Genomic DNA, 57,533 nt, shown 5'->3' on the forward strand with positions numbered 1-57,533 from the left:
GTCCTGCAAGTAAGGATTGCGCTGCACCACCCAGATGTCGCCCAGCACCTCGTAGAGCATGCGCGCCGAGCGGCCCGTGCGCCGCTCCTTGCGCAACTGGTCGAGCAAGCCCCAGGCTTGCGCGCCCAGCAGCCGGATCACGATCTCGCGGTCGGAAAACGAGGTGTAGTTGTAAGGGATTTCACGCAAGCGCACGGCCTCATCGGCCTGCGCCTGCAACTGCGTCAGCGCAATCGGAACGTTCATGGAGGATAGACCTGGAACGGACGCCAAGCGCCCATGAGCTTCGGGGCGCAAATTCTATGCGAGGGGGTTTGCCGGCGCCGGCGGGGGGCGAGCGGCCGTAGGGGTTGCGGGGTTGTCGTTGTCGTTGAAGCCGCGTGCCTTGTCCAGATTGGCCGGGCGGTTTCAAATTCGAAGTGCAACACCGCTGGTTGTGAACCAGTGAATGGTAGCCGCTTCGGCCGCTCCAGCCGAGCTTGCCCTCAGGCTCATTCTTCCTTGGAATCACGAGGTGGGCTTCGGGCTCATGCCTCGTTGGATAAGACTATCGCTTGACGGACAAGGCTGGAAGGGATAAGTTATCACCAAGTATCACCAAGCTACAGGAAAACAGCGATGGCAACTTCGCTCAAGATCGACGATGCGCTGAAAAGCCGCGTCCAAAATCTCGCCAGTCAGCGCCGCCGCTCACCGCACTGGATCATGCTCGAAGCCATCCAGCAATACGTCGAGCGGGAGGAAGCTCGCGAGAACTTCAAGCAGGAAGCCTTGGCGTCCTGGGCTGCCTACAAGGAAACCGGCCGCCACCTGACCGGCCAGGAAGTTCGCGCCTGGTTGAACACCTGGGGCACCAATGACGAAACGGCGGTGACTGGGTGCCACAAGTAATCGTCACCGAAGGCGCGGCTGACGGTTTGGAACGATGTCGGCGGTTCTTGGCCGTCAAGGCACCGGAAGCCGCCAGGCGGGCCGGCCAGGCCATCGAGCGGCAATTCCTGCTGCTGGAGACAGCCCCCGACATTGGCCGGCCTTTCCCCGAAATACCGGAACTGCGCGAGTTGGTGATTGCCTTCGGGGACTCCGGCTATGTGGCTCTGTACCGCCACGAACCGGCCGACGATGCGGTGTATGTTCTGGCCTTCCGGCACCAGAAAGAGGCAGGCTCCTGATAGAGATGCCTCGATTTTTTGAGGGCTGGAGACGCTGACATCTGTGATCCTGAGGCCGCCCTGAAGTGATGTGTCGGCCTTCGCGCGTCGCAGGCGGCGAGCCTGCGACTTCCCATCACGCCCGAATGGGCGATTTGTGAAGGCCGAGCCCTACCGTATCAACGCGGCAAGTCGCTCGACCCCATCAGGTAGGCATCGATGGCGCGTGCGGCCTGACGGCCTTCACGAATCGCCCACACCACCAAACTCTGCCCCCGCCGCATGTCGCCCGCGGCGAACACCTTGGGGACGTTGGTCGCATAGCCGCCTTGCTCGTCGGTCGTGGCCTTGGCGTTGCCGCGGGCGTCTTTTTCGATGCCGAAGGCGTCTAGCACCGCAGACACGGGGCCCAGAAAGCCCATGGCGAGCAGCACGAGGTCTGCGGGATAGACCTTTTCGCTGCCGGGCACTTCGACCATCTTGCCGTCTTTCCACTCGACATGCACGGTCTTGACGCCCGTCACTTTGCCTTTTTCACCGAGGAATTCCTTGGTGGCGATGGCGAATTCGCGCGTACAGCCTTCTTCGTGGCTGGAGCTGGTGCGCAGCTTGATCGGCCAATAGGGCCAGACCAGGGGTTTGTTTTCTTGCTCGGGCGGCATGGGCAGGAGTTCGAACTGCGTCACGCTGGCTGCGCCGTGGCGGTTGCTCGTGCCCACGCAGTCGCTGCCGGTGTCGCCGCCGCCGATCACGATCACGTGCTTGCCGTCGGCGCGGATCTGGTGTTTGAGCTTGTCGCCCGCGTTGACTTTGTTTTGCTGCGGCAAAAACTCCATCGCGAAGTGAATGCCGTCGAGCTCGCGCCCCGGCACGGGCAGGTCGCGCGACTGCTCGGCACCGCCGGCAAGCAAGATGGCGTCGAAGTCTTGGCGCAGCTGCTCGGGTGTCACCGTTTCTTTGGCGCAATTGAGGATTTTGGCGCCCTTGCCCAGCCCGTCCTTGGGCGCACCCACGAACACGCCCGTGCGCACTTGTACGCCCTCGGCCTGCATCTGCTGCACACGGCGGTCGATGTGCGATTTTTCGAGCTTGAAGTCGGGGATGCCGTAGCGCAGCAGGCCACCGACGCGGTCGTTCTTTTCGAACAGGGTGACATCGTGACCGGCGCGCGCGAGCTGCTGCGCGGCGGCCAGACCCGAGGGGCCGGAGCCGACCACGGCGACTTTTTTCCCGGTCTTGCGCGCGGGCGGCTGCGGCTGCACCCAGCCCTCGGCCCAAGCGCGGTCGATGATGGCGTGCTCTATGCTCTTGATGCCCACGGGGTCGTCGTTGATGTTGAGCACGCACGCGGCTTCGCAGGGCGCAGGGCAGATACGGCCAGTGAATTCAGGGAAGTTGTTGGTGCTGTGCAGCACCTCGATCGCACGCTGCCACTGGCCGCGATAGACCAGGTCGTTGAAATCGGGGATCAGATTGTTGACCGGGCAGCCGTTGTTGCAAAACGGCGTGCCGCAGTCCATGCAGCGCGCGCCTTGCACCTTGGCCTCTTCTTCATTGAGGCCAATGACGAATTCGCGGTAATTCTTCAAGCGTTCGGCAACGGGGCGATAGCCTTCTTCGAGCCGCTCATATTCCATGAAGCCAGTGATTTTTCCCATGGTGGTGTCCTTGTGCAGAGGGTGAGGTGCGAACCGACCCCGACGCGGGGCCGGTTGCGATCACTTGGCGCTCACCGCTTCCTTTTTAATAGCTGCTTGCGCTTGCTTGGCGGTCTCTTCGAACGCTTTTCGCTCATAAATTTCGGCCAGCGCACGGCGATATTCGGTCGGGAAGACCTTGACGAACTTGCTGCGCGCAGCGGCCCAATGGTCGAGCAGTTCGCGTGCGCGCTTGCTGCCGGTCCAGCGGTTGTGCTCTTCGAGCAGCTTTTTGAGCTGTGCCTCGTCGGTCTGGCCGCGATGCCAGATCGCGCGCGGCATGGTCGCGAGCTGTTCCTCGCTGGGCAGCACGCGCTCGAGCGTGACCATGGACAGGTTGCAGCGGCTCGCGAACTGGCCATCTTCGTCATAGACGTAGGCCACGCCACCGCTCATGCCGGCCGCGAAGTTGCGCCCCGTCTTGCCGAGCACCACGACGGTGCCTCCGGTCATGTATTCGCAGCCATGGTCGCCCGTGCCCTCGACCACGGCGGTGGCACCCGACAGGCGCACGGCAAAGCGCTCGCCCGCGACACCGCTGAAGAAAGCCTCGCCACTCGTGGCGCCGTAGAGCACGGTGTTGCCGACGATGATGTTGCGCGTGGCCTCGCCGCGGAAGTCCAGGCTCGGGCGCACGACCACGCGCCCACCCGAGAGGCCCTTGCCGGTGTAGTCGTTGGCGTCGCCGATCAGGTATAGCGTGATGCCGTTCGTAAGGAAGGCGCCGAAGGACTGGCCACCCGTGCCCTCGAGCTGGATGCGGATGGTGTCGTCGGGCAGGCCCTCGGGGTGCACGCGCGTGACGGCGCCCGAGAGCATGGCGCCCACGCTGCGGTTGACGTTGCGCACGGCTTCGATGAACTGCACGCGCTCGCCCTTTTCGATGGCTGGGCGGCTGCGCTCTATGAGGCGGCGGTCTAGCGTGTGCTCGATGTTGTGGTCTTGCGCCTCGCAATGGCGGCGCAGCACGGCCGCATCCACGGGCGGCTGCGCGAACAGGCGGCTGAAGTCCAGGCCACGCGCTTTCCAGTGCGCGATGCCGTGGCGCATGTCGAGCAGGTCGGTACGGCCGATGAGCTCGTCGAAGGTGCGAATGCCCAGCTGCGCCATGATCTGGCGCGCTTCTTCGGCAACGAAGAAGAAGTAGTTGACCACGTGCTCGGGTTTGCCGGAGAACTTTTTGCGCAGCACCGGGTCCTGCGTGGCCACACCCACGGGGCAGGTGTTGAGGTGGCATTTGCGCATCATGATGCAGCCCTCGACGACCAGCGGCGCGGTGGCAAAACCGAACTCGTCGGCGCCGAGCAGCGCGCCTATGACAACGTCACGCCCGGTTTTGATCTGCCCATCGACTTGCACGCGGATGCGCCCGCGCAAGCGGTTGAGCACCAGCGTCTGCTGCGTCTCGGCCAGGCCGATTTCCCACGGGCTGCCCGCATGCTTGATCGAGGACCAGGGCGAGGCGCCCGTGCCACCGTCGTGCCCGGCGATGACCACGTGGTCGGCCTTGCACTTGGCCACGCCTGCGGCGATCGTGCCCACGCCGGTCTCGCTGACCAGCTTGACGCTGATGCTCGCGTGCGGGGCGACGTTTTTGAGGTCGTGGATGAGCTGCGCCAAATCCTCGATCGAATAGATGTCGTGGTGCGGCGGCGGCGAGATCAGGCCCACGCCGGGCACGCTGTGGCGCAGCTTGCCGATGTAGTCGCTCACCTTGCTGCCGGGCAACTGACCGCCCTCGCCGGGCTTGGCGCCCTGCGCCATCTTGATCTGGATCTGGTCGGCGCTCGTGAGGTATTCCACGGTGACGCCGAAGCGCCCCGAAGCCACCTGCTTGATGCGGCTGCGCAGGCTGTCGCCGTCTTGCAGCGGAATATCGACTTCGACGTTCTCGGCGCCGAGAATGCCCTTGACCGTATCGCCCTTCTTGATCGGGATGCCTTTGAGCTCGTTGCGGTAGCGCGCCGGGTCTTCGCCACCCTCGCCGGTGTTGCTCTTGCCGCCGATACGGTTCATGGCGATGGCCAGCGTGACATGCGCCTCGGTGCTGATCGAGCCCAGCGACATCGCGCCGGTGGCAAAGCGCTTGACGATTTCGCTTGCGGGTTCGACCTCGTCGATGGGGATCGCCTTGGACGGGTCGAGCTTGAACTCGAACAAGCCGCGCAGCGTCATGTGGCGGCGGCTCTGGTCGTTGACGAGCTGCGCGTATTCCTTGTAGGTGTTGAAGTTGTTCGCGCGCGTGCTGTGCTGCAGCTTGGCGATGGTGTCGGGCGTCCACATGTGCGCTTCCCCATGCGCACGCCAGGCGTATTCGCCGCCGACGTCGAGCATGTCCACCACCGCGGGAGTGTTGGAAAAGGCGGCCTTGTGCAGGCGGATGGCCTCCTCGGCAATCTCGAACACGCCTATGCCTTCGACGCGGCTCGCCGTCCCCGTGAAGTATTTGTCTATGGTTTCGGAGTTGATGCCGATGGCCTCGAAGAGCTGCGCGCCGCAATAGCTCATGTAGGTGGAGACGCCCATCTTGGACATGATCTTGGACAAGCCCTTGCCCACGGCCTTGATGTAGTTGGCGATGGCCTTTTCGGCCGAGAGCTCGCCCGGCAGCTCCTTGTGCATCTCGGCCAGGGTTTCGAGCGCGAGGTAGGGGTGCACGGCCTCGGCGCCGTAGCCGCCGAGCACGGCAAAGTGATGCACTTCGCGCGCCGAGCCGGTTTCGACCACCAGGCCCGCCGAGGTGCGCAAGCCCTCACGCACCAGGTGCTGATGGATCGCAGAGAGCGCGAGCAAGGCCGGAATGGCGACCTGCGTCGGGCCCATGGCACGGTCGCTGATGATGAGGATGTTGGCGCCGCCCTTGATCGCATCGACGGCCTGCGCGCACAGCGAGGCGAGCTTGGCTTCGACGCCCTCGCGCCCCCAATCGAGCGGGTAGGTGATGTCTATGACCTGGCTCTTGAACTTGCCCTGCGTGTGCTTTTCGATGTCGCGCAGCTTGGCCATGCCGGCGAAGTCGAGCACGGGCTGGCTGACCTCGAGGCGCATGGGCGGGTTGACCTGGTTGATGTCGAGCAGGTTGGGCTTGGGGCCGATGAAGCTCACGAGCGACATCACGATGGCCTCGCGGATCGGGTCGATCGGCGGATTCGTCACCTGCGCGAACAACTGCTTGAAATAGTTGTAGAGCGGCTTGTTCTTGTCGGAGAGCACGGGCAGCGGGCTGTCGTTGCCCATCGAGCCAATGCCCTCTTCGCCGTTTTGCGCCATGGGCGCGAGCAGGAACTTGAGGTCTTCCTGCGTGTAACCAAAAGCCTGCTGGCGGTCGAGCAGCGCAACCTTGGAGGCCGGCGGCGCCGCAGACACGCTACCGCCCACGCTGTCGAGCTTGATGCGCAGGTTTTCGATCCACTGCTTGTAAGGCTTGGTGTTGACGATGTTGGCCTTGAGCTCCTCGTCGTCGATCATGCGGCCCTGTTCGAGGTCGATCATGAACATCTTGCCGGGCTGCAAGCGCCACTTGCGCACGATTTTGTTCTCAGGCACGGGCAACACGCCCGACTCCGATGCCATGATGACCAGGTCGTCCTCGGTGATGCAGTAGCGCGAGGGGCGCAGACCGTTGCGGTCCAGCGTGGCGCCGATCTGGCGGCCGTCGGTGAACACGATGGAAGCCGGGCCGTCCCAGGGCTCGAGCATCGCGGCGTGGTATTCGTAAAAGGCGCGCCGGCGCTCGTCCATGGTGGTGTGCTGCTCCCAGGGCTCGGGGATCATCATCATCACGGCCTGGCTGATCGGGTAGCCGGCCATGGTCAGCAACTCGAGGCAGTTGTCGAAGGTGGCGGTGTCGGATTGGCCGGCAAAGCTGATCGGGTAGAGCTTTTTGAGGTCGGGGCCGAGCACGGGCGAAGCCATCACGCCTTCACGCGCCTTCATCCAGTTGTAGTTGCCCTTGACGGTGTTGATTTCGCCGTTGTGCGCCACATAGCGGTACGGGTGCGCGAGCGGCCACTCGGGGAAGGTGTTGGTGGAAAAGCGCTGGTGCACCAGGCCCAGCGCCGAGACGCAGCGCTCGTCCTGCAAGTCGAGGTAATAGGTGCCCACCTGGTCGGCCAGCAGCAGGCCCTTGTAGATCACGGTGCGGCTGCTCATGCTGGGCACGTAATACTCTTTGCTGTGCTTGAGGCCCAGCGCCTGGATGGCCGCGCTCGCGGTCTTACGGATCACGTAGAGCTTGCGCTCGAGCGCATCCTGCACGATCACGTCGCTGCCGCGGCCGATGAACACCTGGCGCAGCACCGGCTCTTTGGCGCGCACCGTGGGCGACATGGGCATGTCGTGGTTCACCGGCACGTCGCGCCAACCCAGCAACACCTGGCCTTCGGCCTTGATGGCGCGCTCCATTTCCTGCTCGCACGCGAGACGCGAGGCATGCTCCTTGGGCAGGAAAACCATGCCCACGCCGTATTCGCCTGCGGGCGGCAGGTTCACACCCTGTTTGGCCATCTCCTCACGGTACAGCGCGTCGGGGAGCTGGATCAGGATACCCGCACCGTCGCCCATGAGCTTGTCCGCGCCCACGGCGCCGCGGTGGTCGAGGTTTTCCAGAATCTTGAGCGCCTGCGTCACGAGCCCATGGCTCTTTTCGCCCTTGATATGCGCCACGAAGCCGACGCCGCAGGCATCGTGCTCGTGCACGGATGAATACAAACCCTGTTGTTGCAAAAGCTGGGCCTCGGCAGCCGAAGTCATGGCGCACTCCTCAAATTTCTAGCAAGGGCCGCAAGATTAGTGCATTGCAGCATTCGCGGCAACAAAAATAATTGGGGTCAGATTCCAATTAATTGGCGAATTTTTTGTCCTCCATTTATTTGGGGACACATCAAAAGCATAGCTACTTACGCTTCCTGGAAGCCCTGTTTCAGCCGTTTTCATGCAAACCCGTCGGAACCCGCACCGGGCGCCCGGCCTTGGAACGAGCGACGCGCCGCGGCGATTTTTTTTGCACCTCGGCCAAAAAATCGCCCTCCCCCAGCGCCCAGCCGCGCAGCGTGGCATCCGTGAGCGCGCTTTGCTGCGCCGCACTGATGCCGGCCTGCACCAATTCGGCATACGCTGCCTCGCGCGCAAACGGCGTGTTGCCAAGCTCCCAATAAAGGGCATGCGGCGTCAGCAGCCTGTCCTGGCGCAAACCCACGTAGTGCGCGTAGCTGGACCAGGGCCAATCGCCAGCTTGCGCCACCATGCCCGCGCGCACCGGGTTCAGGTCTATGTACGCCATGCAGGCAAGCAAATAGCGTTCCGACTCGATCAGGGTGGAACGGTAACGGCCCTCCCACAGCGTGCCCGTGCGGCCATGGCGCCGGTTGAAGTAGCGCACGTAACTGCGGCCCAGGGCTTGCATCATCAACGGCAGCGCCTGCTCGGTCGTGGGCGTAGCCAGCAGATGGAAATGGTTGTCCATGAGCACGTAGGCATGGAGCTCGACACCGAATTTCTGCGCGTACTCGAAAAGCAAGCCGAGCATGCACTCAAAGTCGCTGCGATCGACAAAAATGCGCTGGCGGTTGTTGCCGCGCTGGATCACGTGGTGCGGGTAACCGGGCAAGGTGAGACGGGGAAGACGGGCCATGGGATGTCCGAAAATTGGAATCTGACCCCAATTAAATCAGAACTTCGGAGTCCGCCCGAAAATTGGAATCTGACCCCAATTATTTTGGAACCTGATTACAATGCGCCTCCCTGTCCTCCGAGGAGAAATGCCCATGAAATCCCGTGCCGCCGTGGCCTTTGAAGCGGGCAAGCCGCTGCAAATCGTAGAGATCGACGTCGCCCCGCCCCGCAAGGGCGAGGTGCTGATCAAAATCACCCATACCGGCGTGTGCCACACCGACGCCTTCACGCTCTCGGGCGATGATCCTGAAGGCGTGTTTCCTGCCGTGCTGGGTCACGAGGGTGCGGGCATCGTGGTCGAGGTGGGTGAAGGCGTGACCAGCGTCAAGCCGGGCGATCACGTGATTCCGCTCTACACCGCCGAATGCGGCGAGTGCCTGTTTTGCAAGAGCGGCAAGACCAATCTGTGCGTGGCCGTGCGCGCCACGCAGGGCAAGGGCCTGATGCCCGACGGCACGACGCGCTTTTCCTACAACGGTGCGCCCATCTACCACTACATGGGCTGCTCCACGTTCAGCGAATACACCGTGGTGGCCGAGGTGTCGCTCGCCAAAATCAACCCGCAGGCCAACCCCGAGCAGGTGTGCCTGCTGGGCTGCGGCGTGACCACGGGCCTGGGCGCCGTGAAGAACACGGCCAAGGTGCAGCCCGGCGACAGCGTGGCCGTGTTCGGCCTGGGCGGCATAGGCCTCGCGGTGATCCACGGAGCGCAGCTCGCCGGCGCCGGGCGCATCATCGCAGTGGACACCAACCCGGCCAAGTTCGATTTGGCGCGCACCTTTGGCGCGACCGATTTCGTCAACCCCAAGGATCACGACAAGCCCATCCAGCAGGTCATCATCGAGATGACGGGCTGGGGCGTGGATCACAGCTTCGAGTGCATAGGCAACGTGCAGGTGATGCGCGCGGCGCTCGAATGTGCGCACCGCGGCTGGGGCCAGAGCGTGATCATCGGCGTGGCCGGTGCGGGGCAGGAAATCAGCACCCGCCCGTTCCAGCTCGTGACCGGCCGCAAGTGGATGGGCTCGGCCTTTGGCGGCGTCAAGGGCCGCTCCGAGCTGCCCGGCATGGTCGAGGATGCGATGGCCGGCAAGATCCGCCTCGCCCCTTTCGTCACCCACACCATGCCACTGACCGAGATCAACCGCGCGTTCGATCTCATGCACGAGGGCAAGTCGATCCGCAGCGTGGTGTTTTATGACTAGGAGCCTGTCGGACTTTGGAATCGTCGGCTGCGAATGCGCCGCAGCGGCCCATTTTTTACCGTCTTCTTGCCCCATAGCACCACTATGGGGCGGCGAATCCGGCAAAAACTGGCCTCGCTGGGGCCCTTTCTCGCTTTCGACGCCCAAAGTCCGACAGGCTCCTAGATTTCTCGCAAATTCATGCGCGCCTCGAGCGCTTCGGCGTTTTCTTTGCGTTCGCTGTAGCGATCGACGAGGTAGGGCGCTATGCCGCGTGTGAGCAAGGTGAACTTCATCAGCTCCTCCATCACGTCCACCACGCGGTCGTAGTAGGGCGAGGGCTTCATGCGGTCGTCGTCGCCGAACTCCTGGTAAGCCTTGGCCACGGAAGACTGGTTGGGGATGGTGAGCATGCGCATCCAGCGCCCGAGCACGCGCAGCTGGTTCACGGCGTTGAACGATTGCGAGCCACCGCACACCTGCATCACGGCCAGCGTTTTTCCCTGCGTGGGCCGCACTGCGCCTTCGGCGAGTGGAATCCAGTCGATCTGCGCCTTCATGATGCCGGTCATGGCGCCGTGGCGCTCGGGCGAGCACCAGACCATGCCTTCGGCCCATTGCACCAGGCTGCGCAGCTCGGCCACCTTGGGGTGGCTGGGCGGCGCGTCGTCGGGCAGCGGCAAGCCGCTCGGGTGGAAGATGCGCACCTCGCCGCCCAGGGCCGTGAGCAGCCGCCCCGCCTCCTGCACCAGCAGCCGGCTGAAGGAGCGCGGCCGCACGGAGCCGTAGAGCAGCAAAAAGCGCGGCGCATGCCCGGGCAGCGCCACGGGCTGCAGGCGCGCCAGGTCGGGGCGCTGGAACAGGTCGGCGCGCAGGCTGGGCAGCTCGCCCAGGCCCATCACCGGGTCATTCATCGGGTCATTCATCGATCTATTCGTCAACATCGAGTCGGTCATTGCAAGGCTCCATTGGTTCATCCCGCATGCGGCGCGCTGGCTCTGGCCTCGTACCAGCCGCGGCTGCGGTTCACCACGCGCACCACGAGCAGCATCACCGGCACTTCGATCAGCACGCCCACCACGGTGGCCAGGGCCGCGCCCGAGTCGAAGCCGAACAGGCTGATGGCCGTGGCCACGGCGAGCTCGAAGAAGTTGGACGCGCCGATCAGCGCCGACGGACACGCGATGCTGTGCCGCTCGCCCACGGCGCGGTTGAGCAGGTAGGCCAGCGCGGAATTGAAGAACACCTGGATCAAAATGGGCACGGCCAGCAGCGCGATCACGAGTGGCTGGCGCAAAATGGCCTGGCCCTGGAAGGCGAACAGCAGCACCAGCGTGAGCAGCAGCGCGGCCATGGACCAAGGCCCCATGCGCGCGAGCGCCGCGTCCAGCAGGCCACGTGCCAGCAGGGCGCGGCGCGCGGCCTGCGCGATGGCGAGCGGCAGCACGATGTAGAGCAGCACCGACACCAGCAGCGTGCCCCAGGGCACGGCGATGGCCGACACGCCCAGCAACAAAGCCACCAGCGGCGCAAAGGCCAGCACCATGATGCCGTCGTTGAGCGCCACCTGCGTGAGCGTGAACAGCGGGTCGCCGCCGCTGAGCCGGCTCCACACGAACACCATGGCCGTGCACGGCGCCGCGGCAAGCAGGATCAGGCCGGCGATGTAGCTGTCGATCTGCTCTGCGGGCAGCATGGGCGCGAACAGGTGGCGCAAAAACAGCCAGCCCAGCAAAGCCATGCTGAAGGGCTTGACCAGCCAGTTGACGAACAGCGTCACGCCTATGCCGCGCAAATGCTGGCGCAACTCGCGCAAAGCGGCAAAGTCCACCTTCATGAGCATGGGCACGATCATCACCCAGATCAGCAGGCCCACGGGCAGGTTGACCTGCGCCACCTCGAGACGCGCGAGCGCCTCGAACGCGCCGGGCTGCCACTGCCCCAGCGCGATGCCCACGGCGATGCACACCAGCACCCAGAGCGTGAGGTAGCGCTCGAACGCGCCCATGGCGGCAGGCGGCGCGGCCGCGCGCGTTGCGCAGGGCTGGCTCATGCTGCGGCCTTCTCGGCGCCGGTGTGCCCGATGCGGGCTAGCTCGCGCTGCAGCGAGAGCGCGTCGAGCTTGTCGAGCGGCAGGCTCAAAAACAGCGAGATGCGCCGGTTCAGCAGGAGAAAGGCCTCGGCAAAGGCGCGGCGTTTTTCCTCTGCGCTGCCCTCCACCGCCGCCGGGTCGGGGATGCCCCAGTGCGCCGACACGGGCTGGCCCGGCCAGAGCGGGCAGACCTCGCCCGCGGCGTTGTCGCACACGGTGAAGACGAAGTCCAGCTGCGGGGCGCCGGGCTGCGCGAACTCGTCCCAGCTCTTGCTGCGCAGGCCCTGCACCGGCAGGCGCTGGCGCTCGAGCAGCTCGAGCGCGTAGGGGTTGACCTGCCCCGCAGGGTGGCTGCCCGCGCTGTAGGCCCTAAAGCGCCCCTGGCCCAGGTGGTTCAGGATGGCCTCGGCCATGATGCTGCGCGCCGAATTGCCTGTGCAGAGAAACAGCACGTGATAGACCTTGTCGCTCATTGCAAACTCCTTGGGTGGTGGAAAAAGAAAAAGAACGGAGGAAAGAACGCCACAGGAAAACTTCGAAAACGAGAGCTGTCCACGCTTTCTGGGCAAGCACCAGATGCCGATTTGACGGGTAAAAAAACCCCTTGCGCGGCAGGCTCAAACCGTCGCAGGCGCCGTGGCGCAATCGGCGCAGTCCGCCGCGGCGTCCAACTCCGTGCACTGCGCGGGCTGGCCCATGCAGCATTCGGCCGTGAGGTAATGAATCAGCTCCTGCATCAGCGCCAGATTGGCGCGGTAGCGCTGGTAGCGCCCCTCCTGCGCAACGGTCAGCAGCCCGGCCTGCGTCAGCGCCTTGAGGTGGAACGACAGATTGGTCGCGGGCAATTCGAGCGCGGCGGCGATCTCGCCCGCCACGAGCCCCGCCGGGCCCTGGCGCACGAGCAAGCGGAACACGTCCAGGCGCACGCCCGAGGCGAGCGATTCGAACACGGCGATGGCGGTGGTCTTTTCCATGCCGCAATTATTCAACGATTATTGAATCATTGCAATGAGGCGTGCGAATTTTCGCTGAGATGTTGTTATTTCACTATCATTAAACTAGCTTATGGCGCAGGCAAATAAATGGCTATAAGGCCATTTTATATACCGCTTTTCGCAATCAAATACATAGCATTTCTACCACAGGACTCAGGGCACCTGTGCGAAGTCGATGAAGCCGCGCTCGACGTTCGTGCTTACCAACTTCACGCGGATCTTGTGCCCCACTTCCAGGCCGGGGTTGCCTGCGACGAGCAGGCCTTCGATCGGTGGCGTGAGCACGCGCACCCAGGTCGCGCCGGGCTTGCGCCCGGTGACCAGCGCGTCGAAGACTTCGCCCAGCTTGTCTTGCAGATAAAGCGCAGCCTCGGACTTGCGCACGCTGCGCTCGACCTTGCGTGCCGCGTCTTCCTGCCGCGTGCAATGCGCTGCCAGCAGATGCAACTCGGCCCGGCCATAGGGCGGGTGCCGGGCCATCAGCAGCGCCTTGACCATGCGCAAGGTCAGCAAATCGGGGTAACGGCGGTTCGGCGCGGTCGAGTGCGTGTAGTCCTGCACCGCAAGGCCAAAGTGGCCGATGGGCTCGCCGTGCGGATCCTCGACCACGTATTCGCCCGAGCCCATGAGTTTGACGATGACCAGCGACAGGTCGGGAAAGCGCAACGGGTCTGCCTTGCACTGCTGCGCCAAAAACTTTTGCAAAGCGCGCGAGCTGGGACGCTTGGGAAGCCGCGTGCCGTATTCGGCGGCAACCTCGACGATGCGTGGCCAGCGCTCGGGCGTGCGCACCACGCGCCGCAGCGAGGCCACCCCGTTGCGCTGCAAAAAACGCGCCGTGCACCCATTGGTTGCGATCATGAATTCTTCGATGAGCTGGCGTGCGCGGTTGCGCGGTTGCTGGCGGATGTCCACCACACGGTCGCCTTCGAAGATGGCGCGCGGCTGAAAGGTCTCGAAGTCCAGCGCGCCTTGCGCTTGCCGGCGCGATCGCAGGCGCTGCGCCACGGCGTCCTGGATGCGCAGCTGGGCGTCCATCCCAGGTACGACACGTGCCGCCTCGGGCAAAGGAGCATGGCCTTCGAGCCATGCAGAAACGCTGTCGTAGGCAAGCTGCGCCTGGTTGCGCACGCGCGCACGGTGCACGGTGGAATGTGTCACGACCCCCGAGGGATCGACGACCATCTCGGTCACGATCGCAAGGCGCGTCTGGTGCGGATTCAGCGAGGTCAGGTCGGTGCTCAGACGCTCGGGCAGCATAGGAAACACACGCGCCGAGGTGTACACCGACGTCGTATTGGTGCGCGCGTGCACATCGAGCGGCGAATTTTTCTTGACCAGCGCATCCACGTCCGCCACGGCAACGAAAATCTTGACGGCGCCACGGCCCAGTTCGCCGCAGGCGGTGAGCTGATCGAGATCGCGCGAATCGTCGTTGTCGATCGAGCACCAGGGCAGTGCCGTGAGGTCGCGGATATGCGGATCATCATCGCGGCCAGGGCCGCGGATGCTTTCGAGCTGGTGCAATGCCGCGGGCGGAAACTCGGGCTCGAGCCCACGCTCGCGCATGACGGCCATGGCGATGCGCACGAGATCTGCACGCGTGTAATGCGTTTGATGGTTTGGGGAGGTATGCGCTTTTGTGTCCATGCCAACTTCGTGCGTAAAAATCTCATCGCCCTGCCGCAGCATCCCGGGCCGGGCGCAGCAAGGCAAAAACCCCCATCGCGGCCAACGCCAATACCGCCGCCACGGCAAAGGCCCACGCCGGCGCCCACGCCCACAGCGCACCGGCCATGAGCGAAGCCGGCAGATACAACAGACCCGTGGTGAAGTTGTAAATGCCGACGGCCGTCGCACGCCGCTCGGGTTCGAGGTCGGCGATGAACGCCTTGCTTTGCGATTCGTCGATCGCATAAAACACCCCATAGACGGCCAGCACCGCGACCAATTCCCAACGGCTGGCCGCCCACACCAGCCACAGATTGATGAGCGCATACAGCAGGTAGCCCAGCAGCACGATGCGGCTGCGCCCCACCCGGTCGCCGAGCTTGCCCACCAGCGGTGCCGCGAGCACACAGGTGGCGTTGAACAGCGCATACAACAGCACTACGCCACCCATGCCAAACCCGAGGGCGTGGGCGCGCAGCAAAATGAAACCCAGGCTGAAATACGCCAGCGCAAACACCCCGGCCGGCACCAGATAGCGCTTGAAACCGGCGCTCAGCAGGCGCCAGTTCGCGCGCAAGCTCTCGCGCGCGTGCGGTACGCCGGGCTGGTCTGGCACCCGCAACAGCAGCAGCACGCTGAGCACTGCGGGCACGAAAGCCACCCAGAACAAAATGCGGTAGGTATCGGCCGATTCGCCCAGCCAGCGCAGCAACGCGTAGGCCAGCAGCGGCCCGAGCACGGCACCGGCCTTGTCGAGCGCCTGGTGCACACCGAACGCGTAGCCGCGCTTGTCCGCCGCGGCGATCGACGACAGCCAGGCATCGCGCGGCGGCCCGCGAAAGCCCTTGCCCAGGCGCTCGACGACGCGAAACACCGCCAGCCCCGTGACCGACGAAGTCACGAGCAAAATCATCTTCGCGAGCGTCGAAAAGGCGTAACCCGCCGTCGCAAACCACTTGCGCTGCCCGCTGCGATCCGACAGCCAGCCCGAGAGGTAATTGAGCGACGAGGCCGAAAAATCCGCGAGCCCCTCGATCAACCCGAGCAGCGCGCTCGAGGCCCCGGCCACGGTGGTAAAAAACACCGCAAACACTGAAAAAATCATCTCCGAGCTCACGTCGGTGAGCAGGCTCACGAAGCCGAGCTTCAGCACGTCGGGATGCAGCCGCGTCCGCGGTGCGGTCGATTCAGGAGGCGACAGGGGCGAAGGAGGTGCGGACATGCTGTCCTCGAAGGGATGTGAAGATGCGCCGCAGTCACGCACCGGCAACAGCGTACCGATAGCAAGAAAGCGCGCAGCCATAACCCTAACAGGAAAATAGCATGGGTACCCCTGCGCCGGCCATGACGATAATGTCAGCCATGTCAGAACGCATCATTCCCGTGCTCGATTGGCGTCAGCGGGTGCGGCCAGCGACCATCCCCTCGATCTCTACCGTGCCCACAGGCGAGTTGCGCGACCTGCTCGGGCGGCCGTTGCGCGATCTGCGCATCAGCGTCACCGATCGCTGCAACTTCCGCTGCAGCTATTGCATGCCCAAAGAAGTGTTTGGCAAGGATTACCCCTACCTGCCGCACAGCGCACTGCTGCGCTTCGAGGAAATCACCCGCCTCGCGCGGCTGTTCCTGGCGCACGGCGTGCGCAAGATCCGCCTCACCGGCGGTGAGCCACTGCTGCGCAAGGGGCTGGAGGAGCTCATCGCCCAACTCGCGGCGCTGCGCACCGCCGATGGCCGCGCCCCCGAACTGACCCTGACCACCAACGGCGCACTGCTCGCACGCAAGGCCGAGATACTGAAAGACGCGGGCCTCGACCGCCTCACCGTGAGCCTGGACGCGCTCGACGACGCGGTGTTTCGGCGCATGAACGACGTGGACTTTCCCGTCGCCGAAGTCCTTGCCGGCATCGCCGCGGCGCAACAGGCGGGCTTTACACGCATCAAGGTCAACATGGTGGTCAAGCGCGGCACCAATGACCAGCAAATCCTGCCCATGGCGCGACACTTTCGCGGCAGCGGCGTGACGCTGCGCTTCATCGAATACATGGACGTGGGCAACAGCAACGGCTGGCGCATGGACGAAGTGCTGCCGTCCGCCGAAGTGCTCGCGCGCCTGCGCACCGAGCTGCCGCTGGTGCCGCTGCCGCCCAGCGCCCCCGGCGAAACCGCCGAGCGCTGGGGTTACGCCGACGCGCAAGGCCGCCACGACCCGACGCTGGGCGAGATCGGCCTCATCAGCAGCGTCACACGCGCCTTCTGCCGCGACTGCAACCGCGCGCGCCTGTCCACCGAAGGCCAGCTTTTCCTGTGTCTTTTTGCCCATGAAGGCTGGGACTTGCGCAGCCTGCTGCGCTCGGGCGCCGACGACGTCACCATCGCCGCGGCCATCGCGGCCATCTGGCAGGGCCGCAGCGAGCGCTACTCCGAACTGCGCAGCACCTTGCCAGCCGCACCCGCCCAAGGCGCACGGCGTGTCGAGATGAGCTACATCGGCGGCTGAGCTGACCCATGGCAGTGCGCCGCCTCCCGGAGCAAAAGGCACCCCAATCGCCCATGCAACCCACACAAGTGCGCCATGGAAATTCAAACTTCGGACATCACCGGCCTGGTGCTCGCCGGTGGCCAGGGGGCGCGCATGGGCGGGCTGGACAAGGGCTTACAACACTTTCGCGGCGCTCCGCTGGCACTGCATGCACTGCGACGCCTACAGCCGCAGGTAGGTGCGTGCATGCTCAGCGCCAATCGCAATCTCGACGCCTACGCGGCCTTTGGCGTTCCCGTCTGGCCCGATGCCTCACCGGCTGGCCAGCCCGATTACGCCGGACCACTTGCTGGATTTTTGAGCGGCCTCGCGCATTGCCGCACCCCCTGGCTGCTCACCGTGCCCTGCGACACCCCGCTGTTCCCCCCCGACCTCGCGGCGCGCATGGCCGCGGCGCTCGCGCGCACGGGTGCGGACATGGCCATGGCTGCAGCACCCGAACTGCCGACGGACACCAGCCCCGCCCCGCCCCGCCTGCGCGCCCAACCCGTGTTCTGTCTGCTGCCGACGCGCCTGCGCTCCAGCCTCGAAGCCTACATGCGCGGCGGCGGCCGCAAGATCGCGGCCTGGGCCGGACACCAGCACTGCGTCCTCGTGCCCTTCGACCAGCCCGGCGACGACCCGCGCGCGTTTGCCAATGCCAACACCCTGGCAGAGCTGCACGCGCTCGAATCCATACCGTGCGCCCATCCTCCGTCTGAAAAACCCTTTGCTGCATGAATGGACGCGCCTGTGTCACTCCCCAAAAAAGAGCTATGGCGAACACACCCGTGCAGGCATGACCTGCATCAAGAAAAACATTTGCCAACGGCTCACGATATTGAACAGGAGGAAATGGAATGCCTTACAACCCACACTACTTGACCCATCCCCCGACACGTGTCGAAGTCGATGCCCTGCCCGGCCCGGTGCTGCTGGAGTTCGGTGCCCCCTGGTGCGCCCATTGCCAGGCGGCCCAAGCCCTGATCGAAACGGTGTTGCAAGAACACCCCGAAGTCGAGCACCTGAAGATCGAAGACGGGCGCGGCCAACCGCTGGGGCGCAGCTTCGGCGTCAAACTCTGGCCTACGCTGATTTATCTGCGCGCAGGAACCGAGCTGGCACGTGTCGTGCGTCCCCATGATGCCCAGGCCCTGCGCGCAACCTTGCAAAGCTGAATGGAAACGACCGACCGAAGCATGCCTATGCAATACCAGTACGAATCCATGATCCGCGCGCTCGACGAGGCACTCAACGCGCACCTCGCCTGGGGGCGAAGGGTTTTTCGCAGCGCCCTGACGCACACTGCACCCGGCGCAGACGTGCTGGAGCCTGCGGCACACGAAATTTGCCAGCTCGGGCAATGGCTGCAGTCCCATGCAAACCTGCTGCAAACCATCAATCCGCACAAAGCGAAAGCACTGGAAGCCGCCCACCGTCGCATGCACGATGCGATCCGCGCCATCATGGAACAGGAGCTGGCAGGACAAACCGTACCGGCCGCGCAGATGGATGCTTTCGAGCAGGCGCAGGACGAATTGATACGCTTGCTCACGGCGCTCAAGGCGCGCCTCATCACCGATGCGATCCGGCATGATCCACTCACCGGACTGCCGCTGCGCTATGGCCTGGAACACGATTTTTGCGAATTCCAAAAAGCCTGCCGGCGCAACCAAAATGCGTTTTATCTTGCAATGATCGATGTCGATCATTTCAAGCAGGTCAATGATCGCCTCGACCATCAGGTGGGCGATCAGGCACTGCGCCATCTGGCGCGCACCCTGCGAAAAAACATCCGGGGGAATGAGCCGATCTATCGTTTCGGCGGTGAGGAGTTCGTCGTTCTGCTGCAGACACGCGGCGCCGAAGATGTCCAGCATGCCGCGCAAAGGCTGCTCGAAGCGGTACGCACCGCACTGATGCCCCTGCCGCAAAAAGAGCCCCTGGCCCTCAGCGTCACGATCGGTCTGACACAGGTGCAGGACGACGATGACCTCAGCTCCGCGCTACAGCGCGCCGACCAGGCCATGTACGCAGGCAAACAAGCGGGACGCAACCGCTTCGTCCTGTGGGACGCGCCGCCACAACCCACGCTGGCCCAACGCACCGGCTGACCACCATGGGTGGCGCGGGGCGCATGGGCAAAATCAGGCATCTTTCACGGCATCGCACGCGCCACGATGCGGCAAGCCTTGCCGCTGCGGCCACGCGGCATGGCCTGCCCCAGTTCGCCGCGCACGCACAGCCGCTCCACGCCTTGTGCCGCAGCATATGCCTTGAGCGCGGCGCGACATCGCTCCATCGCCGCCTGCCCGTCCGCACCCTGCAGGCCCAGGCGCAGCACCAGCGTGTGCGCGTCTAGCTGGCGCAGGTGAAAGTCGAATACGCCAGCCTCTTCTTCGAGCACAGTGGAAACCGCCATCGGCAGCAAGGTCACGGGCCGGCCGTCGCGCCCTGCCATCACCAGCGGCTCGTCCTGACGTCCCTGCACCGTGAGCGCAGGCAGCGGCGAGCCGCAGGCGCAGGGCTCTGCATGCAGCGTGACCTGGTCGCCGAGGTCGCAGCGCACCAGCGGCTGCACATGGTTCGCCAGATTGGTCAGCAGCACGCTGCATGAAGGTTGTCCCGCAGGAACGGGACGGAAAAGCTCGTCCACCGGCTCCAGGATCACCCAGTCGGCATTCAAATGCAACTGACCGTGCGCACACTCCCAGGCCATGGAAAGGAACTCCGATGCGCCGTAGCTGCTGCGTACCACGCCGCCCAAGGCCGCGCTAATGTGCGCGCGCGCTGCGGCGCCCAGGGTTTCGCCGCCGAGCCAGATTTCGCGCGGCGCTATGCGCAAGCGGCCCTGCGCGGCCTCGTCGGCCAGCACGCTCGCCACTGTGGGGTAGGTGGCGAGCACCGTGGGCGCGAAATCATTGAGCGCGCGCACCAGCTCGTCCACGGGCTGTTGGATGGAAAAGCTGCGCATGGTGGCCGCGAGCCAGGGGTTGAGTGCGCACAGGCGCCGAAACGACACATAGCTCGCGAAATGCCCGCTCGTGGCACCGACGAAAGCACTGCGCTCGCTCAGGTACCAGGGGTCGAACCAGCGCCGCAACGCCTGCGGTGGCGCGCGGCGCAGGGCTTCGAGCGCGTCGTACACCGCCATCGTTTGCGCGTCCTGCACGAAGATGCCGGGCTCGCCGCTAGTGCCCGAACTCTCCCACACCAGGTAGCGCCCGAGCCAAGGCTCGGCAATGCGTTGCGGGTCGGCCGTGAACGCGCGCAGGGCCTCGAGCTCCAACTGGGGGTCGGTCACCCAGTCGGCGAATCGCGCCATCAACTGCCCGCGCGTCACCATCGGCAGCGCTGCCAGCGGCGTATCGGCTCGCGTCCCCGCAGGCCAATGGTTTCGGTAAAAGCGCGAGCCACGCAGCGCTGCATCGAGCAATCGCTGCAATCGCCTACGCTGGCGAGCTGCGATACCCTGTGGCGGCCCCTGCTGGGCAACCAGCAGATCGAGCGCCACCGCCGACAGGCTCACAAGATCCAGAAGCGTGTGCATTGCGGCACCCATGCGCGTCCCTTTGAATGAGGATCGAAGACGCGATAAAAACACGGCGGGAAACCCGTCTGGCCTGCCCGGAGGGACTCGAACCCCCGACCTATAGCTTAGAAGGCTATTGCTCTATCCGGTTGAGCTACGGGCAGATGGGCCGCAGCGGCGCGCAACGTCGCGCGGTGTGCAGCGATCATAACCGTGGCTGCACGATAGGTTCCGAGGGCACGCTTGCGTGCTGGCCGAAATTGGATCAAATCCTTTTCCATCCCTAGAATGGTCTGGTCTGCACACAACACCACAAAACCATCGCTGCAGACGGGCCTCGATCCATCGTTCCAAGGAGACAAACCCCATGAGCATCACCGCGCTCGAAATGAACCTGCTGCGCCGCCAGAACCTCGGCGACAGCCTGCGCCGCTCGGCCCTCACGGCGCCGAACAAGCCCGCGATCATCTACTACACCACCGACGGCGCAAGCCGCAGCGTCACCTACGCCGAGCTCAACCGCAGGGCCAACGCTGTGGCGCACAACCTCATGCAACGCGGCATCACCAAGGGCGACAAGGTGGCCGCGCTTTCGCGCAACAGCATCGAATTCCTCGTGCTCGGCTACGCGCTGCACAAGATCGGCGCTTGGCTGGTGCCGATCAACTTCATGCTGCAGCCGCCCGACGTGCAACATCTGATCACCTTTTCCGAAACCAAGTGGTTCTTCGTCGAAGATGCCTTACTGGGCAACATGTCTCCCGTGCTCGACAAACTCACCGGCGTGCAGCAGTTCGTGCAATTCGGCCCGAGCCCGAGCCGCCCTGCGGGCTGGATGGCCTTTGACGAGTTGCTGCCCGGCCCCACGCACGATCCTGAGGTGCTCATCGAAAGCGATGACGTGGCCACGCTGCTCTTCACGAGCGGCACCGAATCCGCGCCCAAGGGCGTGCTCTCCACGCACGCCAATTACTACGCGGCGCACCTGGGCTGGTCGATGAACATCGGCTATTCCAAGGATGACCGCTTTCTGGTCAGCATCCCCTTGATCCACATGGCCGCGTACCTTTTTTGCACGCTGTGCCTGACCCACCAGATCACCATCGTGATGACGCAGTCGCCCCAGCCCGTGCAAATGATCGAGCTGATCGAGCGCCACCGCATCACGGCGACGGCGCTGCCGCCCACGCTGTACGTGGCGATGATTGCCTGCCCCAATTTCAAGACCTGCGACCTCAGCAGCGCCAGCAAGTTTGTGAGCTGGGCCTCGACCATACCCAAAGCCATGATCGATGGGTGGAAGCAAGTGGCGCCGCATCTGCGCTTTTACTCAGGCCAGGGCATGAGCGAAACCACCGCCGCGCCCCAGACGGTGGGCAGCATCGGCAGCTGGGACGAAATGCCCAACGGCGACGGCCGCTGGGTCGGCTGGCCCGCAGCCTATTGCATTGAGCTGCGCCTGGTCGATGACGAGGACAAGGACGTGCCCATAGGCACGGCCGGCGAGCAGATCGTGCGCGGCCCGGCGGTGATGAAGGGTTACTACAAGAACGAAGAAACCAACCAGCGTGTGTTCCGCGGCGGCTGGTTCCACACGGGCGACGTCATGTTCCGCGACGCCGAAGGCAACCACTTCTTTGCCGACCGCAAGAAGGACATGATCAAGAGCGGCGGCGAAAACGTCTATTGCCAGGAGGTCGAAAGCGTGCTCGGCACGCACCCCGCCGTCATGCAGTGCGCCGTGTTCGGCCTGCCCGACGAGCGCTGGGGTGAGGCCGTCGCCGCGGCCGTGATCGCGCGCGCCGGCAGCACCGTCACCGAGGCCGAACTGATCGAATACTGCCGCGAGCGCCTGGCCGGCTTCAAGACGCCCAAGCGCATCTTCTTTCGCACTTCGATGCCCATCAGCGCCGCGAACAAGCTGCTCAAGCGCGAGCTCAAGGCCGAGTACGCGAAGGCTTTGGCATAAGTTGAATTGGCCTGCGTCGGCCGCGCTGTCATGGGCGGGGCCGACGTTTTTGCGCTGCCTTGCGCGCCGCGCGCTGCGCATCTTCGAGCGCAGCCGCGGCCTGCCAGGCAGCAAATTCTTCGGGTGTCTCCAGCGTGATGCGGCCCAGCACGCCGCTGCGAAAGTCGTTGAGCACGATCTCGGCGGCCTTTTGCCGGCTCACGCGCCCGCCTGCCATCACGGCGCCGCGCTTGCGGCCTATGGCTTCGAGCAGTTCTTCGTCGGGCAATGCCGCGAGCGCCGCGGGCGCGAGGCCAAGCCGGTAGCGCGCTTCGAGCAAGTAGGCGTAGTGCGGCTGCAGGCGGCGCAGCAGCTCGAGCGCCACCAGTTCCTCGTCGTAGGCGTTGCGGCCCACGGCGCCGCTCGCGGCCAGGTGGAAACCGCTTTGCGGCACGGCGATGCGCGGCCAGAGCATGCCCGGTGTGTCCCACAGATAAAAGTCGTCGGCGAGCGTGATGCGCTGCTCCTGCTTCGTGATGCCGGCCTCGTCGCCCGTCTTTGCCTGGCGTTTGGCGTTCAAGGTGTTGATCAGGGTGGACTTGCCCACGTTGGGCACGCCGCACACCAGCACGCGCAGGGGCTTGGCCAAGCCGCCGCGCTGCGGTGCGAGCGCGCGGCAGCCTTCGATCAGGCGCCTGGCCGGCGCCGCGTCCGCTGCGTCGAGCGCGAGCGCGCGCGTGCCGGGCTGGGCGCCGTACCACGCGAGCCACTGCTGTGTGCGCTCGGGGTCGGCGAGGTCTTGCTTGTTCAGCACCTTGAGCGTGGGCTTGTGGCCCGTGAGCTCGGCGAGCAAAGGGTTCGCGCTCGAGCCCGGCAGGCGCGCATCGAGCAGCTCGATCACCACGTCGATGTCCGCAATGCGCGCAGCGATCGCCTTTTGCGTGCTGCGCATGTGGCCGGGGAACCATTGGATGGCCATGCGAGAGAGTCTTTCGTCCGTTGAGAAAGTCGAAAACTGGAAATTGAAGGTGCCATGCCAAGGCATATCGCACACGGCGGCGGGCTGGCCATGCCATGTGTAGCTTGCACGAATTTTGCATGTCTTTGCACGATGTCGCACAGGCGATTTTCGCCCAACCCTGCATTGCGACCGCTCAGCCAGGATTCAGTCGATGCCCCCCGCATTCCTGCCCGCCTCCGCTACCGACCGCTTGCGCGACGCGATCGCCGCGGCCACGCGCGCGCCCGAGCCTGAATGCGTGTCGGCGCGCGTCGCAGAAAGCGCCTGGCCGGCCGGTCTTTTGCCGCACGTCGAGCAGCTCGCCAGGGAACTCGCGCAGACGCTGCGCGACAAACAACTCAAGCAAGGCGGCGTGGCCGCGCTGATGGCCGAATTCAGCCTTTCGAGCCGCGAGGGCGTGGCGCTCATGTGCCTGGCCGAGGCGCTGCTGCGCATCCCCGACGTCGCCACGCGCGATGCCCTCATCCGCGACAAGCTCGCGCACGGCCAGTGGCGCGAGCACCTGGGCCACAGCCGCTCGATCTTCGTCAATGCCGCAGCCTGGGGCCTGCTCGTCACCGGCAAGCTCGCGGCGATCGTCGAGGAAAGGGTGCTGTCTTCCGCCCTCACGCGCCTGCTCGCACGCGGCGGCGAACCGCTGGTGCGCAAGGGGCTGGATCTGGCCATGCGCCTGCTCGGCGAGACCTTCGTCACCGGCCGCACGATCGATGAAGCGCTAGCGCGCGTGCAGCCCCTCGAAAAGCAAGGCTTTCGCTACTCCTTCGACATGCTGGGCGAAGCAGCGATGATGGCGCAAGACGCCGAGCGTTACCTAGCCGACTACGAACATGCCATCCACGCCATCGGCCGGCGCGACGCCGGGCGCGGCGTGGTCGGCGGCAACGGCATCTCGGTGAAACTGAGCGCCCTGCACCCACGCTACCACTGGTCCCAGCCCGAGCGCGTGCACACCGAGCTGCTGCCGCGCCTGCTGCAGCTGTGCCGGCTCGCCAAACGCTACGACATCGGCCTGAACATCGACGCCGAAGAAGCCGACCGGCTCGAGCTTTCGCTCGACCTGCTCGAAGCGGCGCTCGCCGATCCCGAGCTCGCCGGTTGGGACGGGCTCGGCTTCGTCGTGCAGGCCTACCAGAAACGTGCGCCCTTGGTGATCGACTGGCTCGTGGCGCAGGCGCGGGCCCGGGGGCGGCGCCTGATGGTGCGCCTCGTCAAAGGCGCCTACTGGGACAGCGAGATCAAGCGCGCCCAGGTCGATGGGCTCACCGGCTACCCCGTCTATACGCGCAAGGTGTACACCGACGTCTCCTACCTCGCCTGCGCCAGGCGGCTGCTGGCCGCGCGCGACGTGGTCTACCCCCAATTCGCCACGCACAATGCGCATACGCTCGCAGCGATCTTTCACCTGGCCGGCGCGCGCTGGCGCCCTGGCGACTATGAATTCCAATGCCTGCACGGCATGGGCGAGCCGCTCTATGCATCGCTCGTGGGTCACCCCGAGCGGTACCGCCAGGTGCGCATCTACGCCCCGGTGGGCAGCCACGAGACGCTGCTGCCTTATCTCGTGCGCCGCCTGCTGGAAAACGGCGCCAACACCAGTTTCGTGAACCGCATCGCGGCCGACGTGCCGCTCACAGCGCTGCTCGCCGACCCGGTGGCGCGCGCCCAGGCACTCGGCGGCGCGCCACACCCCCGCATCCCTGCGCCGCCCGAACTTTTCGCCCCACAGCGGCGCAATTCGCTGGGACTCGATCTCGCCGATCGCAGCACGCAGCAGCGGCTCGCAGCGCGCATCGCCGCCGAGGCCGCCATCACGCGTACGGCCACCCCACTCGTGGGCGGAACGGCGCGCGCAGGAGCCGTCGGGCTGTCCTGCCGCAACCCGGCCGATGTGTCCGACCTGCTCGGTGCGGCGATCGAGGCCGACGCAGCGGCGATCGAAGCGGCCCTCGAAACCTCCGCCCATGCCCGCTGGGGCGAGACCTCGCCGCAAGAGCGCGCGCAGCGGCTCGAAGCGGCCGCCGACGCGCTCGAAGCCCACAGCGACGCACTGTTTGCCCTCATCGTGCGCGAAGCCGGCAAGACCTGGGCCGACGCTGTGGGCGAGATCCGCGAAGCCGTCGATTTCTGCCGCTACTACGCCGCCGAGATGCGCTGCCTTGCGCCCGGAAATCCCCGACCGCTGGGCCCGGTGGTGTGCATCAGCCCGTGGAACTTTCCCTTGTCTATCTTCGTCGGCCAGATCGCGGCGGCTCTCGCGGCGGGCAATGCCGTGCTCGCCAAACCCGCCGAGCAGACCCCGCTCACCGCCTTCGAGGCCGTGCGCCTGCTGCACGAAGCAGGCATCCCGGGCGAAGCGCTGCAGCTGCTGCCGGGGCGCGGCGAGACGGTGGGGGCGCGCCTGGTGGCCAGCCCACGCATCCGCGGCGTCATGTTCACCGGCTCCACCGCCGTGGCACGTGCCATCCAGCGCACGCTCGCCGCGCGCGCCGAGGAAGTGCCGCTGATCGCAGAGACCGGCGGCCTCAACGCGATGGTCGTCGACTCGAGCGCTCTCACCGAGCAGGTGGTGGCCGACGCGCTCACCTCGGCCTTCAATTCGGCCGGGCAGCGCTGCTCGGCGCTGCGCGTGCTGTGCCTGCAGGAAGAAATCGCCGACAAGACCTTGGGCATGCTGCTCGGAGCGCTGCGCGAGCTGCGCCTGGGCGACCCGCGCGAACTGCGCACCGACGTCGGCCCGGTGATCGATGTCGAGGCCAAAGCGGCACTCGAAGCGCACGTCGCACGCATGGCCCGCGCCGGCTACCGCGTGCACAGACTGGAGCCGCCGCCCGGCTGCGCCGCCGGAACCTTCGTCGCCCCCACGGTTATTGAAATTGATAGCATCGAGTCCATAGGCGGAGAGCACTTCGGCCCCATCCTGCACGTGCAGCGCTTTCGCGCCAACGCGCTCGACGCCCTGCTCGAAGAAATCAACGCCACAGGTTACGGACTGACGATGGGCGTGCACAGCCGCATAGCCGCCACGGTGGAATACGTCGCGCAGCATGCCCAGGTCGGCAACCTTTACGTCAACCGCAACCTCATCGGCGCGGTGGTGGGCGTGCAGCCTTTCGGCGGCGAGGGGCTCTCGGGCACCGGACCCAAAGCGGGCGGGCCGCTGTACCTGCTGCGGCTGCTCGCGCAGGCTCAGTCGCCGCATTTTGCCCAGGCGCGGCGCCCGGCCGAAGCCCCGGACGTAGCAGCGCTGCGTGACTGGCTCGAAGCGCAGGGCGAGGTGCTTTTCGGCGCTGAGGAGCGGCAACGGCTCCTGGCGCTGCTCAAATTTCACCTGGCCCATGTGCTCGCCCCTCTCGAACTCCCCCTGCCCGGCCCCACGGGCGAGGACAACCGGCTGCGCCTGCTGCCGCGCCGTCTCATCGGCGGCATCGCCACCACGCCCGCGGGCTACGCCGCGCAGCTCGTGGCCACTGTCGCGAGCTGCGCGCCGCTCGTCTGGCCTGCCCAGGCGCAAGCGCAGAAAATCTGGCGCACCCTGCCCGCAGCACTGCAAGCGTGCTGCCGCCTGAGCGAAGACCTGCTCGCCGAACCCATAGACCTGCTGCTCTTCGAGGGCGAGGCCGCGCCCGCTATGGCGTGGCGTCAACGGCTCGCCGAACGCCCCGGCCCGATCGTGCCGCTGCTCACCCCGCCCTACCGCCCCGAGCGCCTGGCGCGCGAGCGCAGCATCAGCGTCAACACCGCCGCGGTGGGCGGCAACGCGAGCCTGATGACGCTGGAGGATTGAGCCACGCCCCCGGCAAACCCCAATGTATTTCTGATCGAGAAACCGTTATGCTATGTCCCCAATAGCGCCTTGCGCTTGATGCGATTGCCTCTACTGCCATTTTCACCCCAAACCCAGGAGAAGCCCATGTCCCTGCTGCGCACCATCCGTCTTGCTTGCCTTGCTGCCGGCCTTGCCGCGCCGCTGGCCCATGCCGACTGGCTCGTCGGCGTCGCTGGCCCGTTTACCGGCCAGTACGCCTCGGCCGGCGACCAGATCAAGAAAGGAGCCGAGGCAGCCGCCGCCGACATCAACGCCAAAGGCGGCGTGCTCGGGCAGAAGATCAGGCTCGAATACGGCGACGACGCCTGCGACCCGAAGCAGGCCGTCGCTGCCGCGAACGCACTCGTGAACAAGAAAATCCAGTTCGTGCACGGTCACTGGTGCTCGAGTTCCACCATTCCAGCGTCCGACATCTACAACGACGCCGACATCCTGATGGCCACCGTCTCAACCAACCCGCAGGTGACCGAGCGCGGGCTGAAAAACATCTTCCGCATCATGGGCCGCGACGACCAGCAGGGCGCAATGATCGGCCAGTGGATCACCAGCCACTTCAAGGACAAGAAGGTCGCGGTGCTCGACGATAAAAGCGCCTACGGCAAGGGCCTTGCCGACGAAATCGCCAAGGCCATGAAGGCTCACGGCAAGACGCCCGTGCTGCGCGAATCGATCACTGCCGGCGAAAAGGATTATTCGGGCATGGTCACGCGCCTCAAGAATGCCGGCGTCGATGTGCTCGCCTACGGCGGCTACCACACCGAAGTCGCCCTGCTGCTGCGCCAGGCCGACCAGATCGGTCTGCCGCTCACGGTGTTCGGCGGCGACACCATGACCAACTCGGAACTCGTCACGGCTGCGGGCAAACTCGCTGACCGCGTCTATTTCACGTTCACGCCCGACCCGCGCAAGAACCCCAAGGCAGCCGCGATCGTCGAGCGCTTCCGCGCGGCCAAGATCGAGCCCGAAGGCTACGTGCTCTACGCCTACGCGGCGCTGCAGCTGTTCCAGCAGGCCGTAACTAAGGCCGGCGGCGTCGAGCGCGCCAAGCTCGAGCCGGCACTGCGCCAGGGCAAGTTCGATACCGCCATCGGCACGCTCGAATTCGACGCCAAGGGCGACCTCAAAACGCCTGCGTTTGCCGTCTACAAGTGGACCGGCGGCAGCTACGACTACGCCAAGTAAGCCGCTTCGCATCGCTTCAAGAAACGGAGCAGGCCGTTGGCTTACGCACTGCAGCAGCTGATCAACGGCCTCACGCTCGGGGCCATGTACGGCCTGATCGCAATCGGCTACACGATGGTCTATGGAATCATCGGCATGATCAACTTCGCGCACGGCGAGATCTACATGGTCAGCGCCTTCATGGCCGTGCTGGTCTATGTGCTCTGCGCGGGCCTCGGCCTGGGGCCGACGCCGCTCGTACTGCTGGCGATGCTGCTCGTGGCCATGGCGTTCACCGCGCTCTACGGCTGGGCCGTGGAGCGCATCGCCTACCGGCCACTGCGCGGCGCACCGCGGCTCGCGCCGCTGATTTCGGCGATCGGGATGTCGATCTTCCTGCAAAACTACGTGCAGCTCACGCAGGGCGCGCGCATCAAGTCCATCCCGCCGCTGTGGCAGGGAGACATCACACTGTGGGCGGCGGCGGACTTTCGCGTCACCCTGGGCTGGGTGCAGCTCGCCACGGTGGTTCTCACCGTGCTGGTGATGGCAGCCTTCGGCTGGATGATCGCGCGCACTGCGTTCGGCCGTCAGCAACGCGCCTGCGAACAAGACCCGAAGATGGCGGCGCTGCTGGGCATCGACGTCGACAGGACGATCTCGCTCACCTTCGTGTTGGGCGCAGCGCTGGCCGCGGTGGCGGGCATGCTCGCGGTGCTGCAGTACGGCGTGATCGACTTCACCATAGGCTTCGTCGCGGGCATCAAAGCCTTCACCGCCGCGGTGCTGGGCGGCATAGGTTCCATCCCCGGCGCGATGCTCGGCGGGCTCATCATCGGTCTGGTCGAAGCCTTCTGGTCGGCCTACCTGTCGCCCGAATACAAAGACGTGGCGACCTTCACGATCCTCGTGCTGGTGCTGTTGCTGCGTCCCACCGGCCTGCTCGGGCAGCCGGACGTGGAGAAGGTCTGATGGCGGCCGCCTCTGCCACACCCCCATCGCCCGCACCTTCGTCCACCGCTGCGCTGCCGGCGCGCCTGCGCGATGCGTTCGCCGTCACGGTGCTCGGCGGCCTGCTCGCCCTGCCCTTCATCGGCCTGCGCACCGCAGAGGACGGCGGCGCACTGGTCGTGCAAACACGCTGGGGCGCGCTGGGGTGGACGCTGCTGCTCGTGTTTTTCACAAGGCTGCTGCTGCGCGCCGGTATCGACTTCTGGCAGCAGCGTCGCCCTGCGAAGCGCCTTGTGCCCACGCGCGGGCACACCGCAGTGCGCCGCGCCAGCGCGGGCGCGATCCTCGGGCTTGCATTGCTGCTGCCGCTGCTGCTGCCAGGCAACCGCTATGTCATCGACACCGCGACCACGCTCGGCATCTACGTGATGCTCGGCTGGGGGCTCAACGTCGTGGTCGGGCTCGCGGGCCTGCTCGATCTGGGCTACGTGGCCTTCTATGCGGTCGGCGCGTACAGCTACGCACTGCTCTCCACGCAGCCTGGCTGGAGCTTCTGGGCAGCGCTGCCGGTGGCCGGGGCCCTGGCCGCGGTGTTCGGCATCCTGCTCGGCTACCCCGTGCTGCGGCTGCGCGGCGACTACCTGGCCATCGTCACGCTGGGGTTTGGCGAGATCATCCGCATCATCCTGCTCAACTGGACCTCCTTTTCAGGCGGCCCCAATGGCATAGGCGGCATTCCGCGCCCGAGCTTTTTCGGCCTGCCGTTCGCGCGCAGCAGTGCCGGGGGCCGAACCTTTCACGAATTCTTCGGGCTCGATTTCTCGCCCATGCACCGCATCGTCTTCCTCTACTACCTGATCGTGGCGCTGGCACTGCTTACGCATGCGCTCGTCACGCGCCTGCGCGTGCTGCCCGTGGGACGCGCCTGGGAAGCCCTGCGCGAAGACGAAATCGCCTGCAAGGCGCTGGGCCTCAACACCACGCGCATCAAGCTCTCCGCCTTCGCGATGGGGGCCATGCTTGCGGGCTTTGCCGGTGTCTTCTTCGCAGCGCGCCAGGGTTTCATCTCGCCCGAGAGCTTCACTTTCGGCGAATCCGCCACCATTCTTGCGATCGTCGTGCTCGGCGGCATGGGCTCGCAGCTCGGTGTGGTGCTGGCCGCAGCCGTGCTCGTCGTGCTGCCCGAAGTCGGGCGCCAGTTCGCCGACTACCGCATGCTCGTTTTCGGTGCAGCCATGGTGACCATCATGGCCGTGAAACCCACGGGGCTGCTCGCGCGGCGCGAACCCACGGTACGCCTCGCCCCGGCACGTAAGGGCGCCGCATGAAGCCGCTACTGACGGTGGAGCAGCTCGTGATGCGCTTTGGTGGCATCACGGCCATCGACGGCCTCTCGCTCGAAGTGCCGCGCGGACGCATCACGGCGGTAATCGGCCCCAACGGCGCGGGCAAGACCACGCTGTTCAACTGCATCACAGGGTTTTACCGCCCGAGCGCCGGGCGCATCGTGCTCCATACCGCAGAGGGCGAACAGGAACTCACCCGCCTGCAAGGCCACCGCATCGCCCGTGAGGCGCGCATCGTGCGCACCTTCCAGAACATCCGGCTCTTTGCCGGCATGACCGTGCTCGAAAACCTGCTGGTCGCGCAGCACCGCGAACTGCAGCGCGCCGCGCGCTTCTCTCTCGCGGGCCTTCTGCACACGCCGGGCTACCGCCGCGCGCAGCAGGCGGCGCTCGAGCGCGCGCGCCGCTGGCTAGCCGAACTGGGCCTGACGCAATACGCCGACCTGCCCGCCGGTGCGCTGCCCTACGGCACGCAGCGCCGCGTGGAGATTGCGCGCGCCCTGTGCACCGAGCCGCAGCTGCTGTGCCTGGACGAGCCCGCGGCGGGGCTGAATCCCAAGGAGTCGGCCGAGCTCAACGCGCTCCTGCTGCGCCTGCGTGACGCGCACCACCTGACGCTCCTCTTCATCGAACACGACATGAATGTCGTGATGAACGTCTCCGACCACGTGGTCGTGATGAATTTCGGCCGCAAGATCGCCGAAGGCGCACCGCAGCACGTGCAGCACGACCCCGAAGTCATCGCCGCCTACCTTGGTGCAGCCGAAGACGCCGAGGAAGAAAAACCCGACGTCGAGGTGGGCAATGCTTGAGTTGCAGGGCGTCAGCGCCCACTACGGCGCCATCCAGGCGCTCAAGAGCGTCGATCTGCAGGTGCGCGCCGGCGAAATCGTCACGCTGATCGGCGCGAACGGTGCCGGCAAGTCAACGCTGATGACCACCATTTTCGGCATGCCGCGCGCCAGCAGCGGCCGCATCGTGCTCGCCGACGAAGACATCACCGCCTTGCCGCCGCACCACATCGCCCAGCGCCAGATCGCCCTCGTGCCCGAAGGCCGGCGCATCTTCGCGCGCATGAGCGTGCGCGAAAACCTGCTGGTCGGCATGAGCGCCGCGCGCGGCACCCGCGGCGCCCACGATGCCGAAACAGGGCTGCGCCACGTGTTCGCGCTTTTTCCCATCCTCGAAGCGCGGCAGACGCAGCGCGCGGGCACGCTCTCGGGCGGCGAGCAGCAGATGCTCGCGATCGGGCGCGCGCTGATGGGCTCGCCGCGCTTGCTGCTGCTCGATGAGCCCTCGCTCGGCCTCGCGCCGCTCGTGATCCGCACCATTTTCCACACGATCACAGCGCTCAACCGCGAACTCGGCCTGACCATTTTGCTGGTCGAACAAAACGCCCGCCAGGCACTCAGGATCGCGCACCGCGGCTATGTGCTGCAAAACGGCGCCGTCGTGCTCGAAGGCAGCGGGCAGGACTTGCTCAACGATCCGCAGGTGCGCGCCGCTTACCTCGACGCTGCCGCGTGATCCGGACTTGCGTCCGCCGTGCGGGTACAAGCGCGAACAAGACTGCCAATTGCACCCATACCAAACGCATGGTAGGCTGCGCCAGCCAGCAAATTGCCTGCCCGCCGAGTTCGACGGTGCCTCACATCCCGCCAAAGCTCCGCACTCTCTCCGCACTCTCTTTCTAACGCCTTCCACCCCATGCAAGCCCCCACCACCCCACCCCTTGCCGAAACACCCCGCCCTGCCGCCTCCATGGTGCTGCTGCGCCAGGCGCCCACGGGCCTCGAAGTGCTGCTGCTGCGCCGCACGGCGCAGGCTGCCAACATGCCGGGCCTGTACGTTTTCCCCGGCGGCAAGCTCGATGACGCCGACCAGACGCTGGCCGAGTCGCTCCTCGACCAGCCGCCCGAAAACCTGCGCGAAGGCCTCAACGAGCCCGGCATAGACGCTGCCACTGCCGCCGGTCTGTACGTTGCCGCCGTGCGCGAGGCGCTCGAAGAATGTGGCTTGCTGCTCGCCGAAGCCGCTGGCGACCTGGCGCGCCTCGATGCGCCGCAGGCGCGGGAACTGCTGCGCGTGGGCCAGTCTTTTGCCGACGTGCTGAGTACGCTGCAATTGCGCGTACCCACACGCCGGCTAGTGCCCTGGTCGCGCTGGATCACGCCGCGCGCGCCCACGATCAACACCACGCGCCGCTTCGACACGCGCTTTTTCGTCGCCGAAGCGCCACAGGGCCAAACGGCTGCGCACGACGACGAGGAAACCACCGACAGCGTCTGGATCGCACCACGCACCGCGCTCGAACAGTACCGCGACCGGCTCATAGACCTGGCGCCGCCGCAGATCATGGGCCTGGCGCATCTGGCCCGCCACAAGGATGTGCAAAGCGTGCTCCAGGAGGCGCGCAGCAAGCGTCCGCCACTCATCGAACCAGAGCATTACCACCGCGATGGAACGCGCGTGCTGTGCTACCCCGGCGACGCAAAACACTCCGTCTCCGCACGTGCACTGCCCGGCCCCACGCGGCTGCTGCACGTCGAAGGACGCTTTACGCCCGAGGAAGGGTTTGAGGCCCTTTTTGCCTGATGTACGACGGCCATCCTCATGGTTGGGCGGACGGCCCACCCCTAAAACGGTGCGGGTAAAATCGCGCCCCTCACCGGGCGCCCTGCGTAGGGTGGCTTGCGCCAGACGCACCAGACTGCGCAACCTCGACAGAGGCGGTTTGAGCTCTGCCGCATGCCGATATTGCCGGCCCCTGCCTGTCGCCCACCACTGCACACAGCCGCCCCAGCCGACTTCTTCTCCCGAGCTTCATGAACACCTCCCTCACCCCCGCCCCCATTTCCCCCGTGGAAGACATCGTGGCTGAGCTGCGCGCTGGCCGCATGGTCATCCTCGTCGATGAAGAAGACCGCGAAAACGAAGGCGACCTCGTACTCGCCGCAGACCATGTTACGCCCGAGGCCATCAACTTCATGGCCAAGTATGGGCGCGGGTTGATTTGCCTCACGCTCACGCGCGAGCGCTGCGAGCGTCTGCGGCTGCCGCCGATGGTCACGCGCAACGGCACCAAGCACGCCACGGCTTTCACCGTGTCCATAGAAGCGGCTGAAGGCGTGACCACGGGCATTTCCGCTGCCGACCGTGCGCGCACCGTGCAGGCCGCCGTGGCACCGCACGCCGTGCCAGAAGACCTGGTGCAGCCCGGCCACATTTTTCCGCTGCAGGCGGTCGATGGCGGCGTGCTCATGCGCGCCGGCCACACCGAGGCCGGCTGCGACCTGGCCGCCATGGCCGGCTGCAGCCCCGCCGCCGTGATCTGCGAAGTCATGAAAGACGACGGCACCATGGCGCGCCTGCCCGACCTGCAGCTGTTCGCGGCCGAGCATGGCTTAAAGATCGGCACCATCGCCGACCTGATCGAGCACCGCAGCCGCCACGAGTCGCTGATCGAAAGAATCGGCAGTCGCCCGTTGCAAACCGCTTATGGCGAATTCATCGCGCATGCCTACCGCGACAAACCCAGCCAGGGACTGCACCTTGCACTGGTCAAAGGCCAATGGCACAGCGACGAGAGCGTACCAGTGCGCGTGCACGAGCCGCTTTCGGTGCTCGACTTGCTCGAAGTGCAGCGCACCATGCACTCGTGGGGCCTGGACGAGAGCCTGCGGTACATCGAGCAACAGGGCCGCGGCGTGGCCGTGCTGCTCAACTGCGGCGAAAGCGCGGCCGAGCTGCTGGCCCAGTTTGAAGGCACTGCGCGCGCCACCCAGGCCCCCGAGCGCGGCCGCATGGACTTGCGCACCTATGGCATAGGCGCACAGATTCTGCGCGAGTGCGGCGTACACAAAATGCAACTCATGGGTCAGCCGCGCCGCATGCCGAGCATGGTAGGTTACGGTCTCGAAATCACCGGCTACATCGCCAAAGCGAAGGAGTAAAGCATGCAAGACGCGGAACAAGGCAGCGCCCTCGAACTCGACGGGCAGGGCCTGCGCATCGCCATGGTGCAGGCGCGCTTCAACGAAGGCATCACCGACGCGCTGGCGGCCGCCTGCCGCGATGAGTTGCTGGCGCTGGGCGTGGACGCCGAAGACATAGACCTCGTGCGCGTGCCCGGTGCGCTCGAAGTGCCGCTCGCGCTGCAGGCGCTGGCCGAGAGCGAAAGCTACGACGCGCTGATCGCGCTGGGCTGCGTGATCCGCGGCGAGACCTACCACTTCGAGCTCGTCGCGAACGAGTCGGCCGCGGGCGTGACGCGCGTGGCGCTCGACTACCAGATTCCCATCGCCAACGCCATCCTGACCACCGAAGACACGGCGCAGGCCGAGGCGCGCCAGACCGGCAAAGGGCGCGACGCCGCGCGCGTGGCCGTGGAAATGGCGCGCCTGCTGGAGGACTTGTGATGAGCGACAGCGACGCCACTGTGCGCCCGGCCCGTCCCCCGAAGCAGACGCGCACCGGCCTCAAGAGCAACGGCGCGCGCAAGGCGGCCTCGAAGCCGCAGCGCAGCCGCGCGCGCGAGTTTGCGCTGCAGGCGCTGTACCAGCACCTCGTCGGACACAACGAGGCCGCAGCCATAGACGCCTTCACGCGCGACCTGGCAGGCTTTCACAAGGCCGACGCGGCCCACTACGACGCACTGCTGCACGGCTGCATTGAGACGGCGCAGGACCTGGACGCGCTCATCGCGCCGCAGCTCGACCGGCCGTTGGGCGAGCTCTCGCCGATCGAGCACGCCGTGATGTGGATAGGCGCGTATGAGTTTCAGCATTGCCTGGACGTGCCCTGGCGCGTGGTGCTCGACGAGTGCATCGAACTGGCCAAGGAGTTTGGCGGCACCGACGGCTACAAATACGTCAACGCAGTGCTCAACGGCTTGGCACCGCGCCTGCGCGCTGGCGAGGTGGCTGCGGACAAGGCCATGTCCAAGCCACGGCCACAAAGCCAGGGGCCGCGCCCCGTGCCCGCCACCGTGCAGCCCGACGCCACCCACGACTAAGCCCCTTCGGCTCCGAAGCGACCCACATGAAGTTTTCCACTCGCGCCGCACGCATAGAGCCGTTTTACGTCATGGAGGTGGCCAAGGCCGCGCAGGCGCAGGCGCGCGCTCTCGCGGGCACGCGCTCGCCCATGATTTTTCTCAACATCGGCGAGCCCGACTTCACGGCCCCACCGCTGGTGCAAGAAGCCGCCGTGCGCGCCATCCACGCGGGCAGCACGCAATACACGCCCGCGCTCGGCCTCGATGCGCTGCGCGAGCGCATCAGCGGCTGGTACCAGGAGCGCTTTGGCGTCAGCGTGCCGGCGCGGCGCATCGTGGTCACGGCGGGGGCTTCGGCGGCGCTGCAGCTCGCCTGCCTGGCGCTGATCGACGCGGGCGACGAAATCCTCATGCCCGATCCGAGCTACCCCTGCAACCGGCACTTCGTGAGCGCTGCCGAAGGCCGCGCCGTGCTGCTGCCCGCCACGGCGCAGGAGCGCTTTCAGCTCAGCGCCGCGCAGGTACAGGCCGCCTGGGGCGAGAAAACGCGCGGCGTGCTGCTCGCCTCGCCCTCCAACCCCACGGGCACCTCGATCGCCCCTGACGAATTGCGCCGCATCCACGCCGTGGTGCAGGCGCACGGCGGCATCACGCTGATCGACGAGATCTACCTTGGCCTGTCCTACGACGCCACGTACGGCCAGACCGCGCTCGCACTGGGCGAAGACCTCATCAGCATCAACAGCTTCAGCAAATACTTCAACATGACGGGCTGGCGCCTGGGCTGGATGGTGGTGCCCGAAGCCATGGTGCCCGTGGTGGAGCGTCTCGCGCAAAACCTGTTCATCTGCGCGAACACGGTGGCGCAGCACGCGGCGCTGGCCTGCTTCGAGCCCGACAGCATCGCCGAATACGAGCGCCGCCGCGCCGAATTCAAGGCGCGGCGCGACTATTTCATCCCGGAGCTGCAGGCGCTGGGCCTTGCCGTGCCCGTGATACCCGATGGCGCGTTTTATGCTTGGGCTGACTGCAGCGCCGCGGCTGCACGCCTGGGCGTGCAGGGCAGTTGGGACTTCGCCTTGGAGTTGATGCGCCGCGCCCACCTGGCCGTGACGCCGGGGCGCGACTTTGGCAGCTTCGAGACGCAGCACTTCGTGCGCTTTTCCACGGCCAACGCGCTACCCCAGTTGCAGGAAGCCGTGGCGCGGCTGCACAGCTTGCTGGGCTGAGAGGACGAGCGCAATCGACGCACAGGAGGTGCATCCATGGCATTCGAATGGCCGGTCCGTGTGTACTGGGAAGACACCGACGCCGGCGGCATCGTCTTTCACGCCAACTACCTCAAATACTTCGAGCGTGCGCGCACTGAATGGCTGCGCGCACGGGGCGTCGAGCAGGGTACGCTGCGGGAACAAACCGGCGGCGTTTTTGTCGTAACCGACTCGCACCTGCGCTATCTGCGCCCGGCGCGCCTCGACGATGCGCTGATCGTCACCGCCAAAGTGCAGGAAACAGGGCGCGCATCGCTTTCCATGCTACAACAGGTACTCCTCAAAACAGAGCAGGCCGCGCAGCAGACGGCATCTTTACTGGTCGAAGCCGTCATCCGCATCGGCTGGGTCGATGCCTCCACCCTGCGTCCTGCGCGCATCCCCCCTTGGCTTCTGGAACGACTTTCATGAATGCACAAAACATGTCCATCCTCACCCTGGTGCTGCACGCCAGCTGGGTGGTGCAACTCGTCATGCTGCTGCTGCTGGGCGTCTCGATCGCCAGCTGGGGCACAATTTTTCGCAAGCTCATCACGGTGCGGCGCGTGAAGGCGCTCAACGAGGACTTCGAGCGCGAATTCTGGTCCGGCACCAGCCTGAACGACTTGTACGCCAGCGCGGCGCAGAACGCCCGCCAGGGCGGGCCCATGGAACGCATCTTCGCGAGCGGCATGCGTGAATACCAAAAGCTGCGCGAGCGCCGTATCAGCGACCCGGGCACGCTGCTCGACGGCGCCCGCCGCGCCATGCGCGCGAGCCTGCAGCGCGAGATGGACGTGATCGAATCCGGCCTCTCGCTGCTGGCCTCGGTGGGTTCGGTCTCGCCCTACGTGGGCTTGTTCGGCACGGTGTGGGGCATCATGCACGCCTTCACCGGCTTTGCAGGCATGGAGCAGGTCACGCTCGCCACGGTTGCGCCCGGCATCGCCGAAGCCCTTGTGGCCACGGCCATCGGCCTTTTTGCTGCCATTCCGGCCGTGCTCGCCTACAACCGCTTTGCACACGACATCGACCGCGTGACCCTCCAGCAAGAGACCTTCATCGAAGAGTTCTCCAACATCCTGCAGCGCAACCTGGGCACACCTGCATCCAGCGCCGCCACCTCGGCGTCGGGCGGCTGAAACCAACGAGACGCCAAGGAACCATCGATGCCCGCTCTGGCTTCGCGCGGCCGCGGCCGCCGCACCATCAATGAAATCAACATGGTGCCCTTCATCGACGTGATGCTGGTGCTGCTCATCATTTTCATGGTGACGGCGCCCATGCTCACGCCCGGCACCATCAACGTGCCCAAGGTCGGCAAAGCCAACCGCCAGCCCGTCAAATACGCCACCGTGCTCATCGCCAAGGACGGCCGCCTGCAGTTCAAGGCCGACGGCAGCACGCGCAGCGTGAGCGAAAAGGAAGCCGCCGAAGCCGCGTTGCGCTGGCAACAAGACCAGGCGGACGAACAAGCCGCAGTCATCATTGCGGCTGACAAAAGCGTGACTTACGAAACCGTGGTCAAGGCCATGAGCGCGTTGCAAAAAGCCGGCGTACAGCGCGTGGGCCTGTCGGTCACGCAAGGCGGTGGCTGAAGGGCTCGACCCTGCGGCCCTATCGAACGCCATGCCCAGCACCATGGATCGCGAGCCTCTTGCGCCGCCGCCCCCGCCCGGACGGTGGGCGGCCGTGCTGCTGTCGCTGCTCGCACATGCCTTGCTGCTCGCCGCACTGGCCTGGGGTGTGCGCTGGAAGGCGAGCAGCGAGCAGACCGTCGTGCAAGCCGAGCTCTGGGCCGCACTGCCGCAGCAGGCAGCGCCACGCATGACGCCACCTCCACCTCCGCCGCCACCATCACCGGAGCCAGCGCCGGCACCGCATGTGCCCAAGCCGCTGCCGCCCGTCCCTATGGCCGCGCCCGACACGCACGACGCCGACATCGCCTTGGAGCGCCAAAGAAAACGCGAGGAGCAAGCCCGCCAGCAGGCGCTGGAGCGGGCCCGCGAGGAAAAGCGTGCGCAAGCAAAAAGGGAGCGCGAGCAAAGAGAAAAAGAAAAAGCAGCTCAGGAAAAAGCCGCGCAGGAAAAAGCCGCGCGTGCCAAGGCAGAGCGCGAGAAAGCCGAACGCGAGAAAGCCGAGCAAGAAAGGCTTGCGCAGCAGAAAAAACAGGCCGAAGACAAGCGCAAGGCCGAAGCGCTGGCACGCCAGCTCGAAGCGCAGCGCCAAGAAAACCTGCGCCGCATGCAAAGCCTGGCCGGTGCGAACGGCGACGCCACCGCCACGGGCAAAGACCTGCGCAGCGCCGGGCCGTTAGGCCCCTCGAGCAGCTATGCCGGCAAGGTGGTGGCCAAGGTCAGGCCCAACATCGTCTATCCAGACGAAATCGTCGGCAACCCGCGCGCCGAAGTCGAGGTGCGCACCGCGCCCGACGGCACCATCGTCGGCACGCGCCTGCTGCAGTCCAGCGGCAACAAGGCCTGGGACGATGCCGTGCTGCGCGCGCTGCAAAAAACCGAGACGCTGCCGCGCGACATCGACGGCCGCGTGCCCCCGTCGCTCGTGATCGTGTTCCGGCCCAAGGATTGAGCCCCTGCCGGCGCATGGGTTTTCGCTCGTTTCCCGATGTTTGGGACAATCGCCCCATGACCCTCCGAAGCCCCGAACTGCTGCTGCCCGCCGGCTCGCTCGACAAAATGCGCGCGGCCTACGACTTTGGCGCCGACGCCGTGTATGCCGGCCAGCCGCGCTACAGCCTGCGTGCGCGCAACAACGAATTCCGCCTCGAGCAAATCGCGCAAGGCATCGCCGAGGCGCACGCGCGCGGCAAAAAATTCTTCGTCACGAGCAACCTGCTGCCACACAACGACAAGGTGCGCACCTACCTGCGCGACATCGAGCCCGTGATCGCGTTGCGCCCCGACGCGCTCATCATGGCCGACCCTGGCTTGATCATGCTCGTGCTCGAAAAAATGGAGCACGGCGGCTGGCCCGAGGTGCCCATCCACCTCTCGGTGCAAGCCAACACCATGAACTACGCGGCCGTGAAGTTCTGGCAGAAGGTGGGCATCGCACGCATCATCCTCTCGCGCGAGCTGAGCCTCGACGAGGTCGCCAAAATCCGCGAGGAATGCCCCGACATCGAGCTCGAAGTGTTCGTGCACGGCGCGCTGTGCATCGCCTATTCGGGCCGCTGCCTGCTCTCGGGCTACTTCAACCGGCGCGACCCGAACCAGGGCACCTGCACCAACGCCTGCCGCTGGAATTACCAGACGCGCCCCGCCGCGCTCGACCCCAACACCGGCGAGCCCATCGCCCAGCCCATGGAAGCCGACTTCAGCTTCAACCAGGCGCAGGAAGAGGCGCAGGCCACGTTTGCGGCCTGCGGCGGCAGCGCACGCCACCCGCTCGCCGACCAGGTTTATCTGCTCGAAGAAAAAGAGCGCCCCGGCCAGCTCATGCCCATCATGGAGGACGAGCACGGCACCTACATCATGAACAGCAAGGATTTGCGCGCCGTAGAGCACGTGCAGCGGCTGGTGGAAATCGGCGTGGACTCGCTCAAGATCGAGGGCCGCACCAAGAGCCTGTACTACGTCGCGCGCACGGCGCAGGTGTATCGCCGCGCGATCGACGACGCCGTGGCCGGGCGGCCGTTCGACCCGACGCTGATCACCGAACTCGAGGGCCTGGCCAACCGCGGCTACACGAGCGGTTTTTTGGAGCGCCGCCCCATGCACGACTACCAGAACTACGAAACCGGCCACTCCACGGCGCGGCGCAGCCAGTTCGTCGCTGAGGTGCGCGCCGTGGGCGATGGCTGGGCCGAGGTGGAAACGAAAAACCGCTTCGACGTGGGCGACCTGCTCGAAGTCATCCACCCGAGCGGCAACCGCCTGCTGCGCCTGACGCAGATGGTCGACCTCGAGGGCCAGCCCGTGCAATGCGCCCAGGGCAGCCCGGTGCGCGTGCGCATTCCACTCGAAGGGCCCGCCGAGGGCGCCTTGCTCGCGCGCGTGCTCGAGTCTGCGTAAAGTCCCCGCAGCAAAAAGCGCCGGCATACGGCGCTTTTTTTGTGGGCAAACCAAGTTTCGCTGTTACCGCGCCGCGCGAAAGCGCGGCAGCACGACGCCCGTATCGCCCACGGGCTCGCACACCAGTTCGACCAGCATGTCGAAAGTCACGGCGAGCGGGTCGTCGCCGACGAAGGAGCTGATCATGCGCGGCCCCTCTGCGAGCTCGACCAGCAGCACGGCGTAAGGCGTGTCGTGCTTGAAGGCCGGGCCGGGCGCGCGGTACACCACGCTGAACGAGTGCACGGTGCCGCGCCCGCTCGCGGGGCGATGCTCCAAGTGCTCGCTGCCGCACTCGCGGCAGATGGCCTGCTGGTAGAACTGCACGTGGCCGCATTGCTTGCAATGCTGCAGCAGCAGCTTGCCTTCTCGAATGCCGCGCCAATACGCCTCGGAATCGGCATCGGGCATGGGCAGTGGCTTGATGTGGGCTTCTTTGGGATTGATCACAGTGTGGCCTCCGTGCCGAGGATGGTCGTGGCTTGCGTGGCAAACCCCGCGCCCAGGCTGTGCACTAGGCCGAGCTCAGCGCCCTGCACCTGGCGCTCGCCGCATTGCCCGCGCAACTGGTGGATCACCTCGTAAAAATGGAACAAGGCCCCGGGCATGCCCGAGTGCGCGAACGACAGCAGCCCGCCGTGCGTGTTGCACGGAATCGCGCCGCCGTAGGTCATCTGCCGGTCTTCGACGAAGCGTCCGCCCTCGCCCTTGGGGCAAAAGCCCAGGTCTTCGAGCATCATGATCACCGTGCCCGTGAAGCAGTCATAGACACCGGCCACGTCCATGTCCTTGGGGCCGTAGCCCGCCATCGCGTAGGCCTTGGCGCTCGATTGCACAGCGCCGGTGGTCGTGAGCGTGGGCATGAGGAAGATGTGCTCGTGCGTGTAGCACTCGCCGCCGCCGAGGATGTAAACCGGCTTTGGAATGCCCAGCGCCTTGGCGCGCTCGGCCGAGGTCACGATGAAAGCCGCGCCGCCGTCGGAGATGAGCGAGCAGTCGAGCTTGTGGTAGGGCGTGGTGACCATGCCGGAGTTGAGCACGTCCTCGACCGTAAGCGGCTCGGTCATCTGTGCGCCGGGCGTGCGGCGCGCGTGCTCGCGCTGGATCACCGCCACCTGCGCGAACTGCTCGGCCGTGGTGCCGAAGTCGCGCATATGGCGGTGCGCCGTCATCGCAAAGGTGTTGGCCACCGGGATGCCGAAGGGCATTTCGTACTGCTGGTCACGGCTCTCGGTCATGGAGCGCAGCGCGAGGTCGGGCGAGAGGCCCGTGAGCAGGCTGTCGCCGCCGACGATGAGCACCGTCTCGGCCAGGCCGCCGTGGATGGCAGCCGCAGCGACGTTGAACATGGTCGCCGCGGTGGCGCCCGAAACCTGCAAGGTGTTCGAAAACGTGGGCTGTATGCCCAGGTATTCGCTGATGGCGACGCTGAAGCGGTGGAACGGCGAGGCAAAGGCGTGGCTCGAGAGCACGCCGTCGATGTCGGTTTTCTTGAGGCCGGCATCGGCCAGGGCTTTGTAGGCGGCGTCGGCAGCGAGCGCCAGGGCGCTCTTGCCGGGTACGCGGCCCACGGCAGAGATGCCGCAGCCTATGACCGCCGTCTTGCCGCGCAGACTTCGGTTCGCAGTGGGAGAGGTAGCCATGGATTCCTTTCGGTGTTGAGCTTCATGCCTTGGTGATGCGCTGGCGCAGCTGCGCCTTCAAAATCTTGCCCACGGGATTGCGCGGGATCGCATCGATGTATTCGATGCGCTCGGGCAATTTGTAAACGGCCACGCCGATCTGCTTGAGGTGCGCGACGATGTCTTCGAGCGTGGGCGGGTGTGCCTTGTCCTTGGGCACGACGTAGATGCAGGTTTTTTCGCCCATGATTTCGTCGGGCACGGCCACCGCGGCAGCCTCTTGCACACCGGGGTGCGTGAGCACGAGGTTCTCGACCTCGGCGGCGCTGATGTTGAAGCCGCCGCGGATGATGATGTCCTTCTTGCGGTCGAAAAAGCCCACATGGCGCTCGTCGCGCACGATGAAGTAGTCGCCCGTGCGAAAGAAGCCATCGGCCGTGAACGAGTTCTGCGCGAGGTCGGGGCGGCGGTAGTAGCCCGCGAACACGTTGGGCCCGCGATAGACGAGCTCGCCCACCTGGCCGGGCTGCGTGCATTCGACGTCGGCGTCGTCGAGCAGCTTGATTTGTATGCCCTGCACCTTGGACGGCCACTCGACACCGGGCTTGCCCCACCAGGGGAAATGGTCGCTGCGCTGCGCGAAATCGGGCACGTCGAGCGGCCCGGCGATCAGTCCCGTGCCTTCGGTCTGCCCCCAGAGGTTGCAGATTTCGATGTTCCAGCGGCGCTTGAACTCCTCCATGCTCCAGCGCGACGGCGGCGCCGAACCCGTAGCGATCGAGCGAATCGACGACAGATCGAGGCTGTCCACGTTCGGCAGCTTGAGGATCATGTTCAGGATCGCGGGCACCAGGATGGTGAACTGCACGTTTTCCGTGAGCATCTGGCGGATCAGCAGCTCGACGTTGATCGGGTGGTGCAACAGCAGGGTGCCACGGCCGGCAAGCCAGCTCATCCACGCCACGGCCCCGGTCATGTTGACCATGGGCGCGGGGGCGAGCACGCGGTCGCCCTCCTGTATGCCCACGACTTCGGGGATCAGCCGCATCTGGGAAAACCAGTTGTTGTGCGACATCGGGCAGCCCTTGGAGTGCGACTCGGTGCCCGAGGACCAGCACAGGCTGAAAATGTCATTGGCATCGAGCTTGACGCGCGCGAGCAGCGCCGGATCGGGCGCCTGCGCGGCCATGGCGGTGATCTCTTCGAGCGCCAAGGTCTCGTAGCCTACATGCTGCGCCATCGCGATGTGGTCGAACCCCTTGAAGTCTTTGACGCCGATGTAGCGCCGGGCCTGGCTGGCCTCGGCCACGTTGCGCAATTCGGAGTCACGCCACTGCATCGCAATGGGCGAAAGAATGCCGCCAGCGCGCGCCACGGCGAAATACAGCGCCATCAGCTCCCACACGTTGGGCAGCTGCGCGACCACGACTTCATCCTTTTGCAAACCACGGCGCAGCAAACCCGTCGCGATTGCATCGACCGCGGCACCGAACTGCTGCCACGTCACTGCGGTGGCGGGCGTGCCTATCAACTCGGCGCGATCGGGCGTATCGACGACGCAGGGGCGCTGCGGCACGTCGGCGACATGCTGGGCGAGCAGATCGAGCAAAGTTTTGCTCCCCCAAAAGCCCGAGGCGGTGTAATGGTCTATGGTGGAGGCGGAATGCAGGATCATGATTACTCCTATAAAAGTAGCTTATAGCGCAATGATTATGCGCCTTTCAAGGCGATTTGACGCAAATTCGCTTTGAGGATCTTGCCCACGGGGTTGCGCGGGATCGTGTCGAGGTATTCGATGCGCTCGGGCAGCTTGTACGCGGCGACGCCGATGCCTTTGAGGTGCGTCACGATGTCCTCGAGCGTAGGCGGATGCGCCTTGTCTTTGGGAACGACGAAGACGCAGGTTTTTTCGCCCATGATCTCGTCGGGCACGGCGATCGCTGCGGCTTCTTGCACGCCGGGGTGCGTGAGCACGAGATTCTCGACCTCGGCCGCACTGACATTGAAGCCGCCGCGGATGATGATGTCCTTTTTGCGATCGAAAAAGCCGATGTGGTGCGCATCGCGCACGACGAAAAAGTCGCCCGTGCGGTAAAAACCGTCGGGCGTAAATGTGCTTTGGGCCAGGTCGGGGCGCCGGTAATAGCCTGCGAATACGTTCGGGCCGCGATAGGCAAGCTCACCCACCTGCCCGGGCTGCGTGCATTCGGCGCCCAATTCGTCGAGGAGCTTGAGCTCCACGCCGCGAATGCCCGAGGGCCACTCGACGCCAGGGCAGCCCCACCACGGAAAGTGATCGGCGCGTTTGGAAAACTCGGGCACGTCCTTGGCGCCCGCAAAAATCGCCGTGCCTTCGGTCTGCCCCCAGCCATGCACGATTTCGATGTTCCAGCGGCGCTTGAACTCTTCCATGCTCCAGCGTGAAGGCTGCGAAGAACCTGCGGCGATGCAGCGCACATTCGAAAAATCGAGCTGATCGACCTGCGGCAGTTTGAGGATCAAGTTGAGCACGGCCGGCACGAGCAGGGTGAAGTGCACCTCCTCGTGCATCATCTGCTGCAAAAGCAAGGGCATATTGAGCGGGTGATGCAGCAAGGTGGTGCCGCCCACCGCGAGCGAAACCAGCCAGGTGCCCACGCCTGTCATGTTGACCACGGGTGCCGTCGCGAGCACCCTGTCCCCTGGGCGCAAGTCGGCCGTCTTGCGAATCAGGTTCATCTGGAAAATCCAGTTGTTGTGCGACATCGGACAGCCTTTGGACAGGGCTTCGGTGCCCGAAGACCAGCACAGGCTGAAAATGTCGTTGGCATCGATGTGGATGGCGTCGAGCCGGGCCTTGTCGGCCGCGCCGTGCGCCATCTCGTCGATGCGTGCCATGGGGAACGCTGTGAAACCAAATTTTTGCGCAATCGCCATCGGCTCGGCGCCCTTGAACTCGGGCAAGCCAAAGAAGAAACGCGCCTGCGTGATGTTCTTGACGTTTTGGAATTCGTTGTCGCGCCACTGGACGGGCATGGGCGAGAGTATCCCGCCAGCGCGGCTCACGGCCAGATACATGGCGATCAGTTCCCAGACGTTGGGCAGTTGCACCACGACGATTTCATCTTTTTGCAGCCCCAAGTCGAGCAAGCCCGTGGCAATGGCATCGACCATGGCCGCAAACTCGCGGTAGCTGAATTTTTGTGCCGCGGTGCCGACGAGATCGGGCCGATCTGCGGGATCGACCACCGCCACGCGCTCGGGCTCCTGCCTTGCCGTGTCGTAGAAGTGATCGAGCAAGGTACCTTGCCCCCAGTGCCCGCTCTGGGTGTAGCGCTGCAATGCCTCGGCACTGTGCAGGATCATGGTTTGTCTCCTCTTTTGTTGGGTGGATGGGTTGTTGCCGCCGCGCACACCGCCAAGGTCTGCTGCGCTGGATGCCCAGCCTTCAGTCTGCGGCGCTTGCCAAGACGGCGCCCAGACTGTGCTTGGCTCTGCCCCCCATTTCCACCCGGGTTATCCCTGCTTTGCGCTGCGCACGCTCAGAAACCGTACAGACTCGCAAACTCTTCCAGAGAAGCACGTTCGGTGATGAAGGCGTTTTCCGGCGCAGAGGGGTCTTCGTAGCCCAGCGCGATGCCGCAGGTGAGGATTTCATGCTCACTGATGGGCAGTTGCTCGCGTGCGATCTTGTGGTACCAGGCAAAGGCCGCCTGCGCGCAGGTATGCAGGCCCTGCCCGCGCGCGGCGAGCATGATGCTCTGGATGAACATGCCCAGGTCCATGAAACTGCCCGTGTTCAGCCGCCGGTCCATGGTCACGAGCAGGCCCACCGGGGCGTCGAAGAAGAGGTAGTTGCGCAGCATCTGCTGCTCGCGCGCGCGCTTGTCGTCGCGGCCTATGCCTAAGCTCGCATACAAACCCAGCCCGCAGCGGCGGCGCCGTTCGAGGTAGGGCTCGACCCAGGTCGTGGGGTAGTACGCGTATTCCGGATGGTGGCGATCGGGCTCATGCTGCGCGGCGTGGTAGATGGCTTGGCACAGCCGCTCGCGCGCCTCGCCGGCCACGGCATAGACCTTCCACGGCTGCACGTTGTTGCCGCTGGGCGCACGCGCGGCGACGCGCAGGATGTGCTCGAGCACGGGCAACTCGACAGGCTTGGGCAGAAAACGCCGCACGGACTTGCGGCTCGTGATGGCTTCATCGACATGCATGGGGTGGCTCGTCCTTGGGTAATACCACCCCGATTTGCTGGACTCGCGCGCGCAAATGCGCTAGGATGGCGCCATGAATTCTAACAAACAACCGTTTGCCTGGGTGCCGACGCCGGAGGACATCGCTTCTGCTCGGCTAACTGCCTTCATTCACAAAACCGGCATGCCGGACTTCGACACGCTGGCCGCGCGCGCCGACGCCGACCCAGCCTGGCTGATGCAGCAGGTGTTCGAGTTTTGCGACTTTCGCTTTTACAAGCCCTACACGCAAATGCTCGACATGTCGCGCGGCATAGAGTGGGCGCGCTGGTGCGTGGGTGGCACGACCAACGTGGTGCTCAACTGCCTCGACCGCCACCGCGGCACGCCCGTGTGGAACCAGGTCTATCTCGAATGGGAGGGCGAAGACCCGCAGCAGCGCCGCACGCTGACCTATGCCCAGTTCGACGCCGAGGTCTGCCGCCTCGCCGCCGCACTGCAGTCGCTGGGCGTGCAGCGCGGCGACCGCGTCGGCCTGTACATGCCCAACCTGCCCGAGACCTTCATCGCGTTCTTTGCCGTGCTGAAGATCGGCGCAATCCTGATGCCGCTGTTTTCGGGCTTCGGACCGCAGCCCATCGTCTCGCGCCTCAACGACGGCCAGGCCAAGGTGGTGTTGACCGTCGATGGCACTTGGCGCCGCGGCACGCCGGGCCACATGAAGTCCGTGCTCGATGAAGCGCTGGCCGAGGTACCCAGCGTGCAGCATGTGCTGGTGCTGCGCCACTTGGGCGACGCCATCCCCTGCCCCATGACGCCGGGGCGCGACCATGACTGGGCCAGCCTCGTCGCCCAGCAGCCGAGCGAGCTGCCCACCGCCGAGATGGCTGCCGACGACGCCGCCGTCCTGCTCTACACCTCGGGCACCACGGGCAAGCCCAAGGGTTGCGTGTGGACGCACGTGAGCTTCCTCGGCTCCATGGTCACGCGCGACATGCACATTTGCGCTGATTTCAAGCCCTCCGACCGCTTCTTTTTCATGAGCGACATGGGCTGGATGGTAGGCGCGATGTGCGCCTGCGTGCCGAGCTATTTCGGCGGCAGCCTGCTCGTGGCCGAAGGCACGCCCGACTTCCCCGACACAGGCCGCTTCTGGCGCCTGGTGCAAGACCACAAGGTCACCTACCTTGGTGTTGCACCCACGCTGATCCGCAGCCTCATGCGCTATGGCGACGAAGAGGTCGAGCGCTATGACCTGTCTTCGCTGCGCGTGACCTGCTCGGGCGGCGAGGCCTGGACGGAAGCGCCCTGGCGCTGGTTTTTCGACCACGTCTGCAAAAAGCGCCTGCCCATCATGAACATCGTGGGCGGCACCGAAGTGGGCGGCTGCAACTTCACCGGCACCATGATCCACCCGATGCGCCCCGGCTCTTTCGGTGCACGCGGCCTAGGTGCGGGCGTGGACATCGTCGACGAAAGCGGCAAGCCCGTGCCGCGCGGCCAAGTGGGCGAGCTCATTTTGCGCAATCCCAACATCGGCTTCACCAAGAGCCTGTGGAACGACGACGAACGCTACCTCGACAGCTACTGGCGCATCATCCCCGGCGTCTGGGTGCACGGTGACTTTGCCATGCAGGACGAAGACGGGCTTTACTACATCCTCGGGCGCAGCGACGACACCATCAAAATCTCGGGCAAGCGCACAGGTCCGTCGGAAATCGAAACCCTGCTGACCCAAACGGGCAAGGTGTCCGAGGTTGCGGTCGTGGGCGTACCTGACGAAATCAAAGGCTCGGCCATCGTCTGCGTGTGCGTGCCCATGCCGGGCGTGCAGCCCGATGCAGCGCTCGAAGCCGAGCTTTCGCAAGCGGTGGTGCATGGCATGGGTGCCTCGTACCGGCCCAAGCAAATCGTCTTCGTGCACGATCTGCCCAAGACGCGCAACATGAAAATCATGCGCCGCGTGGTGCGCGCCGTCTACAAGGGCGAAAGCCCGGGCGACCTGTCTTCGCTCGTCAACCCCGAGAGCGTGGCGGAACTGCAGAGCAAAGTCGGCCCATAAGCGGCATCGCCCGCAAAACAAAAGCCTGCGATGAAACGCAGGCTTTTGGTTTTTGACCGCTGCGGCCCGCCACTGGGATGCGATTGCCGCAGCGGGCCGGAGTGTTTTCAGCGCCGCTGTGCGCTGGGTGTGGCGTTACCCCCTAAGCCGAAATGCTCTATGGCGATCTTGCGCAGCATGAATTTCTGGATCTTGCCCGAGGCCGTCATGGGGAATTCTTCGACGAACATCCAGTATTTGGGCACCTTGAAGCGCGCCACGCGCTCTTGCACGAAGGCCGTGAGCTCTTCTTCGCTGCTGGTTTTCCCGCTCTTGAATTGCACGAAAGCCGCGCCGACCTCGCCCATGCGCTCGTCGGGCACGCCGCAGATATAGACCTGGTTGATGGCCTCGTGCTGGCCAATGACTTCTTCGACCTCCTTGGGCGCGACCTGCTCGCCGCCGATTTTGTATAAATCCTTGGCCCGGCCCGTGATTTCGAAATAACCGTCCTCGCGGCGGCGGAAGATGTCGCCCGTGCGCAGCCAGCCGTCCTTGTCGATGGCGTCGCCGGTTTCCATGGGCTTTTTGTAGTAGCCGCGCGTGACGATGTTGCCGCGCACGGCGAGTTCGCCTTCGTGCACGTCGGGCGGCAGGTCTTCCTTGGTCGAAGGGTCTATGAGCTTGAACTGCGCCTGCAGGCCGCCGAACTCTTCCACGCCGGAGGCGCCACCGGGCTTTTCTTTGCCCACTGCCGTGCTGATGAGTTCGAGCGGCGCGCCAAACGGCGTGTACATGGCCGCGCCGGCGACTTCGGTCATGCCCCACGCGGTGAACAGCTCCTTGATGCCCAATTCGCGCTGCAGCGCCTCCCAGACCCACAGCGGTGTCGGCGCAGCCGCATTGATCATGGCGCGCAGGCTGCTGAGGTCGTATTTTTTGAGGTCAGGATGGTTGAGCAGCGCGACGGCAATGGTCGGCACGCTGGCGATGCGCGTCGCCCTGCTGGCTTCGAGCAAGGCCAAAAACTTGCCAGGGTCGAACAAGGCCTGCGGGATATACGCGCCACCGACGAACAGCACCGACAAAAAGCCGATCTTGTAGCCAAAAATATGGTGCAGCGGCAATGGGCTCGCGAGACGCTCTGCGTCGTCATAGCACTCGCTCCAGGCTGTGCCGTAGGCGCTGCGCATGAGCATGTCGTGCGTCAGCATCACGCCTTTGGGGCTGCCCGTGGTGCCCGAGGTGTAGCAGATCAGCGTCACCTCATCGGGGTAGCGCGAGGCCTTTTGGCGCTCGGCCAGCGCTTCGTCCGAAACCCCATCGCCCAGGCGCAGAAAACTTTCCCAGTCCAAAGCGCCGCCGTAGCGCGCGCCAGACGGCGACTGCACGACCACGTGGCGCAGGCGCGGAAAGGATTCGGCACGCCAACTGCCCGGCGCGCCCTGCATCTCGGGCAGCATGTGCTGGAGCTTTTCGATGTAGTGCCGGTCTTCGCAATGGTCCATCGCAATCAGGCACACGCTGTCGGATTGCTTGACCTGGTAGGCCAGATCGACCGCACCCATGCGTTCGTTGAGCGGCACGCTGACGCAACCGATCTTGGCCACCGCAAGCTGCAAAAAAGCGAGCTCGGGCACCGTCGGGAAAAGCATGGCCACGTGCTCGCGCCGCTGCACGCCGAGCACCATCAGGCTTTTCGCGAGCCGATCGGCAATCTGGCGCGACTCGGCATAGGTGTAGATTTTTTCAGGCGTGTAGATGTGTTCGCGCTCGGCATATTGCGCAGCCAGGCGGTCGAACCAATCGCCCATGGTCAGGCGCTGCCAGACTGGGACGCGCTGCGCCAGCGCGGCACGTCTTTGCGCTGCGATGTCGGCAGCGGTGGATGCTTGCATGGAGTGGCTCCTTTGCGAAAAAAACTTCTCTTTTAATAGCTGCTAGCGCTTGATACATAAGGGCTAGAGGCCAATTTTGCTTATAAAAACGGGGCAGCGGCGCCGCCTAACGGTTGAAATACGACGCGAAGTCTTTGCGCACCTGGTTTTTTTGGATCTTGCCCGTGGCCGTCTTGGGCATGGCATCGACGACGACGACCGCCTTGGGGCATTTGAAGGGGCTGAGCTTTTGTTTGACCTTGGCCAGCAATTCGTCGGGGTCTATGGTCTCGCCGGGGCGCACGGTGACCACGGCGGTCACGGCCTCGCCCCAGCGCTCGTGCGGCAGGCCCACGACCACGACCTCGGCGAGCTTGGGCTCGACGGCGTAGAGCGCTTTTTCGACCTCGATCGAGGCGACGTTCTCGCCGCCGGACTTGATCACGTCCTTGTGGCGGTCTTCGAACCAGAGCATGCCGTCCGCGCCAAAGTGCCCCACGTCGCCCGAATGGAACCAGCCATGGCGAAAGGCTTCGCGCGTGGCTTTCTCGTCGTGCAGGTATTCGGTCAGCAGGTGCGGACTGCGATAGACGATCTCGCCCGACTGCTCGCGCGGCAGCAGGTTGCCGGCATCGTCCATGATGCCGATCTGCACGTTGATGCCGGCCGTGCCGATGGCGCCCGGATGCGAGAGCTGGTGCTCGGGGCGAAAGCAGGTCGAGGCCGGGCTCATTTCGGTCTGGCCGAACATCAGCGAGAGCTCGCAGCCGAACACGTCTATGAGGCGGCGCAGGTCGTCGTCGGGCATGGGCGCCATCGCGTACACGGCGCGCCGCAGGCTGGAGACTTTGCGCGGCTTGCGCTCCTGCTCTTCGAGCAGCGCGCGGAACATCATCGGCAGGCCGAAGAACATGGTGATCTGCTCGGCCTCTATCAGGTCGAGCAGCACCACGGGGTCGAAGGCTTCGAGGATGTAGAGCGTGGCGTTCGAGGCGATCGCGGGCGTGCAAAAGGCGTTGAGCTGCGCCGTGTGGAACATGGGCATCATGGCCACGACCTTGTCTTTGGCCTTGAGCTCGGTGTCGATGATGACGCCCAGCGTCTCCAGGTAGATCGCCAGGTGGCTGCCGACCACGCCCTTGGGCGCCGAAGTGGTGCCGCTGGTGTAGAGGTAGGACAGTGGCGCGCGGTCTTGCACCAGCACTTCGGGATCGGTCTGCGCGCGCCCCGCGCCGAGCTGCGCCAGCGACTGCGCCTGCACGCGCTGCGGCAGCGCGATGTCGGCGGGCGCGGGGCCTTCGATGACGATCAGGTCGCGGATCGCCGGCAGGTCGCCAAGCACCAGCGCCAATTCACCGAGCCAGCGCTGCTGCGCCACCACGCCGCGCACCTGCGCGTGGCCGAGCACGTAGCTGAGCTCGCCCTGACGCCAGAACAAATTCAGCGGCGTGCAGACCACGCCGATCTTGGCGCAGGCGTAGTAGGTGACGAGGAACTCCATGCAGTTGCCCGACATCAGCGCGAGCGCGTCGCCCTGGCGGTAGCCGAGCGCGAGCAGGCCGTGCGCCGTGCGGTTGACCCATTGGTTGAACTCTTCGTAGCTGATGCGGCGCGCGCCTTCGACCAGGGCGGTCTTGTGCGGGTCGCGCGCAGCGCTGCGCGTGAGCATGTCGCCGACGTTGACGCGCTGCGCGAGGTTGAGTTGCAGGGCAAAGTCTGCGGTGGGTGCATTCATGGTGGGTTGTCTCCTGAAGGGTTTTGCTGGTGTGACGCCCGTGTGGCGTCACGACTGCGCTATCGCGACGTCGTGTGGTTGCGGATTTCGTGCAGGCCGAACTTTTCCGAGGCGAGCTGGCGCAGGAGGAATTTCTGCACCTTGCCCGAGGCCGTCATGGGGAAGTCCTCGACGAACACCCAATACTTCGGAATCTTGAAGCGCGCCACGCGCGTCTGCACGAAGGTGGTGAGCTCTTCTTCGGTGCAGCTGCGCCCGGCCTTGAACTGCACGAAGGCCGCGCCGACCTCGCCCATGCGCTCGTCGGGCACGCCGCAGATATAGACCTGGTTGACGGCCTCGTGCTGGCCTATCATTTCTTCGATTTCTTTGGGCGCGACCAGCTCGCCGCCGATTTTGTACAAGTCTTTGGCCCGGCCGGTGATGAGGTAGTAGCCGTCGCTGCGGCGGGCAAACACGTCGCCCGTGCGCAGCCAGCCGTCCTTGTCTATGGCCTCGCCGGTCTCTATGGGTTTTTTGTAGTAGCCGCGCGTGACGATGTTGCCGCGCACGGCGAGCTCGCCCTCCGGGGCGTCGGGCGGCAGGTCTTCCTTGGTCGAAGGGTCTATGAGCTTGCATTCGACCAGGTTGCCGCCAAACTCCTCCAGTCCCGCGACGCCGCCCGGCTTTTCGAGGCCCACGGTGTTGGTGATGACTTCGAGCGAGGCGCCAAACGGCGTGTACATGGCAGCGGCCGAGGTCTCGGTCATGCCCCAGCCGGTCACCATTTCGGTGATGCCCATGTCGCGCTGCAAAGCCTCCCAGACCCACAGCGGCGTGGCCGCGGCGGCGTTTTTCATGGCGCGCAGGCAGAGCTTGCGCTGGGGCAGATCGGGATGATTGAGCAGCGCCACCGCAATCGTCGGCACGCTCTCGATGCGCGTGGCCCGGCTTTGCTCCAAGAGTTGCAAAAAAGCCCCGGCGTCGAACAAGGCCTGCGGAATGTAGGTGCCGCCAACGAACAGCAAGGCCAGAAAACCCTCCACGTAAATGAACATGTGGTGCAAGGGCAATGGGCTTGCGATGCGCTCGCCCTCGATGAGGCCCTGGCTGTAGGCTGCGCTGTAGGCGCTGCGCATGAGCATGTCGTGCGTGACCATCACGCCCTTGGGGCTGCCCGTGGTGCCTGAGGTGTAGCAGATCAGCGCCACTTCGTCGGGGTAGCGCGAGGCTTCCTGACGCGAGCGCAGCGCCTCGTCGGAAACACCATCGCCCAGGCGCAAAAACGCCTCCCAATCGAGCGCTCCGCCGTAGCGCGCGCCCGACGGCGACTGCACGACCACGTGGCGCAGGCGCGGAAAGGATTCGGCACGCCAACTGCCCGGCGCGCCCTGCATCTCGGGCAGCATCTGCTGGATTTTGTCGATGTAGTGCCGGTCTTCGCAGTGGTCCATCGCAATCAGGCACACGCTGTCGGACTGGCGCACCTGGTAGGCCAGATCGACGGCCCCCATGCGCTCGTTGAGCGGCACGCACACGCAGCCGATCTTGGCCACGGCGAGCTGCAAAAACGCGAGCTCGGGCACCGTGGGAAAGAGCATGGCCACGTGGTCGCGCCGCTGCACGCCCAGCGCCATCAGGCTCTTCGCAAGGCGATCGACGATCTGGCGCGACTCGGCGTAGCTGTAGCTTCTCTCGGGCGTATAGATGTGCTCGCGCTCGGCGAATTCGGCCGCGAGGCGGTCGAACCAGTCACCTATGGAGAGGCGCGTCCATTGCGGAATGCGCCGCGCAAGGGCGGCGCGGCGTTGTTCGAGGCTGGGCGCGGTTTGCGCTGGGTTCATTTGTGTCTCCATTCGTTGTGGTGCGGCACCCGGCCTTTAGCGGCCTTTCCAGACAGGTTTGCGCTTTTCCGCAAAGGCGCGCGGGCCTTCCTGTGCGTCTTCGCTCGCGTACGCCGCGCGGTAGATGTTGTGCGCGAGCGCCATGCCGGCCTCGCAGCCCGCGCTCATGGCCGTGAGGATGGCCTCTTTGCCCGCCATGACCGACAGCGGCGCGTTGTCGCGGATGCGCTCGGCCAGCTGTTGCGCGCGTGCGCGCACGGCGTCGGGCGTGTCTTCGAGGTAGTTGATGAAGCGCAGTTCATGGAAAGGCTCGATCGGGTAGAGCTCGCCCGTCAGCACCATTTCCATGAGCAGCGGCTGCGGCAGCATCCACAGCAGTGGAATCGCCCAGGGGCTGCCGCGCCCGGCGATGCGCGTTTCGGTGATGCCCACCTGCGTGCCCTTGAGGCCCACGCGCAGGTCGGAGTTCAAACTCAGCATCATGCCGCCCGCGATCAAATGCCCCGTCATCGCCGCGATGATGGGCTTGGCCACGCGGCGCTGGCGGCTGTGGAACGGGTCTTTCATCTTGGTGAGGATGTCCACGCCCTCCTCTTTCTTCACGCGCGCGGCTTCGCGCAGGTCCAGCCCCGCGCAGAAGGTGCCGCAGTCGGACGAAGTGAGTATGGCCACGCGCACGTCCTTGTCGGCGTCGACGGCGTCCCAGCACTCATAGAGCCGATTCGCGGCGGCGGGCGAGAGCGCGTTGCGCATCTCGGGACGGTTGATCTTCACGGTGGCAATGCCATCGCGCACTTCGTACAGCACGGAATCTGCGTCGCTCATGGGTTTCTTTCTTGCAAGGGAATGGGAAGTCGTTGAATGGGAAGAAAAGTAGCCGAAGCCGGGTGGACTCAGGCGCGCGTGACTTTCCACGCCGGGGCGCGCTTTTCGAGGAAGGCAGCGATGCCTTCGCGCGCCTCGGGCGTTTCCCAGGCGTCGGCGAGGCAGTTCGCGGTGTAGTCCATGCACTCCACGGGTGGGCGTCCAACCACGTCATTGAACAGGCGCTTGGTACGCGCGATCGCGCTTGCGGGCAGGCTCCGCACGAGTGCGAGCTCTTCTTCGATGACGCGGTCGAGCTCCTCGGGCGGCACCACGCGATCGAGCAGGCCCACGCGCTCGGCCTGCACCGCGTCGATGAACTGCGCCGTGAGGCCGTAGCGGCGCGCCTTCGCAAGGCCCAGGCGACGCACGACGTAAGGCCCGATGTTCGCGGGCGCCAGGCCCAGCCGCGCCTCGGTGAGCGAAAAGCGCGCCGTGGTCGCACCCACGGCCACATCGCAAATGCAGGTCAGGCCAAAGCCGCCGCCCGTCGCCGGGCCGTTGATGCGCCCGATCACGACCTTGGGCAGGTTGTCGAACTCGTAAAACAGGTCAGCGAGTGGACGCGAGTCGGCGATGCGCTGTGCGCGGCTCTGACTCAGCACGGTCTTCATCCAGTTGAGGTCGCCGCCCGCGCAGAAGGTCTTGCCCTCGCCCGTGAGCACCAGCGCACGCACCTGCTCTTTTTGCGCCACCACCTGCAGGGCGTGGCGCAGCTCGGCCACGACGTCCAGGCTCAGCGCGTTTTGCATGTCGGGGCGTGCGAGCGTCAGGCGCGCGACGGCGTCGCCCTCAAAGGTGAGTTTGATCGATTGGTAGTGCATGGCTTGTCTCCTCGGTGGTTTTGTTCTATCGGCGGGGCTCGCTCATGCGGCTGCGCCCTCGGTTTTTTCGGCGCCCCCTGTTTCGCCGCTTTCCTCGGCTTCGATCACGGCGACCACGAGGCCGCGCTCGACCATCTGGCCGGGCTGCACGTTGAGCGATCGCACCACGCCGTCGTGCTCGGCCGTGATGCGCAGCTCCATCTTCATCGATTCCATGGTCGCGACCACGTCGCCCGCGCGCACCTGATCGCCCACGGCAACGTGGGTCTGCAAGATCATTCCCATCATGGGCGTGCGCAGCTGGCCGCTCGCCTTGCGCGCCGCGGCCACCTGGTTGACGTACGAAGCCATGCCCAGCGTGAACGCACCCGCGCCGCCCTGCACGAACAGCGCCTCACCTTTGCGCGCGATGTGCAGCGTTTCATAGCAGTCGCCGCGGCGCAAGCGCCACTGGCCGTCTGCCAGGGGTGTGAGCGCCAGGCGCACGGACTCGGCGCCAACCTGCACCGTGATCTCGCCATCGGGCGCGAGCGCGCCTACGCGCACTTCGTGCGTCTGACCGCCCGAGTGCACGAGCAGCGCCGGCAGCGGCGTGATCGAATCGCTGCCCGCGTGCATCTGCCAGCCCGTCACGTCGAGCGCCGTCCAGGCGCCATAGTCCGGCGCGCTGGTGCGCGCCGCGCGCAGCCACCAGGCGGCCGCAGCGGCGATGGTGTGCAGCGGCGCGCTGGGCGTGGCGATGCGCCACTCGGCCAGCACCTCGTCGACCAGGCGCGTGTGAAAAGTGGCCGCGCGCGTGTCGGGCAGGCGCAAGAGGCGGCGCAAGAAAGCGATGTTGGTCTCCACCCCGAGCACCTGCGTTTCGCCCAAGGCCCAGTCGAGCTTGTCGAGCGCAGCATTGCGCGTGGGCGCATGCACGATGAGCTTGGCCAGCATGGGATCGTAAAACGGCGTGACCGCCATGCTCGCGCGCACGCCCGACTCGACGCGCACGCCACTCGCCGGAAAGCGCACCTCGACGAGTTCGCCCGTCGAGGGCATGAAGTTCTGCGCCGCGTCCTCGGCGCACACGCGCGCCTCGACCGCGTGGCCCTGCACCTGCAGGTCCTGCTGGCGCAGGGGCAGGCCCTCGCCCGCGGCGATGCGCAGCATGAGCTCGACGATGTCCAGGCCCGTGACTTCCTCGGTCACGGGGTGCTCGACCTGCAGGCGCGGATTCACTTCGAGGAAGTGGTGCTGCCCGTCGTGCACGATGAATTCCACCGTGCCCACGCCGCGATAGCGCAGGCGCTCGCCCAGGCGCACGGCGTCGCTCAGCAGGGCGGCGCGCAGGGCCGCATCGAGGTTGCTCGCAGGCGCTTCTTCGATCAGCTTTTGGTAGCGCCTTTGCAGCGTGCATTCGCGCTCGAACAGGTGGATCACGTTACCCTTGCCGTCACCCGCAATCTGCACCTCGATGTGCCGGCCGTGCTCGATGAAGGGCTCCAC

At 65.5% G+C, this 57,533-nt stretch carries 48 protein-coding genes and 1 tRNA gene (2 of these 49 running past the window's edge); 25 read left to right on the forward strand and 24 right to left on the reverse strand.

What is annotated here, in order from left to right:
- Positions 1-246, reverse strand: the beginning of a protein-coding gene (locus DFR45_RS01020; RefSeq protein ID WP_114481843.1) for a DUF3683 domain-containing protein. It extends 3,717 nt beyond the left edge of the window; 246 of the gene's 3,963 nt are visible here — the first part of the coding sequence; the start codon lies at positions 244-246; the stop codon falls past the left edge of the window.
- A gap of 372 nt (positions 247-618) precedes the next feature.
- Between DFR45_RS01020 and DFR45_RS01025 the strand changes: the two genes are divergently transcribed.
- Together DFR45_RS01025 and DFR45_RS01030 are read left to right on the forward strand one after the other, a co-directional pair.
- Positions 619-891 (forward strand): CopG family ribbon-helix-helix protein, encoded by a 273-nt coding sequence (locus tag DFR45_RS01025; protein ID WP_114481844.1) that lies wholly within the window; start codon positions 619-621, stop codon positions 889-891.
- 47 nt (positions 892-938) lie between these two features.
- Positions 939-1,172, forward strand: coding sequence for a type II toxin-antitoxin system RelE/ParE family toxin (locus tag DFR45_RS01030; RefSeq protein WP_425320868.1), 234 nt, complete (start codon positions 939-941; stop codon positions 1,170-1,172).
- Positions 1,173-1,330: 158 nt separating this feature from the next.
- Here the strand turns inward: DFR45_RS01030 and DFR45_RS01035 are convergent, their stop codons facing one another.
- From DFR45_RS01035 to DFR45_RS01045, 3 genes are all read right to left on the reverse strand, one after another.
- Positions 1,331-2,809, reverse strand: coding sequence for a glutamate synthase subunit beta (locus tag DFR45_RS01035; RefSeq protein WP_114481846.1), 1,479 nt, complete (start codon positions 2,807-2,809; stop codon positions 1,331-1,333).
- A 60-nt stretch (positions 2,810-2,869) separates the two neighbouring features.
- Entirely contained in the window at positions 2,870-7,600 is a 4,731-nt protein-coding gene (locus tag DFR45_RS01040; RefSeq protein ID WP_114481847.1) for a glutamate synthase-related protein, read from the reverse strand.
- Between the two features lie 169 nt (positions 7,601-7,769).
- Positions 7,770-8,480, reverse strand: coding sequence for an REP-associated tyrosine transposase (locus DFR45_RS01045; RefSeq protein WP_114481848.1), 711 nt, complete (start codon positions 8,478-8,480; stop codon positions 7,770-7,772).
- 133 nt (positions 8,481-8,613) lie between these two features.
- Between DFR45_RS01045 and DFR45_RS01050 the strand changes: the two genes are divergently transcribed.
- The gene (locus DFR45_RS01050) at positions 8,614-9,726 is read left to right on the forward strand and encodes an S-(hydroxymethyl)glutathione dehydrogenase/class III alcohol dehydrogenase (RefSeq protein WP_114482176.1); all 1,113 of its coding nucleotides are present in this window, start codon (positions 8,614-8,616) and stop codon (positions 9,724-9,726) included.
- A 161-nt stretch (positions 9,727-9,887) separates the two neighbouring features.
- On the opposite strand, the gene arsH is transcribed toward DFR45_RS01050, so the two are convergent.
- The 6 genes from arsH to DFR45_RS01080 all read right to left on the reverse strand — a co-directional run bounded on the left by arsH (position 9,888) and on the right by DFR45_RS01080 (position 15,685).
- Positions 9,888-10,631, reverse strand: a complete 744-nt coding sequence (gene arsH, locus DFR45_RS01055) for an arsenical resistance protein ArsH (protein WP_114481849.1) — start codon at positions 10,629-10,631, stop codon at positions 9,888-9,890.
- 47 nt (positions 10,632-10,678) lie between these two features.
- Positions 10,679-11,758 (reverse strand): ACR3 family arsenite efflux transporter, encoded by a 1,080-nt coding sequence (gene arsB / locus DFR45_RS01060; RefSeq protein WP_114481850.1) that lies wholly within the window; start codon positions 11,756-11,758, stop codon positions 10,679-10,681.
- A complete protein-coding gene (locus DFR45_RS01065) occupies positions 11,755-12,270 on the reverse strand; it encodes an arsenate reductase ArsC (protein WP_114481851.1) in 516 nt (171 codons plus the stop codon). The genes arsB and DFR45_RS01065 overlap by 4 nt, the downstream gene beginning before the upstream one ends.
- A 144-nt stretch (positions 12,271-12,414) precedes the next feature.
- On the reverse strand, positions 12,415-12,771 hold the full coding sequence (locus DFR45_RS01070; protein WP_114481852.1) for an ArsR/SmtB family transcription factor: 357 nt from the start codon (positions 12,769-12,771) through the stop codon (positions 12,415-12,417).
- A 174-nt stretch (positions 12,772-12,945) separates the two neighbouring features.
- On the reverse strand, positions 12,946-14,370 hold the full coding sequence (locus tag DFR45_RS01075) for an RNB domain-containing ribonuclease (RefSeq protein ID WP_242005147.1): 1,425 nt from the start codon (positions 14,368-14,370) through the stop codon (positions 12,946-12,948).
- A 94-nt stretch (positions 14,371-14,464) separates the two neighbouring features.
- On the reverse strand, positions 14,465-15,685 hold the full coding sequence (locus DFR45_RS01080; RefSeq protein ID WP_114482178.1) for an MFS transporter: 1,221 nt from the start codon (positions 15,683-15,685) through the stop codon (positions 14,465-14,467).
- A gap of 140 nt (positions 15,686-15,825) precedes the next feature.
- Between DFR45_RS01080 and moaA the strand changes: the two genes are divergently transcribed.
- The 4 genes from moaA to DFR45_RS01100 all read left to right on the forward strand — a co-directional run bounded on the left by moaA (position 15,826) and on the right by DFR45_RS01100 (position 19,097).
- Positions 15,826-16,962: a GTP 3',8-cyclase MoaA gene (gene moaA, locus DFR45_RS01085; RefSeq protein ID WP_114481853.1), complete on the forward strand. Its 1,137-nt coding sequence runs from the start codon at positions 15,826-15,828 to the stop codon at positions 16,960-16,962.
- Between the two features lie 75 nt (positions 16,963-17,037).
- On the forward strand, positions 17,038-17,724 hold the full coding sequence (gene mobA, locus DFR45_RS01090; protein WP_114481854.1) for a molybdenum cofactor guanylyltransferase MobA: 687 nt from the start codon (positions 17,038-17,040) through the stop codon (positions 17,722-17,724).
- A gap of 119 nt (positions 17,725-17,843) precedes the next feature.
- Positions 17,844-18,161, forward strand: a complete 318-nt coding sequence (locus DFR45_RS01095) for a thioredoxin family protein (protein ID WP_114481855.1) — start codon at positions 17,844-17,846, stop codon at positions 18,159-18,161.
- Between the two features lie 48 nt (positions 18,162-18,209).
- Positions 18,210-19,097, forward strand: coding sequence for a diguanylate cyclase (locus tag DFR45_RS01100; protein WP_199755293.1), 888 nt, complete (start codon positions 18,210-18,212; stop codon positions 19,095-19,097).
- A 44-nt stretch (positions 19,098-19,141) separates the two neighbouring features.
- Here the strand turns inward: DFR45_RS01100 and DFR45_RS01105 are convergent, their stop codons facing one another.
- Entirely contained in the window at positions 19,142-20,533 is a 1,392-nt protein-coding gene (locus DFR45_RS01105; protein WP_114482180.1) for a phenylacetate--CoA ligase family protein, read from the reverse strand.
- A gap of 69 nt (positions 20,534-20,602) precedes the next feature.
- Positions 20,603-20,679: transfer RNA gene (locus DFR45_RS01110), tRNA-Arg, on the reverse strand.
- Between the two features lie 203 nt (positions 20,680-20,882).
- Between DFR45_RS01110 and DFR45_RS01115 the strand changes: the two genes are divergently transcribed.
- The gene (locus DFR45_RS01115) at positions 20,883-22,484 is read left to right on the forward strand and encodes an AMP-binding protein (protein ID WP_114481856.1); all 1,602 of its coding nucleotides are present in this window, start codon (positions 20,883-20,885) and stop codon (positions 22,482-22,484) included.
- Positions 22,485-22,512: 28 nt separating this feature from the next.
- On the opposite strand, the gene ylqF is transcribed toward DFR45_RS01115, so the two are convergent.
- Positions 22,513-23,442 (reverse strand): ribosome biogenesis GTPase YlqF, encoded by a 930-nt coding sequence (ylqF, locus tag DFR45_RS01120; protein WP_114481857.1) that lies wholly within the window; start codon positions 23,440-23,442, stop codon positions 22,513-22,515.
- A 193-nt stretch (positions 23,443-23,635) separates the two neighbouring features.
- On the opposite strand from ylqF, the gene putA reads away from it, so the two are divergent.
- The 16 genes from putA to trhP all read left to right on the forward strand — a co-directional run bounded on the left by putA (position 23,636) and on the right by trhP (position 41,048).
- The gene (gene putA, locus DFR45_RS01125; protein ID WP_114481858.1) at positions 23,636-27,268 is read left to right on the forward strand and encodes a bifunctional proline dehydrogenase/L-glutamate gamma-semialdehyde dehydrogenase PutA; all 3,633 of its coding nucleotides are present in this window, start codon (positions 23,636-23,638) and stop codon (positions 27,266-27,268) included.
- A gap of 126 nt (positions 27,269-27,394) precedes the next feature.
- Positions 27,395-28,492, forward strand: coding sequence for a branched-chain amino acid ABC transporter substrate-binding protein (locus DFR45_RS01130; RefSeq protein WP_114481859.1), 1,098 nt, complete (start codon positions 27,395-27,397; stop codon positions 28,490-28,492).
- A gap of 36 nt (positions 28,493-28,528) precedes the next feature.
- Positions 28,529-29,443, forward strand: coding sequence for an ABC transporter permease subunit (locus DFR45_RS01135; RefSeq protein WP_114481860.1), 915 nt, complete (start codon positions 28,529-28,531; stop codon positions 29,441-29,443).
- Entirely contained in the window at positions 29,443-30,750 is a 1,308-nt protein-coding gene (gene livM / locus DFR45_RS01140; protein WP_114481861.1) for a high-affinity branched-chain amino acid ABC transporter permease LivM, read from the forward strand. Before DFR45_RS01135 ends, livM begins: the two co-directional genes overlap by 1 nt.
- On the forward strand, positions 30,747-31,580 hold the full coding sequence (locus DFR45_RS01145) for an ABC transporter ATP-binding protein (RefSeq protein WP_114481862.1): 834 nt from the start codon (positions 30,747-30,749) through the stop codon (positions 31,578-31,580). Before livM ends, DFR45_RS01145 begins: the two co-directional genes overlap by 4 nt.
- On the forward strand, positions 31,573-32,295 hold the full coding sequence (locus tag DFR45_RS01150; RefSeq protein WP_114481863.1) for an ABC transporter ATP-binding protein: 723 nt from the start codon (positions 31,573-31,575) through the stop codon (positions 32,293-32,295). Before DFR45_RS01145 ends, DFR45_RS01150 begins: the two co-directional genes overlap by 8 nt.
- A 180-nt stretch (positions 32,296-32,475) precedes the next feature.
- Positions 32,476-33,363, forward strand: coding sequence for an NUDIX hydrolase (locus tag DFR45_RS01155; RefSeq protein WP_114481864.1), 888 nt, complete (start codon positions 32,476-32,478; stop codon positions 33,361-33,363).
- Between the two features lie 230 nt (positions 33,364-33,593).
- Positions 33,594-34,721, forward strand: coding sequence for a bifunctional 3,4-dihydroxy-2-butanone-4-phosphate synthase/GTP cyclohydrolase II (ribBA, locus tag DFR45_RS01160; protein ID WP_114481865.1), 1,128 nt, complete (start codon positions 33,594-33,596; stop codon positions 34,719-34,721).
- 3 nt (positions 34,722-34,724) lie between these two features.
- Positions 34,725-35,186 (forward strand): 6,7-dimethyl-8-ribityllumazine synthase, encoded by a 462-nt coding sequence (gene ribH / locus DFR45_RS01165; protein WP_114481866.1) that lies wholly within the window; start codon positions 34,725-34,727, stop codon positions 35,184-35,186.
- Complete coding sequence (gene nusB / locus DFR45_RS01170; protein WP_114481867.1) at positions 35,186-35,782, forward strand: transcription antitermination factor NusB; 597 nt, start codon at positions 35,186-35,188, stop codon at positions 35,780-35,782. Before ribH ends, nusB begins: the two co-directional genes overlap by 1 nt.
- 26 nt (positions 35,783-35,808) lie before the next feature.
- Positions 35,809-36,993, forward strand: a complete 1,185-nt coding sequence (locus DFR45_RS01175) for a pyridoxal phosphate-dependent aminotransferase (RefSeq protein ID WP_114481868.1) — start codon at positions 35,809-35,811, stop codon at positions 36,991-36,993.
- A gap of 36 nt (positions 36,994-37,029) precedes the next feature.
- Positions 37,030-37,446 carry a tol-pal system-associated acyl-CoA thioesterase gene (ybgC, locus tag DFR45_RS01180; RefSeq protein WP_114481869.1) on the forward strand — a complete coding sequence of 139 codons (417 nt, stop codon included), beginning with the start codon at positions 37,030-37,032 and terminating at the stop codon, positions 37,444-37,446.
- Positions 37,443-38,156 (forward strand): protein TolQ, encoded by a 714-nt coding sequence (tolQ, locus tag DFR45_RS01185; protein WP_114481870.1) that lies wholly within the window; start codon positions 37,443-37,445, stop codon positions 38,154-38,156. Before ybgC ends, tolQ begins: the two co-directional genes overlap by 4 nt.
- A 27-nt stretch (positions 38,157-38,183) precedes the next feature.
- Positions 38,184-38,612, forward strand: coding sequence for an ExbD/TolR family protein (locus DFR45_RS01190; protein ID WP_114481871.1), 429 nt, complete (start codon positions 38,184-38,186; stop codon positions 38,610-38,612).
- A 31-nt stretch (positions 38,613-38,643) separates the two neighbouring features.
- The gene (gene tolA / locus DFR45_RS01195; RefSeq protein WP_114481872.1) at positions 38,644-39,603 is read left to right on the forward strand and encodes a cell envelope integrity protein TolA; all 960 of its coding nucleotides are present in this window, start codon (positions 38,644-38,646) and stop codon (positions 39,601-39,603) included.
- Positions 39,604-39,659: 56 nt separating this feature from the next.
- Positions 39,660-41,048, forward strand: a complete 1,389-nt coding sequence (gene trhP / locus DFR45_RS01200; protein WP_114481873.1) for a prephenate-dependent tRNA uridine(34) hydroxylase TrhP — start codon at positions 39,660-39,662, stop codon at positions 41,046-41,048.
- A gap of 63 nt (positions 41,049-41,111) precedes the next feature.
- On the opposite strand, the gene DFR45_RS01205 is transcribed toward trhP, so the two are convergent.
- From DFR45_RS01205 to DFR45_RS01225, 5 genes are all read right to left on the reverse strand, one after another.
- Positions 41,112-41,537 (reverse strand): Zn-ribbon domain-containing OB-fold protein, encoded by a 426-nt coding sequence (locus DFR45_RS01205; RefSeq protein WP_174564700.1) that lies wholly within the window; start codon positions 41,535-41,537, stop codon positions 41,112-41,114.
- The gene (locus tag DFR45_RS01210; protein WP_114481874.1) at positions 41,534-42,730 is read right to left on the reverse strand and encodes a thiolase C-terminal domain-containing protein; all 1,197 of its coding nucleotides are present in this window, start codon (positions 42,728-42,730) and stop codon (positions 41,534-41,536) included. Before DFR45_RS01210 ends, DFR45_RS01205 begins: the two co-directional genes overlap by 4 nt.
- Positions 42,731-42,752: 22 nt before the next feature.
- Complete coding sequence (locus DFR45_RS01215) at positions 42,753-44,384, reverse strand: class I adenylate-forming enzyme family protein (protein ID WP_114481875.1); 1,632 nt, start codon at positions 44,382-44,384, stop codon at positions 42,753-42,755.
- A 35-nt stretch (positions 44,385-44,419) separates the two neighbouring features.
- Entirely contained in the window at positions 44,420-46,054 is a 1,635-nt protein-coding gene (locus DFR45_RS01220; RefSeq protein WP_114481876.1) for a class I adenylate-forming enzyme family protein, read from the reverse strand.
- Between the two features lie 176 nt (positions 46,055-46,230).
- Positions 46,231-46,902, reverse strand: coding sequence for a nitroreductase (locus DFR45_RS01225; protein ID WP_114481877.1), 672 nt, complete (start codon positions 46,900-46,902; stop codon positions 46,231-46,233).
- 73 nt (positions 46,903-46,975) lie between these two features.
- Here DFR45_RS01225 and DFR45_RS01230 point away from each other — a divergent pair, with 73 nt between their 5' ends.
- Positions 46,976-48,943, forward strand: coding sequence for an AMP-binding protein (locus DFR45_RS01230; RefSeq protein ID WP_114481878.1), 1,968 nt, complete (start codon positions 46,976-46,978; stop codon positions 48,941-48,943).
- Between the two features lie 107 nt (positions 48,944-49,050).
- Here DFR45_RS01230 and DFR45_RS01235 read toward each other — a convergent pair whose 3' ends face one another.
- From DFR45_RS01235 to DFR45_RS01260, 6 genes are all read right to left on the reverse strand, one after another.
- Positions 49,051-50,820 carry an AMP-binding protein gene (locus tag DFR45_RS01235; protein ID WP_114481879.1) on the reverse strand — a complete coding sequence of 590 codons (1,770 nt, stop codon included), beginning with the start codon at positions 50,818-50,820 and terminating at the stop codon, positions 49,051-49,053.
- 106 nt (positions 50,821-50,926) lie between these two features.
- Positions 50,927-52,534, reverse strand: a complete 1,608-nt coding sequence (locus DFR45_RS01240) for an AMP-binding protein (protein ID WP_114481880.1) — start codon at positions 52,532-52,534, stop codon at positions 50,927-50,929.
- Between the two features lie 59 nt (positions 52,535-52,593).
- Positions 52,594-54,357: an AMP-binding protein gene (locus tag DFR45_RS01245; protein WP_158637001.1), complete on the reverse strand. Its 1,764-nt coding sequence runs from the start codon at positions 54,355-54,357 to the stop codon at positions 52,594-52,596.
- 36 nt (positions 54,358-54,393) lie between these two features.
- Positions 54,394-55,182, reverse strand: a complete 789-nt coding sequence (locus tag DFR45_RS01250; RefSeq protein ID WP_114481882.1) for an enoyl-CoA hydratase/isomerase family protein — start codon at positions 55,180-55,182, stop codon at positions 54,394-54,396.
- A gap of 68 nt (positions 55,183-55,250) precedes the next feature.
- Positions 55,251-56,045 carry an enoyl-CoA hydratase-related protein gene (locus DFR45_RS01255; RefSeq protein WP_114481883.1) on the reverse strand — a complete coding sequence of 265 codons (795 nt, stop codon included), beginning with the start codon at positions 56,043-56,045 and terminating at the stop codon, positions 55,251-55,253.
- A 42-nt stretch (positions 56,046-56,087) separates the two neighbouring features.
- Positions 56,088-57,533, reverse strand: the 3' portion of a protein-coding gene (locus tag DFR45_RS01260) for an acetyl/propionyl/methylcrotonyl-CoA carboxylase subunit alpha (RefSeq protein ID WP_114481884.1). Its footprint extends 594 nt past the window's final position; the window shows 1,446 of its 2,040 coding nt (coding positions 595-2,040); the start codon falls outside the window, past its right edge — the gene reads right to left on this strand; its stop codon occupies positions 56,088-56,090.

The organism is Extensimonas vulgaris (assembly GCF_003337425.1).
GTDB classification, from domain to species: domain Bacteria; phylum Pseudomonadota; class Gammaproteobacteria; order Burkholderiales; family Burkholderiaceae_C; genus Extensimonas; species Extensimonas vulgaris.

Coding starts and splice junctions, on each gene's coding strand:
- DFR45_RS01025 (WP_114481844.1), top strand. CDS start 619: ATGGCAACTTCGCTCAAGATCGACGATGCGCTGAAAAGCCGCGTCCAA.
- DFR45_RS01035 (WP_114481846.1), bottom strand. CDS start 2,809: ATGGGAAAAATCACTGGCTTCATGGAATATGAGCGGCTCGAAGAAGGC.
- DFR45_RS01040 (WP_114481847.1), bottom strand. CDS start 7,600: ATGACTTCGGCTGCCGAGGCCCAGCTTTTGCAACAACAGGGTTTGTAT.
- DFR45_RS01045 (WP_114481848.1), bottom strand. CDS start 8,480: ATGGCCCGTCTTCCCCGTCTCACCTTGCCCGGTTACCCGCACCACGTG.
- DFR45_RS01050 (WP_114482176.1), top strand. CDS start 8,614: ATGAAATCCCGTGCCGCCGTGGCCTTTGAAGCGGGCAAGCCGCTGCAA.
- arsH (WP_114481849.1), bottom strand. CDS start 10,631: ATGAATGACCCGATGAATGACCCGGTGATGGGCCTGGGCGAGCTGCCC.
- arsB (WP_114481850.1), bottom strand. CDS start 11,758: ATGAGCCAGCCCTGCGCAACGCGCGCGGCCGCGCCGCCTGCCGCCATG.
- DFR45_RS01065 (WP_114481851.1), bottom strand. CDS start 12,270: ATGAGCGACAAGGTCTATCACGTGCTGTTTCTCTGCACAGGCAATTCG.
- DFR45_RS01070 (WP_114481852.1), bottom strand. CDS start 12,771: ATGGAAAAGACCACCGCCATCGCCGTGTTCGAATCGCTCGCCTCGGGC.
- DFR45_RS01075 (WP_242005147.1), bottom strand. CDS start 14,370: ATGGCCGTCATGCGCGAGCGTGGGCTCGAGCCCGAGTTTCCGCCCGCG.
- DFR45_RS01080 (WP_114482178.1), bottom strand. CDS start 15,685: ATGTCCGCACCTCCTTCGCCCCTGTCGCCTCCTGAATCGACCGCACCG.
- moaA (WP_114481853.1), top strand. CDS start 15,826: ATGTCAGAACGCATCATTCCCGTGCTCGATTGGCGTCAGCGGGTGCGG.
- mobA (WP_114481854.1), top strand. CDS start 17,038: ATGGAAATTCAAACTTCGGACATCACCGGCCTGGTGCTCGCCGGTGGC.
- DFR45_RS01095 (WP_114481855.1), top strand. CDS start 17,844: ATGCCTTACAACCCACACTACTTGACCCATCCCCCGACACGTGTCGAA.
- DFR45_RS01100 (WP_199755293.1), top strand. CDS start 18,210: ATGATCCGCGCGCTCGACGAGGCACTCAACGCGCACCTCGCCTGGGGG.
- DFR45_RS01105 (WP_114482180.1), bottom strand. CDS start 20,533: ATGCACACGCTTCTGGATCTTGTGAGCCTGTCGGCGGTGGCGCTCGAT.
- DFR45_RS01115 (WP_114481856.1), top strand. CDS start 20,883: ATGAGCATCACCGCGCTCGAAATGAACCTGCTGCGCCGCCAGAACCTC.
- ylqF (WP_114481857.1), bottom strand. CDS start 23,442: ATGGCCATCCAATGGTTCCCCGGCCACATGCGCAGCACGCAAAAGGCG.
- putA (WP_114481858.1), top strand. CDS start 23,636: ATGCCCCCCGCATTCCTGCCCGCCTCCGCTACCGACCGCTTGCGCGAC.
- DFR45_RS01130 (WP_114481859.1), top strand. CDS start 27,395: ATGTCCCTGCTGCGCACCATCCGTCTTGCTTGCCTTGCTGCCGGCCTT.
- livM (WP_114481861.1), top strand. CDS start 29,443: ATGGCGGCCGCCTCTGCCACACCCCCATCGCCCGCACCTTCGTCCACC.
- DFR45_RS01145 (WP_114481862.1), top strand. CDS start 30,747: ATGAAGCCGCTACTGACGGTGGAGCAGCTCGTGATGCGCTTTGGTGGC.
- DFR45_RS01150 (WP_114481863.1), top strand. CDS start 31,573: ATGCTTGAGTTGCAGGGCGTCAGCGCCCACTACGGCGCCATCCAGGCG.
- DFR45_RS01155 (WP_114481864.1), top strand. CDS start 32,476: ATGCAAGCCCCCACCACCCCACCCCTTGCCGAAACACCCCGCCCTGCC.
- ribBA (WP_114481865.1), top strand. CDS start 33,594: ATGAACACCTCCCTCACCCCCGCCCCCATTTCCCCCGTGGAAGACATC.
- ribH (WP_114481866.1), top strand. CDS start 34,725: ATGCAAGACGCGGAACAAGGCAGCGCCCTCGAACTCGACGGGCAGGGC.
- nusB (WP_114481867.1), top strand. CDS start 35,186: ATGAGCGACAGCGACGCCACTGTGCGCCCGGCCCGTCCCCCGAAGCAG.
- DFR45_RS01175 (WP_114481868.1), top strand. CDS start 35,809: ATGAAGTTTTCCACTCGCGCCGCACGCATAGAGCCGTTTTACGTCATG.
- ybgC (WP_114481869.1), top strand. CDS start 37,030: ATGGCATTCGAATGGCCGGTCCGTGTGTACTGGGAAGACACCGACGCC.
- tolQ (WP_114481870.1), top strand. CDS start 37,443: ATGAATGCACAAAACATGTCCATCCTCACCCTGGTGCTGCACGCCAGC.
- DFR45_RS01190 (WP_114481871.1), top strand. CDS start 38,184: ATGCCCGCTCTGGCTTCGCGCGGCCGCGGCCGCCGCACCATCAATGAA.
- tolA (WP_114481872.1), top strand. CDS start 38,644: ATGCCCAGCACCATGGATCGCGAGCCTCTTGCGCCGCCGCCCCCGCCC.
- trhP (WP_114481873.1), top strand. CDS start 39,660: ATGACCCTCCGAAGCCCCGAACTGCTGCTGCCCGCCGGCTCGCTCGAC.
- DFR45_RS01210 (WP_114481874.1), bottom strand. CDS start 42,730: ATGGCTACCTCTCCCACTGCGAACCGAAGTCTGCGCGGCAAGACGGCG.
- DFR45_RS01215 (WP_114481875.1), bottom strand. CDS start 44,384: ATGATCCTGCATTCCGCCTCCACCATAGACCATTACACCGCCTCGGGC.
- DFR45_RS01220 (WP_114481876.1), bottom strand. CDS start 46,054: ATGATCCTGCACAGTGCCGAGGCATTGCAGCGCTACACCCAGAGCGGG.
- DFR45_RS01225 (WP_114481877.1), bottom strand. CDS start 46,902: ATGCATGTCGATGAAGCCATCACGAGCCGCAAGTCCGTGCGGCGTTTT.
- DFR45_RS01230 (WP_114481878.1), top strand. CDS start 46,976: ATGAATTCTAACAAACAACCGTTTGCCTGGGTGCCGACGCCGGAGGAC.
- DFR45_RS01235 (WP_114481879.1), bottom strand. CDS start 50,820: ATGCAAGCATCCACCGCTGCCGACATCGCAGCGCAAAGACGTGCCGCG.
- DFR45_RS01240 (WP_114481880.1), bottom strand. CDS start 52,534: ATGAATGCACCCACCGCAGACTTTGCCCTGCAACTCAACCTCGCGCAG.
- DFR45_RS01245 (WP_158637001.1), bottom strand. CDS start 54,357: ATGAACCCAGCGCAAACCGCGCCCAGCCTCGAACAACGCCGCGCCGCC.
- DFR45_RS01250 (WP_114481882.1), bottom strand. CDS start 55,182: ATGAGCGACGCAGATTCCGTGCTGTACGAAGTGCGCGATGGCATTGCC.
- DFR45_RS01255 (WP_114481883.1), bottom strand. CDS start 56,045: ATGCACTACCAATCGATCAAACTCACCTTTGAGGGCGACGCCGTCGCG.